This is a genomic window from Desulfosporosinus shakirovi (genome assembly GCF_020595055.1).
In the GTDB taxonomy this organism is placed as follows: Bacteria; Bacillota; Desulfitobacteriia; order Desulfitobacteriales; family Desulfitobacteriaceae; genus Desulfosporosinus; species Desulfosporosinus shakirovi.
Window position 1 is genome coordinate 57,672 of sequence record NZ_JAJDOO010000016.1, and the last position, 53,454, is coordinate 111,125.

The following is a 53,454-nucleotide window of genomic DNA, read 5'->3' on the forward strand; positions in this document are numbered from 1 at the left end:
CACTTCCCGCAATGTATCCAACACCCTCAAGGTAATATCACCTAAATTTCCGATCGGAGTCGCACAAATATATAATGTACCTTTCGTTAACATGCCTTCGACTCCTTGTATTTTAAAGTTCTCAGGGTACTCCCATGCCTAAATTAATCCTTCCTCAGAAAGCCCATACAGAATAGGCAATCCCCTTCCAATGGTTGACCAAAATGAAGGTGACATACGTGGAAACCTTCTTGATATAGACGGACAAGATTATCATGGGCTACCCCTTGAATGTGCTCAGCATTAGCAATAACACGTTCGGTCTCTTTTTCAGGCAGAGTACATTCCCGCCTTAACTTAGTATTTTCATCTTCTAATGCTTGAACATAGGGTTTTAAGCGGCTTACTTCTTCAAGCAGGGAGCGCAATTTTTCTTCCACTTCTGTAAGGGCCTGTGTCAATTGGCTCATACTTTCTCACTCTTTTCTTTGGACTTTTCCCCTTTCCTATTGCGTTGCGGTTTCCCCTCAGATTTAGAAAGAACACTTTCTGCACGGGTATTATGTTCGTCCGTGACTTCTATTACTTTATGCCCAGCTTGAGGATTTTGCCGCGAACAATGATCTTTATCCTCAGACCTATAGCAGCCATTTTCATACTTTAAGCAACACATAAGACGCCCGCAAATTCCAGAGATTTTGGTTGGATTTAAAGAGAGCTTTTGGTCTTTAGCCATGCGAATTGATACCGGTTCAAAATCTCCTAAGAAAGAAGTGCAACAAAGAATTCGTCCGCACGAACCAACTCCTCCGAGCATCTTAGCTTCGTCGCGCACCCCAATTTGGCGGAGCTCAATACGCGTCCTAAAAATTGCTGCTAAGTCCTTAACCAATTCTCTAAAGTCTACTCGCCCTTCTGCTGTGAAGGAAAATATTATCTTATTTCCATCAAACGTATATTCAACATCTACCAATTTCATTGGCAAATGGTGTTCCGAAATTTTCTTTAGACAGATTTGAAAAGCATCTTTTTCTTTAGTTCTATTCTGTTCTACAAATAATTCATCTGCCATCGTTGCCTTACGCATAACCTGCTTCAAAGGCAGAACCACTTCTTCGTCTGCAACTTGACGAGAAGGGATAACCAATTCCCCAAATTCGATACCCCTTGCTGTTTCAACGATTACCTTATCTGATACAGCAAGTGTAAAGTCTCCTGGGGAAAAATAATAAATTTTTCCTGCATGTTTAAAGCGAACACCTACGACTTCAATCATAGCGAGCCCCTCCTTGTTGAAATAATTCCAATGCTAACACTTCAATCACTAATCTCGGATTAGCTTGTTGTCGCAGTACATTGATCGCTTTCCCAATCGCCAAAAATTCATACGGACGAGTCGCACTATTTTTTATCCCTTCCTGAGCTTGTACCGCCATTACCTGTAAGCAAAGAAGAGCTTGGTTTTTATCCATCGGGAAAAGAGCGAAGAGTCTTAGAAAATCTTCCTCTTCAACGGCAGTACGAAATTTCCCTACCCATTCTTGAAGCCACAATACGCCATGTTGAAGAACGTCCGCCGCTAAATTTTGATTTTTCCCGCTTAAGCGAAAAGCGAGAACTGCTTCCTGCTCATCCATCCCTGCTAATCCTCTTAACCAAGTTTCTTCGGAAAGATTGGGGAAGAATACCAGCTGAGCACGACTTTGAATTGTAGGCAATATTCCTTCTGCATTTTCAGCACATAATATAATTACAGTACGCTCTGGTGGTTCTTCGATAACTTTTAACAGTGAGTTTGCTGCCGGCAATGTCAAGGTATCGGCTTGTTCAATGACAGAAACTTTATAATCACCCTCATAATGCTTTAGGTACGCTTTTTCTTGCCAAGCAAGGACTTGCTCAATTCCGATAGTTGCTTTAAGCGGTTTTAGCCATGAAACATCCGGATGATTGCCGCTAAGGATCTTGCGACAGGTTGGACACTCTTGGCACGGCCCCTCTGACCCAGCGTCGGGGCAGTTTAATATCTGCGCCAAGCGGAGAGCCACCTCTCGTTGGTGAAGTGCACTTCCTCCGTGAAACAGTAAGAGATGCCCCACTCGATTTTCACGCGCTGCTCTCTCTAAAAGAGCTAACTGTAGTTTCATAAGGTTGTAACAATCACCATCTTCATCTCTTAATCCCCTTCAACTATCCATATTGTTTGGCTCTCGAAGCCATCCCACCCTTGCCATTGTCCTTCTTTCGATGACAGCAACATACGCAGTGCCTCACGAGTCATTTCTTCACCCATTACAACCGCTGGAATTCCAGGAGGATAAAGTGAAATTGTTTCTCCTATAATATGACCCAAACTCTCCTTAAGAGGGATTTTACGTTTGCGAGCAAAGAAGGCATCCCGTGGAGAGAGAACGGGGTTTGGCAAGGTCATAATATGTCCCTGTACTCTTTCCCATCGCTTTTTCGATTCGGAAAAGGCTAGAGAAGATGCGAAATCTCTTAAACTTTCTAACCCTTTCGTAAGCAATCGGACATCCTCAGGAGTATTTCCAATGCCTAACATAAACAGAATATTTTCTTCATCCCATAATTCTGGTTCAATTCCAAAATCTGATCTAAGGTATTCCACACAGCGAGGGGCTGAAACGCCAAGTGGGCGTGTATTAATAAGAATCTTTGACCAATCCACTGCGTGAATGCCAAAAGTTCCGACATCCTTTGAACTAAGAATTCTAAAACAAGTTCCGACTTTTCTATGAAGATCATCGACTTCTTCTTTAAGACCTTCCCAGCGCCATAATTCCAAAGCCAATTCTCCTGCCCGTTCTAATGAAGACATAAGCAAATAACTCGGGCTTGATGATTGCAGGAGCTCCAGACTTTGTTTCAGACGGTTTCGACTAATCCTTGATCCTTGAACATGCAACATAGCTGACTGAGTCAAGGAACTCAATGTCTTATGACAGCTATTTAAGACGAGATCTGCTCCAAGCTTTAAAGCACTCGTTGGAAATAGCTCGCTAAGATAATGTGACCCATGTGCCTGATCAACAAGAATCGGTGAATTAGAACCCGAATTCATTCTTTCTGTTAATAATCCGCTTAAGTCAAAAGCCGTTCCATAATAGCTTGGATACGTGACATGACAGGCAGAAACCTTATGCCATAGAATCTTTTGCTTCTCCAAATTAATTCCTAACGAAAGATTAAAATCCGGATGGACTATCGGCATCACATAATCCGGCTTTAATCCACTCAAAACTAAAGCCGACATGACAGAACGATGGCAACTTCTTTCCACAACAACTCGTTTATCAGCAGTATCTTTTAAAGCAAGAAACATAGCTTGATTGCCAACTGTCCCACCATTAACAAGAAAAAATGTTTCTTCTGCTCCAAAAATCTTCGCTGCTTTTTTCATGGCCTTAGCAATAATCCCGCTTGGAGAATGAAGGATGTCAAGGCCCGGCAGTTCGGTTAAGTCAAAACTAACAAAGTCAAAGTCATTAAAAAACTCCTGTCGACCTTTATGGCCAGGAGTATGGAAAGAGCAAAATCCTTGTTTTTGATAATGGCTCAATCCTTCTCCAAGATCACCCACTGAACAATGAACCTCCATTTACCCATTATTGTACGACCTATAGTTAACACATGGTATTCCTTATAGTTTAACATGAATTTGAAAATTTTTCATCCAAATGGTAATCTGTTGTTGTAAACATTTAATTCATGGCCATATTTTAATAAAAAATACCTTTAATTAAAAATAGGAATTCTTGGTATTCCGGAGAGTCCGGTTCCGCTGTGAAAAGTTCTTGCTGGCAATCCGAACAAAAAAACATCCCCTGTACTCTAAAGCCGTCATATAAGCCCTTTTTTGGAACCTGTGTGCAACGATAACACACTGGAAGAAGCTTTCCTTCGTTCGGTACAGACCTTTCAACTTTCTCTGGGTTTTCTGAAGGACTTAGAGTTCGGTTCTGGCTTGTTTTAATCATTATATATTCCCCCTAGTTACTTCTACCCCTATTCTTGCCCCTCTCCTCCAGAATTAGACGCGCTGCTGCTTGACATTCCGGAATGATGAATAGTGACTTTTACCTCTAAAGAAATTGGGAAATCTGCAATCTCTGCTTCCCATTGATCCTTTATGGTCTTCCAATACGCTGAATTCTTCTGTTCAATATGCCTCCCAATTCCCAGAAAATCGAGCCCCAACTCTCGCTCCTTTTTGATTGAACTCTCGCATTCTTTCTCAATTACCTTGGCAAAGTCTTTTTCTGCCTGTTTGACTAATTCTACCCACTCCAGCCCTGACAGTTGTTTCTGAGGTCCAAGAATTTCATCAATCGCTATACTCGTCTTGATCTGGTACTGTATCTCCATTTTGTCATTATTAACCTTCACTCTATACTTTGTATTCGCTTTTAGTACTTGCCCCCCAAACTTTACACTATTTTCATTAAGATCCACAGTATTAATTAAACGATGTATAACGTCATTTTCCAACCACATATAGCCTTTGGCTTCTTCGTCAGTTAGATAGTCAGCCAAGTAATCCCCGTGCATAACCCCTGCTCCATGTATCCGTATCTCCCCCGCTTCATCCTTGCCATCTTCTTTATATTCAACGCCCTCCCTAGACTTTACACTCTCAACTACGGGAAAAATCGGTGCCGTACTTTTTGTGCCCAAAATCGTAAGGTAATGCCCTAAACGTACAGTTGGGAAGACCGATATTTCATCCCCACCTTCAATGTTACTTTTAATTGCCATGGCTGGTAACAGCCCAGAGCGTAATTTTAAATTTAAGATGTCTTGAGCTTTCCCTTTAGCTAATACTAGGTACATTGATCGACGAAATTCGGCATAACGTTGAAAGAAATCCAATATATTATTAAAATCACCTGATTTTGCAAAATCCTCACCAATGATTATTACCTTTAATGAACCCATAAACGGTGTTCGATAGGCAACTTCAGAAAACTTCTCGAAAGCTTCCCTGACACTTGAAGCCTCTACGCTAAATGTCCGGTCCTCAATCTCAGCCCCTGATGAACTATCTTTTTTTGGTCGAGCAAATTGTTCTGTAACTAGAAAAGTACCTGGTTGTTCCCCCTGATCAAACCCTACACCTAATAAAGGAGCCAAATCCTCTACTTCTTTCTTTCCCCAGCATCCTGTCAAAAACAAGAGGCAAGCAATGATAGTCAACCTTAGAATAAATTTGTGCCCTTTTCCCCTCTCAGTTTTCATGAAATACCAGCTCCCTTCCAGCGCGAGATTCCCCAAAGAGTGAGTATCCATACGGCTGCAAACGGTAGAATCAAATAATTATCTACAAGTCCAATCTCCATAACTAAGTCCGGTCCTCTTGTAAACTTAAATGCAATCCCCATAAATATGACTCCCACTCCGAGATTCCATTTTAATCCCTTTAAATTGAAGACGGTTTCTAAGCCCCAAGTCACCGTAAAAAAAAAGGCACCGGCCTTTATAATCAAGGCCCCCAGCCAAGCTCCCAAGAATACAGATTCAACTCCGGCAACAGTCCTGCTTATTTCCACCATCTTCCCCAAGACAAGTAAGCCATACACCATTCTTACAGTTTCTCCAGGCCCAAAAATTAAAATTTGTATTAAGACTACCAACATATTCAAGAATCCCACCAAAAAAACTGTTCGCCAAACCCCTCTCTTTAATTGGACAAGCTCTCGTTTAGAAGTAGGCAGAAAGGTAAGAATCCCTGCTAAGAAGAGGATATATTCCATCGCAAACGGTGCTACTTTGAGCCAGGCCCAAATAATGGGTCTTATTCCCTCGCTTAAAATAGGCAGAAGTTCCCCATGCTCAATTCGCGGTATGGAGAGTCCAATATTCAGTACCAATGCAATAATTATTAAAGGAAAAAGTATTTCTGAGAAGCGGGCAAATACTTCGATCCCTGACTTAACCAAGTAAAATACTAGTAAAATTCCTCCTAGGTAGAACATTCCAATCGGGGTTAGCGGCATAATTGAGGACTGATAGATATCCCCAGCTTGGCCTAGCAACAGACCCCCAAAGTAACACATGATAAAGATATAAACTACCCCAATGATTTTAGAGATCCATTTTCCCAAGATTATATCCGAAATCTGCAGCAAGTTTTTTCGTGGATACTGTTCCAGCAACGAAATTACCATTAATCCGTAAGGAATTCCAACAACGAAGCCGGGCAAAACACTCATCCAGCCGTCCCGACCGGCGACCTCTGTCACAATCGAGGCTATGGGAAGAAATGTTGTACCCATAAGTACCGCTGAGCCTAAAACCACGAATTGATGTGAAGATATTCTTTCCATTTGTCAATTACCAGCTCCCCTCTTCCAGCGCGAGACTCCCCAAAGAATAGGTATCCAAAGAGCTACAAAGGGCATAATCAGATACTCGTCAACAAGCCCAATTTCTGTAATTAAAGAGGGTCCCCTTATAAACCTGAAAGAGATTCCTAAAAATACGACCGCTATTGCATGTCTCCATTTTACTCCCTTCAACCCAAAGACACTTTCTAAACCCCAAATTACTGAGAAGAAAAGAGAACCTATTTTAATGATCGCCGCAGCAAGCCAAACACCCAAAAATAAAGATTCGACTCCAGCAACCGTCCTGCTTACTTCCACCAATTTCCCTAAAACAAGCAGGCCATATACCAAGCGAATGGTCTCTGCTGGTCCAAAAACAAGCAATTGAATTAAGACTACTAAAGTGTCTAGGATACCCACCAAGAAAATAATTCGCCAGACTCCCTTTTTTAGTTGACTAAGCTCTTGCTTCCCCGTGGGGAGAAAAGCAATAACTCCTGCTAGAAAGAGCATATAGGTCATCACAAAAGGCATTATTTTTCTTGTTCCCAGAAAGATTGGCTTAAATCCCTCGCTCAAAATAGGCAGAAGTTCCCCTTGTTCAATTCTAGGTATAGAAAGTCCAACATTTAAAAGCAATGCGATTACGATCAGTGGAAAGACTACCTCGGAAAAACGGGCAAACACTTCAATTCCAGACTTTACCAGGTACAAAACAAGAAAGATCCCGCCCAGGAAGAACACCCAGAGAGGAGTTAAGGGCATAATCGAAACCTGATAAATATCTCCGACTTGTCCCAGCAACAAGCCTCCAAGATAAGCGACAATTAATATATAAATTAAACCTATGAAATTTCCTATCCATTTTCCAAAAACTGTTGCCGAAATTTGTAATAAGTTTTTGCGAGGATACTGTTCCGAAAGGGAAAATATCATTAAACAATAGGGAATCCCCACTGCAAATCCTGGTAAAACACTCATCCAGCCATCTCGACCGCCAACTCCGGTCACTATCGATGCTACGGGGAGAAATGTTGTACCCAAAATTACGGCCGCTCCTAGGGTTGTAAATTGATGTGGTGAAATCCTTTCCATTGTTACCCCTTCCCATTTGGTCTGGGATCCTCTACGTCCATAAGTTGAGGACGACGCTTTAACGCCCACCATGGAGCCCGAACAAACGTATCCTGCAACAAGGCCCGAATACGCAACGGGGCTATTGGACTAGTGTATGGCACTCCGAATGAACGAAGGCCTAACAGGTGAATTAATATTACATAAAGACCCACAGTTACCCCAAAAAAGCCGAGAACGCCTGCCAAAATCATGAGTGGAAATCGAATAAGCCGGACTGCAAGACTCAAATCGAAGGTTGGAACTGCATAGCTAGCTACAGCTGTCAATCCAATGATTATAACCATCAGAGGGCTGACTAGGCCGGCGGTCACTGCTGCTTCACCGATAATAAGTGCCCCAACAATCCCTATCGTTTGCCCAATCGGTTTTGGTAGGCGAAGCCCTGCTTCCTGCAATATTTCTAAAACGACCGTCATTGTTAAAGCCTCGAGAAGGGCTGGAAAGGGCACTCCTTGTCGGCCTGCCGATATACTCATGAGAAGATCTGTTGGAATAATTTCCTGATGAAACGTCGTCACTGCAATATAAACGCTAGGGGCAACAATGGCCATAAATGCTCCTACATACCTTACAAAACGTGAAAGGATGGCAACCATGGCCCTTTGATAGTAATCTTCATTCACATTTAGAAACTGCGTTAATATTGCTGGTACCACAAGCACTATGGGAGTTCCGTCGACAATAATGCCCACTTTCCCTTCTAAAAGCTTTCCTGCTAGAACATCTGGACGCTCCGTGAAGGAGATTTGAGGAAAGGGAGAATAGGGATTATCCTCAATCATTTCCTCTATATATCCATTCCCTAGCATGGCATCCATCTTAATTTTGCTCAGCCTCTTTAAAACTTCCGAGACGATATCTGGACTTGCTATTTTCTCAATATAGGTAATTACAAGATCAGTATTCGTCATATCTCCAAGTTTTAGAGAGATAATCCGTAAGGAGGGGTGTTTAATCTTGCGCCGCAAAAGTGAGGTGTTAATTCGAAGCGTTTCTGAAAATCCCTCACGTGGTCCTTTGACGATTGATTCTGTGATTGGTTCAGCAACGCCGCGATTAGCCCATCCCCTTGCACCAACAACAATAGCTTCCGTCAAGTTGCCGAAGAAAATTACTGAATCACCTGATAAGATGGCATCAACAGCTTCTCTCATCTTAGATATTTTTTTAATCTCTAGACCAGGGAGTAAACTTTGAAGTGTTTTATCCACAACATTAGATAATGTCACTTGTGTTAATTCTGGATGCCTTGCCAAATCCACCATGAGTGGTGTTAGAATGAATTGGTCCAGTAGATTCTTATCAACTAGGCCATCTACTGCTGCTAACATACAGGGAATACGGTCTTTCCCTTGGAGGAAAAACTCCCGGAAGACGACATCGCTACTCTTAGATAAAATCTCCTTTACTGTTTGTCCTGATAAAGGCTTTTTTAGGTCCTCGTCAAACGAATACGCGGGAGACTTCCTTATCTGCCGCTCTCCCTTCGGACGAATGGTAAGTTCTTTGATCATTTTCATCCAACTGCCCATGTTACTCCCTCCGATAGCTTATTTTGTCCGACAACGAGTTGATTATTCGTCAGTTTTTAGTTCTCTTCCTTATTACGTATAACCTAACCCCCTTCTCCCTGTTTTTATCAACCAATAATTCTTCTGCATTCGTATTTAAGTTTCTAGCCCTTTGGTAACTTTGATAAAAAAATGGGGAACTACAGTAAGTAGTCCCCCATACACTCTCTGATTCTTTCCGTAAATTATATACTTGTTCATAGTGAAATTTTTAGGTAAAAACGCAAGACGTCTAAATTCCAAGCAACTGTAATACTAATAAAGCCAAAACACCAGGAAAGCCCAGCAATCCTACAATTAATATTGTAAAGAGATTAATCGGGATATCTAATCCAATGACATTTAGTATTAAGTTAAAAAGCCACAGCCCAACAATTCCCCCTAAAGTATGTATTAGGACTTTTAGAATTAATCGAGGTTGTCCTAATGAAGAACGTACAATCAACGCCAATAAAATTACAAATAGTCCCAAAAAAACAAAGGTCATGAAAATCCTCCTTTGCCTAAAGCATAGTACATCATATGCTCGCAAGGACAAAGTAGAACCAACCAATCGTTATGTTTCCTTAGTCGCTTTATGCGCTGAGCAAAAATCCGAATAAGAATGTTCGAGGTGATAGTGAACCTTTTCAGCTAAAGCTAAATATCGAGACTTCGGTGGAGGAATCTACCACCGAAACAGAACAAAAGAGAGCAGGATTTTGCCTGCTCTCTTGGAGTGTAACGATCTATGCTACATGTTTACTATTTCTTAGTCCCACTTTTGGTCAGCTAAACGTTTGTAGGATTCATAACGCACCTTAGCATACTTTTCAGCGCCTTCGAACAGTTCCTCTGCACTTTCCGGGAAAGTGTTCAGCAAGGAAGAGTAACGAACTTCTCCCATGATGAAGTCACGGAATGAGGCACTCGGCTCCTTGGAATCTAAGCTAAATGGATTCTTACCTTGATCAATCAAATCTGGATTGTAATGATAAAGGTGCCAATAACCAGCATCAACTGCTTTCTTCTGCTCTTGGACACTCTTCGTCATACCAGCTTTTAGACCATGATTGATACACGGAGCATAAGCGATGATCAAGGAAGGTCCTTTATAAGCTTCCGCTTCTTTAATAACTTTAATCGTTTGAGCCATGTTAGAACCTAAGGCAATCTGCGCAACATAAACATATCCATAGCTCATGGCAATCATGCCAAGGTCTTTCTTACGAATCTTCTTCCCTGCAGCAGCAAATTTAGCTACTGCTGCACGAGGAGTAGACTTGGAGGATTGTCCTCCAGTATTGGAGTATACTTCGGTATCCATAACAAATATATTCACGTCGTCTCCAGAAGCTAGGACATGGTCTAAGCCACCAAATCCAATATCATAAGCCCAACCGTCTCCACCGAGGATCCATTGGGATTTTTTGATAAGATGATCTTTCTTAGCATTGATTTCAGCGAGGACTTCGTTATCTCCTGCGTAGCCGATGAGACCTGCAAGGATCTTAGCAGTCGCAGCTTTAGAAGCGTCAGCATCGTCCCAACCCGCAATCCACTCTTGGAATGATTCTTTTAACTCTAAACTAATCTCCATTTCGAGGGCTTGCTTCATCAAATCAAGGAGTTTTTCGCGTTGTTGGCGAACGCCCAAATACATACCATAGCCAAACTCAGCATTGTCTTCAAATAAGGAGTTAGCCCAGCTGGGTCCTTTGCCTTCTTGGTTCATGGTATATGGCACTGATGGAGCACTGCCGCCCCAGATAGAGCTACAGCCGGTAGCATTGGAAATCATCATGCGCTCACCATAAAGTTGGGTGATAAGTTTAACGTAGGCAGTCTCACCGCATCCTGGGCACGAACCGTTAAACTCTAATAACGGTTGAGCAAACTGGCTGCCTTTTACGGTCGTTACATCGAAAAGCTTGCTCTTGTTTTTAAGATTAATGGCATACTCCCAGTTCTTAGTTTGTTGTTCCATTTGCTCTGCCGCTGATTTCATAATAAGAGCCTTTTCTTTAGCTGGGCAAACTTCAACACAGTTTCCGCACCCTGTGCAATCCAACGTACTCACTTGCATACGGAATTGCAAACCTGCTGCTTCTTTACCTATTGCTTTCTTACCCACAAAAGTTTCAGGAGCATTTTTTGCTTCTGCTTCATCAATTAAGAACGGACGAATCGCTGCATGCGGACATACATAAGAACATTGGTTACATTGGATACAATTTTCGATCTGCCATTCTGGAACGATAACGGCAATACCGCGTTTTTCGAAACTAGCAGTTCCCACTGGGAAAGTTCCGTCTTCACGTCCTGCAAACGTACTTACCGGGAGGCTGTCTCCTTCTAAGGCATTCATTGGACGAAGAATGTTCTTGATGAAATCTGGTTCTTCAACAGCCGCAGCCGCTTGTGTTTGTGCGTTGTCACCATTTTCCCAAGCAGCAGGTACTTCAACTTTAACGAGGGAAGATACTCCAAGATCAATAGCCGCTGTATTCATATCAACAATATTTTGACCCTTTTTACCATAGGTTTTTACAACGGAGGTTTTAAGGTAGTTGACAGCCTCTTCGACAGGAATGACGTTGGCAAGCTTAAAGAAAGCAGCTTGCATGACCATGTTAATGCGGGAACCAAGACCGATTTTGCGAGCAATTGATACAGCATCAATGATGTAGAAGTTAGCTTTGGTTTTCGCCAAGGCCTGTTTCATTGAAGCAGGGAGTTTTTCTTCCAGTTCCTCTGGAGTCCACTGACAATTCAAAACAAAATTGCCGCCTTGTTTAAGGCCTTTTAAAAGATTATATTGGTAGACATAAGTTTGGTTATGACATGCAATATAATTCGTACCGGTCACATAATAAGGGGATTTAATTTGCTTTTTACCAAAGCGAACATGGGAAACTGTAATTCCACCGGATTTTTTACTGTCATATTGGAAATAAGCTTGTGCATAAAGCTTGGTGTGATCTCCAATAATCTTAATCGCTTGTTTATTAGCACCGACAGTACCGTCAGCACCCAGACCCCAGAATTTACAGGAAATTGTCCCTTCTGGAGCAGTATCAATGATTTCGTCCTCTAACAATGATTTATTAGTCACGTCATCCACTATACCAATGGTAAAACCATTTCTCGGGCTTTCAGACTTAAGGTTTTTGTAAACAGCGAGGACTTGTGAAGGAGTCGTATCTTTAGACCCTAAACCATAACGACCGCCGACAATCACAGGTTTCATATCGTTGGAGTAGAAAATATCCTTTACATCCAGATAAAGTGGTTCTCCATTAGCTCCGGGTTCTTTGGTACGATCAAGAACTGCAATTTTCTTAACGGATTTAGGCAATACTTTAAAGAAGTAATCACTGGAGAACGGACGATATAAGTGAACCTTAACAACGCCGACTTTTTCTCCTCTGGCAACAAGATAATCGATAGTTTCTTCAATCGTATCACAGATCGAGCCCATGGCCACAATAACATACTCTGCATCTTCTGCACCATAATATTGGAATGGATGATATTCACGGCCAGTAAGTTTTTTATATTCTTGCATATAATGTTCAACCATGTCTGGTATAACATCATAAAAACGATTAGAAGCTTCTCGACCTTGGAAATATACATCAGGATTTTGAGCCGTTCCACGAAGTACAGGACGTTCAGGATTCAAAGACGCATCGCGGAAAGCTTGAACTGCATCCATATCTAAGAGTTTAGCAACCTCTTCATATTCTGGCACTTCAATTTTTTGAATTTCATGAGAGGTCCGGAATCCATCAAAAAAATGAAGAAACGGAACTCTGGATTTAACAGTCGCTAAGTGAGCAATATAACCTAAGTCTAAAGCTTCTTGCACATTATGAGATGAAAGTTGAGCAAATCCTGTAGCACGTACGGACATGACGTCTTGATGATCACCAAAAATAGATAGTGCATGGGTTGCTAAAGCACGAGCGCTTACATGGAATACACAAGGCAAAAGTTCCCCAGCAATTTTATACATGTTAGGAATCATTAAAAGTAAGCCTTGTGAAGCCGTGTATGTAGTTGTTAAAGCCCCTGCCTGCAGTGATCCATGAACTGCACCTGCGGCTCCTGCCTCAGATTGCATCTCTACAACTTTCACTGTTTGTCCAAAAACGTTTTTTCGTCCATGAGCAGCCCACTCGTCAACTAATTCGGCCATCGTCGATGATGGAGTGATAGGGAAGATAGTAGCAACCTCAGTAAACGCATATGAAGCGTGAGCGGCCGCCTCGTTCCCATCCATAGTCTTCATTTTAGCCATAATTTTTCTCCTCCTAATTATGTGATTAATTTAATTTTTTGGGACTCATAGTTAAGTAATCCTACTTATGGCAATCCCTCTTTCAATTCCATTAAGCAAGTTAAGGAAGAGAAATTCAGGCCTTGAAAAGATTGAATGTTTGTAAAACTGGCACAGAAATAGGCTGAGGGAACACATTCAGGCCTTGCCCCGAATAGTTCCCCTTTGACACAGTATATCTTTTATTATTATACCGGTCAATAATAAAATCTATATCTGACAAGTTTAGTTTTTCACAAATACCCCGCTATTCCTGGCTGATATTTTTAATAGTTAACGCCACTAACTTTCCGCTTTTTAAGCAGATGATTAATGGCGTTAATCCTTGGATCAGTTGACACAATTGAAGGTCTCATTTAGTTTCTTATAAATCTCTTCTGCCTTCTAATGCCCGGGCAATTGTAATCTCATCGGCATATTCCAAATCTCCACCCACAGGTAAACCGTGCGCTATTCGGGATACCCTTATTCCCATTGGCTTTAGCAAGCGTGCTAAATATAATGCCGTGGCTTCCCCTTCCACGGTGGGATTCATAGCCATAACAACTTCTTTGATGCCCTCTAAACGTTTTAAAAGTTGCTTTATAGTCAACTGCTCCGGTCCAATGCCATCCATGGGGGAAAGCACACCGTGGAGTACATGGTATACTCCTTTAAACTCCCTGGTTTTCTCCAAGGAAACTACATCTCTAGGATGTTCAACAACGCAGAGAGCGGTTTGATCTCTTTGCGTATTATTGCAAATCGCGCAGGGATCTTGGTCCGTAAAGTTTGAACAAATTGAGCATTTCCTTATATCTCGGTTAGCTATTACAATAGCTCTTGCTAAATCATCAGAAATTTGAGGTTGTTGAAGAAGGTAAAAGGCTAACCGCCCAGCTGTTTTAGGTCCAATCCCAGGTAAACGGGCTAAGCTGCTTATGAGATCCGCTAAAGGCTGTGGGTATTTCAAAAAATCCATAGACCTAGAATAACCCGGGGATTTTTAAACCACCGGTCAATTTGCCCATTTCGTTACTAGTCATTTCTTGTGCTTTCCTTAAGCCTTCGTTTAAGGCTGCTTTTATAAGATCTTCCAGCATTTCCACGTCTTCAGGGTCGACAGCTTCCGGTTTGATCTTTAACTCAACCAACTCCATCTTCCCACTCACTACTACTTGAACCATTCCTCCCCCGGAAGAAGCATCTACAGTTTTAGTTTGAAGTTCTTCTTGCATTTTTGCCATATCTTCTTGCATTTTTTGAGCCTGTTTTAACATCTGGCTCATATTACCACCCATACCGCCGCCCATTCCTTTGAAACCTGCCATTTTTAAAAACACTTCCCATCTTTGCTTATTCTAAGCTTTACTTTAATCACTCTTATTCTCTAACCACCACTAGATCTGGACCGAACATGTCCTTAGCCTTGTTTATTAAAGCCTGCTCTTGACTTTTTAAGTCTCTGCTCTCAATAGTTTCAAATTCATTTTCCATGTGATTTTGTATTATTAAGGCAGTACCAAATATTTGTTTGAGGACTTCCTCAATGGTCTGTTTATTCTCAACTTGATTAACTTTATCCTTGTGAAAGGAACAACCTTCGCGGAATAGAATTATCAATGTATTACCCTTAAGTTGGGCTGGTTTTCCTTCCATCAAAAAGGCTTGAGTAGACTTTTTGAGTCTTTTGACCTGATCCGTAACATCATTCCAACGCGCTTGGATACCTTCTATACTTAAGTTAAGCGCATTATCTGTTGAAGTGTTTTTATCGATTATAGTGTTCCCTGATTCAACAGTTTTAACTGCGGCGTTTCGTGTATTTACTCCACCCCTTTTAGAACTGACAAGCGGTTTCACGTCTGGATTTTCTTTACTAACTACAGGTACATTTTTTATCTGTTGTTCAATGGCAGACAGCCGCTTTAAAATCTCTTCCTGCCCATTAAATGTTACAGGTTGACTTTCATGAATAGTCTGAACCAATAAGAGTTCGGCAGCTAATCGAGCATTAGATGCATATTTAAGTTGCCCTTCTCCTTGTAACAGTATAGAAATCCAGTGCAGAATTTGGGAAATTCCAATTTGTCCACTCTGTTTAATTAAACAATCTTGAATATGGGGTGCTACCAAAGGAGTTTCTCCTGTTGAGGCTGTTAACAACATTTGGCGCAGATAATCTAAGAGCTCTCTAATAATCTGCCGGGGATCTCGTCCCTGTTGGATACCTTCAGATAAAAAGTTTAAACATTTACCATAATCGCCAGAAACCAGTTCATCCACTAAGCGAGAACTATAGGTCTCCCCAACCATTCCCAGTACCAGATACACCTCTTCTACTCCAATTGGATCATCCTGGAGAAGACATTGATCAAGGATACTTAGGGCATCTCGAAGTCCTCCTTCAGACTTCTGGGCAATCACGACTAGAGCACTTGAATTAACTTGTCGCTTTAAAGACGTACATACTTCAGTTAGCCGCTTTTGGATATCTTTAACTTGAATCCGATGAAATTCAAAACGTTGTACGCGTGACAAGATTGTTAAAGGAATTTTTTGCACTTCTGTAGTGGCTAAAATAAAAACAACCTGCGGAGGAGGTTCTTCTAAGGTCTTTAACAAGGCATTAAACGCCTCTGTCGTCAACATATGTACTTCATCTATAATATAAACCTTATGTTTCCCTTTTATCGAACTAAGTTTAATATTCTCTCGCAAATCTCTGATTTCATTAATACCTCGGTTTGAAGCAGCATCAATTTCAAAAACCTCCATGGCCGAACCTTGGTCAATACTGATACAGGAAGAGCATTGATTACAGGGTTCTTCACCATCCCGCTGTTCGCAGTTTATAGCCTTAGCTAGGATTTTTGCAGCAGTCGTTTTACCCGTACCTCTCGGGCCGCTGAATAAATACGCATGAGCGATTTTCTCTTGTTTCAGAGCATTAAGCAAGGTCTTAGTAATATGTTCTTGTCCTACTATGTCTCTAAATAGTTTTGGACGCCATTCACGATAAAGTGCTAAATAAGCCATTTTTTTCACCCTCTATAAACAGAGTGTATTATATTATTTCTGAACAAATCAGTTTGTACTTTGTAATTAGTACCAAAAAAGATGGTACATGACCACCTTTGTCTCAAATAAATAGCCGTACACCCTTGATTGAACCATCGCCTCCGAACGTTACCTTGGCGGGAAAACTCAATTCAGGCAACCTCACGGCACACAAAACGCTCTCCTTAGTGCTGCTTCCGTCAGGATCTGACACGGTTCGGAGTGTCCTGTTGCGTGAGACCAAAATCTCATCGTTGCCTTCCAAAGACAGCTTCACAGGCGTGGACCTTTCGCGGGAATTCAATCTTGCTAGAGCGGGCTGCAAGTTACAAGGAACCGCTACCTCCCCATCTAGTACGGCTAAATCAATTATAGCAAAATAAAAAGCCTAAGTCGAATACTTTGGCTCAGAACCTTTAAAATGGCGGAGAGAGAGGGATTTGAACCCTCGACACCGGTTGCCCAATGTACCCGCTTTCCAGGCGGGCGCCTTCGACCACTCAGCCACCTCTCCAAATATCCCCTAAACTTATAAAAACATATTACGTTTCGATGAATTTAGTGAACAAGAGATATTATATCGCAAACAGACGGACACGTCAATGCCTAAATACTGTAAATATATGTATAATCCTAATTTCCTTGTCTATTTTGGTGATTACTGAATATTTTTACCCTAAATATCGTATAGCATGCTGTGCTAGGCTTAAGATTAATCTAGCGTTAACCCTTCAGTTAATAGTTATTTACTCTTATTAAATTGATTTTGACTAAATTTATTATGTTTCACATCTCTTTATTTCAGTTTAGTTTTCCCTTCCTAAACGTTTTCTATTACGTCCAAATTAGGCAAAAAAGTGCCTTCGCGTTCACCCGCCAAGGCATTCGATTCTTTATGTAATGGCGGAGGAGGTGGGATTCGAACCCACGGACGGCTCACACCGTCAAACGATTTCGAGTCGCTCTCGTTATGACCACTTCGATACTCCTCCGTATATAGCGTCACCTAAAACTATACTATAAGATACCGCTAAAAATTCAGCGCAATCTCCTGAAAAACGATTTTAAGATGTCAGCACATTCTTCTTCTAAAACCCCGGCAACTACATCAACCCTATGGTTCCATAAAGTATAGTCTAAGATATTCATAACTGAACCTGTCGCTCCACCTTTTAGGTCCATCGCTCCATAGACAAGTTGCTTTAAACGAGACTGCATGATAGCTCCTGCGCACATCGGACAAGGCTCTAATGTGACATACAAAGTTGCATCCGTTAATCGCCAACTTCCTAATACTTGAGCTGCCCGTTGGATTACTAAAACCTCAGCATGCGCTGTGGGATCATTTTTCTGTTCTCTTTCATTATGCGCTAAGGCAATCAGTTGACCGTTATAAACAACTACCGCTCCTATCGGAACTTCTCCTTGTTCAAAAGCCTTTTGAGCCTGTTCAAGCGCCATACTCATCCAATCTTGGTGAAGCATAATTACCTCGATTATGGTGACCCCGGGAGGAGTCGAACCTCCGCAAGACAGGGTTTAGGAAACCCCCGCTCTATCCACTGAGCTACGAGGCCATAGTAGAACATAACAGCAATATTAAAGCATCAAATGTCTAGAACGGTTTAAAAGATTAAAAGTTCGATATACGAATCTCGGATATCGAACCAAGAACATCAATAATGGTGCGTTCGGAGGGATTCGAACCCCCGACATTCAGATTCGAAGTCTGACGCTCTATCCAGCTGAACTACGAACGCATAATGGTAAACTTTAATGGCGGAGGGGGTGGGATTCGAACCCACGGACCCCTTGCGAAGTCACCGGTTTTCAAGACCGGGTCCTTAAACCACTCGAACACCCCTCCAAGTAAAACAACCGAATAAAAGTATATCATATATATCAAAAAATATCAACTAGTAGTACTTGGTAGTACTTGGTAGTACTTGTAAATTATATAGGGCTTAGTATTGATTGATCAACCGATATATTCAACACCCATATAAGGCTGTAGCACTTTAGGAACACGAACTCTACCGTCTTGATCCTGATAATTCTCCATAATAGCCGCAACTGTGCGTCCAATCGCCAGTCCACTGCCATTTAATGTATGGACAAACTCTGGCTTATCCTTGGGTCCTCTGCGAAAGCGAATATTTGCTCGGCGCGCTTGAAAGTCTTCGAAGTTGCTGCAAGAAGATATTTCCCTATAGGTATTAAAACTGGGCAACCATACCTCTAAATCATAGGTTTTAGCAGATGTAAAGCCGAGATCTCCCGTAGATAATGCCATAACTCGATAAGGAAGTTCTAATTCTTGAAGAATACTTTCGGCATCCTTCGTCAACAATTCTAGTTCCTCATAAGAGTTTTCAGGCTGTGAGAACTTGACCAGTTCTACTTTGTTGAACTGGTGTTGGCGAATAAGCCCTCTCGTATCCCGCCCTGCCGAACCCGCTTCAGAGCGAAAACATGAACTATATGCGCAATGGCGAATTGGCAATTGACTGCTATCTAATATTTCATCACGATAGAGATTTGTCACAGGAACTTCTGCCGTAGGAATTAAAAAGTAGTCTGTTCCAACAATTTTAAAGGCATCATCCTCAAACTTAGGCAGTTGGCCTGTCCCCATCATAGAAGCACGATTGACCATATAGGGAGGAAGTATCTCAGTATATCCCCTATTTGTGTGACGATCAAGCATAAATGAAATAAGAGAACGCTCTAGCTTAGCACCTAACCCTTTATAAAAGGTAAACCGTGCCCCAGTAACCTTAGCAGCTCTGACAAAATCAAAAACATCCAACTTTTCACCGACTTCATAATGGGCTTTCGGCTCAAAATCAAAAATTCGAGGAGTTCCCCATGCCCGAACTTGAAGATTGGCACTTTCGTCTAAACCTACTGGCACAGAAGCGTGAGGTATGTTTGGAATTTCATAGAGTACTCTTTCCATCTCTCGTACAATGTCCGCTGATGTTTCTTCTAAGTCTTTAATGGTTTGACCAACTTCTCGCATTTCTAGAACGAGACTTTCAGTATCTTCTCCATTTTTCTTGAGACGCCCAACTTTTTCAGAAACCGAATTTCTACGAGCCTTTAAAGTCTCAATTTCAAAAAGCAGTTTGCGCCTTTCTTCTTCTTGTTTTAAGAAGTGGTCGAGACTAATAGAAACATGACGCTTTTCTAATGCCTCTTTAACTGCTTCAGGGTTATTACGAACAAATTTGAGATCCAACATACTAACACCCTCCCATGCCTGTAAGAAAACTTGCCTAGCGCCAAGCGCTGGCCAAGGATGGCCGAGTGTCCCTATAGCCATGGATGGCGAGAAGGGACCCTTCAGGCGCTTGGCGGTCGCCTTAGTGAACTTAATGTTCATCAATCATGTTTAAAAAATACTGATGAACTCTATTATCTGAAGTAAGTTCCGGATGGAACGCACTGGCTAATAAATTTCCTTGTCTCACAAAGACAATCTTACCATTATACTCTGCTAATATACCTACGTTAGGGGCCACTTCCTTAAGATAGGGTGCTCTAATAAACACAGCTCTCAGGGGATTAACTCCTAAGGCAGGTACTTGGAGATCCGTTTCAAAACTTGCTACTTGCCTTCCAAAAGCATTTCGTTCTACTACTGTATCCATAAGGTTCAAGCGATACTGATCACTGTCTACAATAGTTTTACTAAGTAGAATCATACCTGCGCAAGTTCCGAAAATTGGCATATCCTTAGCGCCAAGCTCCTTAATTCTTTCACCTATCTCATCAATTCTCAGGAGTTTACCAATGGTTGTACTCTCTCCACCTGGAATAATAAGACCCTGTATTCCATCAAGATCACTTGTTCTACGCACCTCTGTAACATCGCAACCCAATTTTTCTAAAACCTGCCGGTGCTCGCGAAAAGCACCTTGCAGTGCCAATACGCCAACACGCTTTTTCATTCTTACCAACCCCGTTCTTGCATACGCTGAGATTCGGTCAGGGTAGATATTTCAATTCCCGACATAGGTTGTCCTAAATCTTTGGAGATTTCTGCAAGCAATTTTGCATCCTTATAATGGGTCGTTGCCATAACAATTGCTTTAGCACGTGCTTTTGGATCACCTGATTTAAAGATTCCTGAGCCTACAAAAATACCATCCACTCCCAGTTGCATCATTAAAGCAGCATCGGCAGGTGTAGCTATACCCCCTGCTGCGAAGTTAACGACGGGAAGTTTACCATGTTCCGCCACATAAAGAACCAAATCATAGGGAGCACCCATATCTTTGGCTGCAGTCATAAGCTCCTCTTGCGGCATCAATGTCAAAGCACGCATTTCACTCATTACGGTACGCATATGCCGAACCGCTTCAACTACATTACCTGTTCCAGGTTCTCCTTTGGTACGGATCATGGCGGCTCCTTCTCCTATTCGCCGTAATGCTTCGCCAAGATTACGGCAACCGCAAACAAAAGGCACCTTGAAATCATGTTTATTAATATGATAAGAATCGTCTGCAGGAGTTAATACTTCAGACTCATCAATATAATCAGCACCTAAAGCTTCTAAGATTCGAGCTTCGACAAAATGCCCAATACGTGCTTTAGCCATGACTGGAATAGACACTACAGCCATTATGTTCTTTATAATTGAGGGATCCGCCATCCGTGCAACTCCACCTTCTGCACGAATATCCGAAGGAACACGCTCTAAAGCCATTACAGCACATGCTCCAGCCTCTTCTGCAATTATTGCCTGCTCAGGAGTGGTTACATCCATAATAACGCCACCCTTAAGCATTTCTGCAAGTCCTGTCTTAACTTTAAATGAGCCAACATCAGTCATTATAATAGTTCCTCCTCAAGATAAATTGTTAAACAATAGTTTATGTATATAAACATATTCTATGAATCTCAGACATGGTAACACCTTGCTCAAATTTTGTCAATTTTAGACTTCTTCATCTGAGTCCTCGGAATTATCACCTTCCTCAATTTCTTCATCATCTTTCATCAAGACTTTTGCAATCGCTACAACACTGCTTTCACCGGTCCGCATGGCCATAACTCCTTGTGCAGATCGTCCTTGATTGGAAATGCTTGAAACAGGAATTCTAAGCATAATTCCATTATTGGTAATTACCATAAGCTCATCTTCTACTTGAACAACTTTGATTCCAACTAAAGTGCCCGTTTTAGCATTCAATTTCATGACAATGACTCCTCGGCCGCCACGTCCTTGAACACGGAATTCCTTAAGGTTAGTTCGCTTAGCAAATCCGTTTTCACTCATTGTCAAGAGTTCACCTTCGTCACCAATAACATCCATTCCAACAACTAAATCGTTTGCTTCAAGCTTTATCCCTTTGACTCCACGCGCTGTACGTCCCATATAACGTACATCAGACTCTGGAAAACGAATGGCAATTCCATTTTTCGTAGCTAAAAGAATATCATCCAATCCTTGTGTTAACTTAACCTCGATAAGTTCATCCTCTTCATCTAAGGTTAAAGCAATTAACCCATCTCTTCGGGATGAATCATATTCCTGCAATGCTGTCTTCTTCATGATGCCGTTTTTAGTAGCTGTGATCAAGAAGAAGTCAGGACTATACTCTTTAATTGCCATAACTGCTGTTATCATTTCATGTTGGCTTAAATTTAAGAGGTTTATGACGGCAGTTCCCTTACCGGTTCGACTCGCTTCAGGAATCTCATGAGCTTTCAGTCGATACACTTTTCCCTGCGAAGTAAAGAAAAGAATATAGTGATGGGTAGTCGTTGTAAAGAGATGTTCAACAAAGTCTCGTTCTTTGGTAGCCATTCCATGGACTCCTTTGCCCCCTCGGTTCTGGCTCTTGTATGTATTTAGAGGCAACCGTTTGATATACCCATAATGAGTAACGGTGACAACTACGTCTTCCACCGCAATAAGATCTTCAATATCCATTTTACTGACATCAACCGTTATCTGCGTCCGTCGAGAATCTCCAAATTTATGATTTATTTCTTCCAATTCAGCCTTAACAATTCCAATAACCATAGCTTCTGAGGCAAGAACTGATTTAAGATAATCAATAGTCTTCATCAGTTCCTTGTATTGATTCTCCAATTTTTCTCTTTCTAATCCGGTCAGGCGCTTTAATCTCATATCTACTATGGCTTGTGCTTGTTTTTCACTTAAACCAAAACGCATTGATAGATTTTCTCTAGCCTTTGATTCATCAGATGAAGAGCGTATGGTTTCAATAACTTCATCAATATGATCAAGTGCTATTCTCAGTCCCTCAATTATATGAGCTTCTGCCTCTGCTTTATTGAGTTCAAACCTAGTTCTTCGAACAATTACATCTTTTTGATGTTCAATAAAATAATGAATCATATCCTTAAGCGTAAGAGTTTTTGGCTGTCCATTGACTAATGCCAGCATATTTACGCCAAAAGTATCTTCCAACTGAGTATGTTTATATAGTTGGTTTAATATAACTTTCGGATTTACATCACGTCTTAGCTCTATAACAATACGCATCCCTGACCTGTCCGATTCATCCCTAAGGTCGGTAATCCCATCAATTTTCTTATCACGAACAAGGTCAGCAATTTTCTCTATCATTCTAGCTTTATTGACCATAAACGGAATTTCTGTGATAAGGATACGGGTCTTACCCGACTTTTCCATGCTTTCAATTTGTGCTTTAGCTCTTATTTTTATTGAACCTCTTCCAGTATGATAAGCAGATCTTATTCCTTCGTGACCCATGATCGTTGCACCAGTTGGGAAGTCTGGACCTTTTATATAATTAATTAGTTCATCAATCGATAATTCAGGATTTTCCATCAAAGCAATTGTCGCTTGGACCACTTCTGTTAAATTATGAGGCGGAATATTCGTTGCCATTCCTACTGCAATTCCTGAAGAACCGTTTACAAGCAAATTTGGAAATTTTGAAGGCAATACTGTAGGTTCTTCTTGTTTTTCATCATAGTTAAGGCCAAATTCAACAGTATCCTTGTCAATGTCTGCCAACATATAAGTTGCTATTTTAGCCATTCGCAGTTCAGTATAACGCATAGCTGCCGCAGAGTCTCCATCAATTGAACCAAAGTTACCGTGTCCGTCAACAAGCGGATAGCGACTTGCAAAATCTTGCGCCAAACGAACAACCGCATCATAAATTGAAGAATCCCCGTGGGGGTGGAATTTACCCATGCAATCCCCAACAAGTCGTGCTGACTTACTATAAGGCTTGTTCGGGGTCAAACCCAACTCATGAAGAGTATAAAGAATTCGGCGATGCACCGGTTTGAGCCCGTCTCGCACATCGGGCAAAGCACGGCTAACGATAACACTCATAGAGTAATCGATAAATGACTTTCGCATTTCTTCCGCAATTTCAATAGGAAGGACTTTCCCTCCCAATAGTTCATCCGCCATGAATGAGCACCCCTTTAAGTATCTAGATTACGAACATCTTTAGCATAGCGATTAATAAAGTCACGACGAGGTTCAACCTTATCACCCATTAATACAGTAAACATTTCTTCAGTCCTCATAGCATCTTCCATAGTCACCCTTAAGATAGTTCGGTTTGCAGGATCCATCGTGGTTTCCCACAACTGATCAGGATTCATTTCTCCCAAACCTTTGTAACGCTGAAGTTCTACCTTTTCCCGACCAATTTTTTCAAGGGTATTTGTCAATTCAACATCCGAATAAGCATATTGAATGTCTCGACCTTTTTTTATCTTAAAAAGCGGGGGTTGAGCAATATAAACATAATGATTTTCGATGAGGGGTCTCATATAACGATAAAAGAAGGTTAGCAATAGTGTCCTAATGTGAGCACCATCTACGTCAGCGTCTGTCATAATGATTAGTTTATGATAACGTGCTTTTGTAATATCAAAATCATCTGATATACCAGTCCCCATCGCAGTAATCATTGCCCTTATCTCTGTATTTCCTAATATTTTATCGAGCCTGGCTTTTTCTACATTAATAATTTTCCCGCGCAAGGGTAAAATGGCTTGAAAGCGACGATCTCTGCCTTGTTTTGCCGAACCGCCTGCACTATCTCCCTCGACAATGTACATTTCACACAAATCAGGTTCCTTCCAAGAGCAATCTGCCAGTTTACCGGGAAGAGAAGTTCCTTCTAAAGCACTCTTACGACGAGTTAACTCCCTCGCTTTTCGGGCTGCGTCCCGTGCTCGGGCTGCTTGAACTGATTTATCAATAAATTTTCGAGCAATAGACGGATTCTCTTCGAGGAAAATATTTAATCCTTCTCCTGTTGCCGAGTCCACTATACCTCTTATTTCACTATTACCTAACTTCGTCTTCGTCTGTCCTTCAAACTGAGGATCAGGAACCTTAACCGAAATTACAGCAGTTAATCCTTCTCTGATGTCATCTCCGGATAGATTAGAGTCTGCAGTTTTTAACATATTACTTTTGCGGGCATAATCATTAACTACCCTCGTTAGAGCCGACTTAAAACCCGCCTCATGGGTTCCCCCTTCTTGGGTATTAATATTATTAGCATAGGAAAACAAATTTTCCGCATAACTATCGTTATACTGAATACAAACCTCTACTTGAACATTGTCTTTTGTTGTTTCAATATATATTGGTTGAGGATGCAAACAATCCTTACTTTTATTGAGGTACATTACAAAATCTTGAATACCACCGGTATGTAAAAAAGTTTCTTTAACATTAGTACGCTCATCCGTTAAATTAATAGTAATACTTTTATTTAAAAACGATAGTTCTCTAAGTCGATGAGCCAAAATATCAAAGTCGTAAACAGTCTCTTCAAATATTTCTGAATCAGGGATAAATGATATCTTAGTTCCATTAGTTTCGGTTGTCCCGATGTTTTCCAGCTCTGTAGTTGGCTTGCCTTTTGCATATTCCTGATGATATACATGGCCTCCTTTGGAAACCTCAACAACCAACCATTTGGATAATGCATTTACAACACTTAGACCAACTCCATGGAGCCCCCCTGATACTTTATAGGCACTTTCACTTCCACCAAATTTTCCTCCAGCATGTAATACGGTCAAAGCAACTTCAACAGCAGGTTTACCTGTTTTAGGATGTATATCTACTGGAATTCCACGCCCATTATCGATAACTGTAATACTGTTATCTGCGTGAATTAGCACATCAATCTTATCACAATATCCGGCTAACGCTTCATCAATACTGTTGTCAACGATTTCATAGACAAGGTGATGAAGACCTCGAGGACCTGTGGTCCCAATATACATACCAGGACGTTTACGAACAGCCTCTAAACCTTCAAGAACTTCGATTTGCCCTGCATTATAATTATCACCCGTACTTTGAACTTGTAGCTCTTTATTTTCTTGCAAAGCTGTTTCCTCCTATAGAAAACTTGGCTAGCGCCAAGACTTTTATTCGCCGGCGGTCGCCATAGTCGCACTTATGCACAGGCCATAACCCTAACAGAAATGTTCAAAGTTAGAGCATCACATAGATGGCAATGGTGCTTATATTATGAAAGTTTGACTGGTACCAATAAATACCTTCAACCTTATTATTGTACACTAAAATTTAAGATGTATCAATTTAAAGCTAATTCAAACTATATGCTTTGATTTTTAGCTTTCATTTCCAATTTCGGTAAAAGTACGCCTAAATAATGTAATCGAAGAAATTGGAGAAAAATACAAATCATTTATCGTTACAATTAAGGTTTTTTCCTTACCTTTATCTGAAATATAATAAATATTTTTATAATAATTCTTCATTTTATCTAAAAATACTTGGTTAGTTTGACTAATTTTTGAAATATCTAAGTCTATAATTGTAACAATTTCATTTTTTTTAATCAGAACATCTCCGCCAAGATGTAAATACAACTAAGTTTCCCTCCTTATGTGTCCTTGTTCCACAAAATAAAGCGTTCCTAACTCAATATAATTATCAGCACTCGTCATAGTTATAAGAGTTTGTATGTGTGAAGACTCTATGAACTTTATTAAATAGTCTCTCCTAAAACGGTCCAATTCAGACAACACGTCATCAAGTAAAAGAAGGGGGTATTCTCCTTTTTCTTGACATATTAGCTCAAGTTCAGCAAGTTTTAGGCTCAACACTAAAGAACGCTGTTGCCCTTGTGATGCATAAAGTCGTGCTGGTTTATTATTTAGGAGTATCTGTAAATCATCACGATGAGGGCCTACAAGAATCATTTGACGTTCTATCTCTTGATCTAATTTATCATTTAGTAATTTGGGAAATTCAGATATAGCTTCATTTACATTTCTTTTACCCAAAGAATAGTAGAGGATCATCAATTTTTCTTTTTTTGAGGACAAATTTCCATAAATGAGGTTTGCTGCATCTTGTAAGCGTTGCGTCAAATCCGCTCTATTGAGAATAATCTTTTCTCCCAATTCAATAATTTGTTCATTCCAAAGCTTTAATTGTGAGTACTTCATATGCTTGTCATTAAAAGACTTTAATAATGCACTTTTCTGTTGAATCACTTTATTATACGCGTTTAAAATACTTACATGTCCTGGGCGCATTTGTGCAATATGCAAGTCTAAAAATCTTCTTCTTTCCGAAGGCCCCCCTTTTATCATAACAAGGTCATCCGGAGAAAAGAAGATTACATTTATTGTCCCAACAAAATCTGATAAACGTTGACAGGATACTTTGTTTATTTTGACCATTTTCCTTTTATCTTTATAATGACTTTCCAACAATACTTTACGGTCATTCATTAAAAAATCCCCATAAAGATGAAATTCACTTTGATCCCAACGTAATAGTTCTTGTTCACGATGTACTCTATAGGATTTACCAGTCAATAAGTAATAAATTCCTTCAATAATATTTGTCTTACCCTGACCATTATCTCCAATTAAAATATTTGTTCCATCCATGAATTGAATAGTTTCATTCTCATAATTACGGAAATTCTGTAAGCGTATATTATTTATCATCATAATTATTCTTAAGACGTTCTTACCGGTAATACCAGATAAATATAATTCGGATTGTCTAATGGTCTCATTACACCTGGACTAAATGGCCCAGATAATTCAAATAAAATGCGATCACTGTCTATTACTTTTAAGGCATCAATCAAAAATTTTGCATTAAAAGCAATCCTCACATCATTGCCTTCCATTTCTATGCCTATTTGCTCAGATATTTTGCCTAATTCTGAACTTTGATCAATTCTCAACTCATTATTTTCTACATTTATCCTTATAATATTAGCACCACTTTTGTCGCGAGAAAGCAACGAAGCCCGTTCCACCGCGTCAAGAAATTCTCTAACTGATAAATAAACTTTTGTTTCACATGTTTGAGGTATAACTTGTTTATAGTTAGGAAATTGACCCTCGATAAGTCTTGATATTAAATAAATTGACCCAAATTGGAAAACTACTTGATTACTGCTGTAACTAATGTTTAAAACCTCATCTTCATCTCTTAACAAACGATAAATTTCTGAAAGAGTTTTCGAGGGAATAATGCCACTAAAACGTGACTCTCCCGAATTAGTTATTTCTGAAATAATATAGGCTAATCGATGAGTATCTGTGGCCACTAGTCGAATATTTGTACCCTCAATTTGTAAGAGTATCCCGTTAAAAACTGGTCTGTTTTCTTCTGCAGCACAGGAGAATATGGTCTGTTTAATCATATTTTTAAATATTATAGTGGGTAATTCAAAGGATAAAGGTTCTATAAGGTCTGGAAGCAAAGGGAATTCTTCAGGGTCGTAACCATGCAAAATAATTTCTGATTGATAATAACCTATTGTTATTTGTTGATCTTTTTCTTCTAAGGTAATTGTTGTATCCGGCAATTTACGTACAACTTCTGTAAAGAGTTTAGCAGGAACTATCATTGTTCCTTTCTCAGTGACTTGGGCTGGAACGTCGCAACGAATCCCCATTTCAAGATCAGTAGCTGCAAATTGTAAAGACTGATTATCGGCCTGAATTAAAATTCCTTGAAGGACCGGCAATGGGTTTTTATTAGAAACAGCCCGTTGAACAGCATTTACACCTGAAAGCAGTGCATCTTTTGAGCAGAAGATTTTCATATGAATCGAATCCTCCTATAAATTTTTCCCTTGGATAAGATTAAATAAACTTCAGAATATAGAAGTTATTTTTTTATTGATCGTTCTAAAATTAGGCTATTAATAATAAGATAATAGTTAGTAGTTGTAGTAGTATAGCCTGTCAACATGTGTATAAGTAGACTGACATGTCTAAACGACTGATAAAAGCTATGTTGAAAAAGTTGTGGACAACCGGATTAAATTATCCACGTGTCCACATTTAAAAATTTATGAACTATTTTATCCACAGGTTATGAACAATATTTTAAAGCTTTAATCTGATTGAATACGTTGTATTATTTCATTCACTTTTTTCTCGAGCGATGGATCGTTGCTTAGGGCTTGTGTGATTTTATCATGAGCATGCATTACAGTTGTATGATCTCTTCCCCCAAATTCGTCTCCTATTTTAGGTAAAGAGAAATCTGTAAGTTGACGAGAAAGATACATGGCGATTTGTCTGGGAAAGGCAACGGCACGGGTTCTTTTCTTTGCTTTGAAATCAGTAGGTGATAAGTTAAAAAATCTTGCAACTGATTCCTGAATAATATCAATGGTTATTTGTTTAGTATTATTTGCTGGGATAATATCTTTTAATGCTTCTACTGCTACTTCTGCAGTTATAGGGATTAAACTAAGGGAGGCAAAAGCCATTACTCTTATTAGTGCGCCTTCGAGCTCACGTATATTCGAACGAATTTTGTCAGCGATGTAAACCATTACTTCATTAGGAACCTGGAGGTTTTCCATCATTGCCTTTTTTCGAAGAATAGCTATGCGTGTTTCCAGATCGGGTGCCTGAATATCAGTTATTAAGCCCCATTCAAAACGTGATCGTAATCGGTCTTCTAACGTTGGTATTTCTTTTGGAGGACGATCAGATGAAATAATAATTTGTTTATTAGCTTCATGAAGTGCATTAAATGTATGAAAGAACTCTTCTTGAGTTCGTTCTTTGCCAGCTAAAAACTGAATATCATCGATTAGTAGGATATCAACGTTTCGGTAATGATTGCGGAATTCTTCGGGGTTTTCGTCTCTGATGGAATCTATCAGTTCATTTGTAAATTTTTCACTAGAAACATAAATAACCTTAGTATTAGGTGATCGTTGAAGGACATGATGCCCTATTGCATGCATGAGGTGGGTTTTTCCCAGACCTACTCCTCCGTAAATAAATAGAGGATTATAGGACTTGGCTGGTGATTCAGCCACAGCTAAGGAAGCGGCATGGGCAAAACGATTACTATTACCAATAACAAAAGTGTCGAAGGTGTATTTAGTATTTAGTGAATTAGGGATAGGTTCATTATGCTTAGAAATTGCAACTGTCGGCTCAGTTGAGGATATATCATCACTATAAGTATCTCCTAAAGAAGATAAAATAAAGCGAAGGCTTACAGAATGACCTAAAACGGATTGAACAGAAGACCTAATCATAGGTGCATAACGACTTTCTAACCAATCTTTTGCAAATTCATTGGGTACACTAATGACAAGTGTATCTCCATCAATATTAAGAAGTCGTGTAGAACTCAACCAAGTTTCAAAGCTCGGCTTAGAAAGTTCATTTTTTAGTTTTTCTAGCGTTTCCTGCCACAATAATTGGAGTGAGTTCGACTGTGGTGGCATTGATGGACCTCCCTTGTCTAAAAATGAAAGAAATATGACAATAAAAAAGTTATACACAAACTTATACACATTTGTGGATAACTTAAACAAATTACGTGTTGTGAATAAAAGAAAACACGATTTGTTGTTGTCGTCAGGTATTGTAGAAATATAATATCAAGTTTCGGTAGGGTTATCAACAGGAATATCGTCTCTTTATAAAATTATTCACAGTGGATAACTTTTCAACTATTAAGTTATCCACACTGTGTCAAAGTCATTTGCTTGACAGATTAAAATTTTTTAGAGTATAATCTCTAAGTAAGTTTGATTGTCTTCGAATGTTTTTTCGTTTGAAATAAAGGAGGTGTCGTTAAATTGAAGAGAACATATCAACCGAAGAATCGCCGTCATAAGCGTGTTCACGGTTTTTTAAGTCGGATGAGTACGCCAACGGGGCGAAATGTAATAAAGCGCCGTCGTTTAAAGGGTCGGAAGAAATTATCAGTTTAAGGCCGCAATTATGTGGCCTTTTTTTTACAGTTTTAAAGTATAACTTATCGTTACATACTTTATGGATGATCCCTTCTCGCCATCTCGGTACCTAATGCCATCCACGGCGGTGTACTGACCTCGAACATCCTTATTCGAGTTTTGCCTGCAAGGACATTCAGGCCGTCCATGGCCAGCGATTAAGTGTGACTATGGCGACCGCCAACGCCGGTGGCTTGGCGGAAACCAAGTTTATCTGATAAATAGTTTTTCTGAGCTGTCATACTAGCTCGTAAAACGTTTAAACTAAGGCATAGTGAGTTAGAATATGATAGAAGGTATGTAAGCCTGGAGGAGTTATGCTACAAAGAAAGTTTCGCTTACGTCAAAAATCGGGCTTCAAATCAATTTTCGAACTCGGAAAAAATTACTCTGTAAAATATGTTGCTATTTATGTTTTTTACAAAGGCCCTAATCGTTTTGGTTTTATTGCCTCAAAAAAGGTAGGTAATTCTGTTCAAAGAAATCGAGCAAAGAGACTTATGAGGGAAGTCATTAGGCTTCATCTGCCGGAAATCAGGAAAGATATACAAATTATTTGTATAGCAAGAGCAAGAATCAAAGGAGTTTCCTACTCTGAAGTCGAAAGCAATATGATGAATATTTTAGAAAAAGCCAATACTTTAATAAAAAGTGAGTAAATTAATGAGACATATTTTAATTGGGATGATTCGTTTATACCAAGTTTTAATTTCTCCTCTAAAGGGACAAACTTGTCGCTTTTATCCAAGTTGTTCGGAATATTCTGCTCAGGCTCTATTAAAATATGGACTAATTAAAGGAAGTTGGAAATCAATTAAACGGATATTAAAATGTCATCCGTTTAATCCAGGTGGGCACGACCCAGTTTAAGGAGGGCTTCTATGAGTACTATTGTTGAAGGAATGACTTATTTATTAAACATACTTTATAGTATGTCTGCTACTATAGGTCTACCGTATTATGGTGTTTCGATTATACTTTTGACAATTTTGATTAAGACCTTAATTTTCCCGCTAACTTATAAGCAAATGGCTTCAATGCGAAAAACGGTGGATTTACAACCTAAAATTAAAGCACTTCAAGAAAAACATAAAAATAACAAAGAAAAAGCGAATGCAGCCGTTATGGAGCTGTATAAAGAACATCAAGTAAATCCATTGGGCGGCTGTCTTCCTATTATTATTCAGTTGCCGATTTTTTGGGCTTTATACAGTACATTGTTACATTTTCCTTATGACCCAACAAATCCTTCAGCGCATTTGTTTTTAGGTTTTGACTTAACAGTTGTATATGGGTTTGCTCTCTCATATCATATAATTTTACCGATCTTTGCTGCAGCCACAACTTATCTGCAAACTAAATTAACGAGTCCAAATGCTACCACAGATCCTACCCAAAAAACAATGTTATATATAATGCCAGTGTTTTTTGCTTACATTAGCGTTACAGTTCCAGCCGGGTTAGCTTTATATTGGGTGACGATGAACGTTGTATCGATTTTTCAACAACTTTTTATTAATAGCAGGTTAGCTAATAAAACTAAAAAGGCAATATAGGGACGTGTAAGGCGTGAGGAGGATCGTTCATGAGGATTGCAGAGAAAACTGGGAAGACAGTTGAAGAGGCTATTAATGCTGGAATTACGGAATTAGAGGTAGATCGAGATAGAGTAAAGGTAGAGGTACTGGAGGAACCTGCCAAGAAGGGTTTTTTTGGTCTCTTTGGAACCCGTCTGGCAAAGGTGCGTGTTTCTTTCGAGGACAATCCAGGTATGTTGGCAGCAGATTTTATTAAGAAAGTCTGTCAAGCTATTAAAGTCAATGCAGATACCCAGGTAAGTAAAGATGGAGAACATTGGCATATTGATATTACTGGCCCAGAACTTGGGATTCTGATAGGACGGCGTGGAGATACATTGGATGCACTTCAATATTTAACGAATTTAGCAGTTGCTAAACAACTGTCTGAAAGAGTTCGAATTATTGTTGATGTAGAAGGATATAGGTTGAGACGTGAAGAAACGTTGGTTCGTCTTGCAAAGAGATTATCGGAAAAGGTAAAGAGGACAGGCACCAGAATAGTGTTAGAGCCGATGAACCCTCATGAACGGCGGATTATACACACTTCTTTGCAAGAAGAAGCTAGAATTTCAACCTTTAGTGAGGGCGATGATCCAAATCGAAGGGTTGTCATATCACTTAAAAGAAGCTAAGAGGGGTAAAACCCTCTTTTTTATTTTTAAATAAGTATGTGAAAATATCTGTAAGATAAGAATATAGGAGACTTACTTTAAGTTAAGTTTTATTTAAATGGATAGAAAATGGAGATGAATTCTTTGGAAGATACAATCGTGGCAATGGCAACGGCCATGGGGGAAGCAAGTATTCATGTTTTAAGATTGAGTGGTTCTAAAGCAGGATATATTCTTGAAAAATGTTTTACTCCACAGAATAGAGAACGTTGGACTCTCAATGAGAACTTTACCTTAAATCTTGGTAAGTTTCATGATGAAAACGTAGTTCTCGATGAAGTTTTAATCGGCAGAATGTTGGCTCCTTCTTCCTATACCGGCGAAGATGTTTATGAAGTTAATTGCCATGGAGGTCCATTTGTAGCTCAAAGGATTTTGCAAGCATGCATTCGTAATGGTGCACTATTAGCTGGGCCCGGAGAATTTTCCAAGCGAGCATTTTTGAACGGCAAGCTTGACTTAGTTCAAGCAGAAGCAGTTATAGATCTGATTAGTTCCCGAACTGAAACATCTGCAAATCTAGCCTTATCTCAGTTAAATGGTGGTCTTTCGGATCTAATTACTACTTTGAGGGAAGAAATTTTAGAAATTCTGGCTTTTATAGAAGCAGGTATTGATTTTCCAGAGGATGATGTAGAAACCTTGGATAGAACAACTCTGGAATCTCTTATTAATAAAGCGCTTAAGAATATAACCTATCTATTAGCTGGAAGTAAAACCGGTAAAATACTAAGGGACGGCTTATTAACAGTTATTGTTGGTCAGCCAAATGTCGGTAAATCAAGTTTACTTAATGCATTGTTAAATGAAGAAAGAGCTATAGTTACTGATATTCCTGGAACTACACGGGATGAAATTAGAGAATCTGTCAGTGTGGGTGGAATTCTTCTGCAATTGGTGGATACCGCTGGCATTTGTGAAAGTGATGATCTCGTAGAACGTCTGGGAATTGAAAGAGCCAAGAAAGCATTAACAACTGCTGACTTGATATTATTAGTGGTACAGGCTAATCATCCTCTTTCAGAAGTGGAATATCAAATACTAAATACATACTCGGACAAAGTAATCGTTCTTTTAAATAAGATAGATTTACTCCAAGAAGATCGGCAAACTGTTTCAATTTATGAAAATGGGCTGTGCATCCCTTTTTCAGTAAAGGAGAATAAAGGATTTTCTGAGTTAGAAGAAGCAATTCGAGATAGGGTTTATCAAGGAGAGACTGTTCTCTCAACAGATCCGTTACTCTCTAATGTGCGACAAATTTCCTCGTTACTGAATTGTGACAATGCCTTAAAACAATCTATGGAGAGTTTGCAGCAGGGAATGCCTTGGGATATACTTTCTATTGATATCCGTCAAGCCTTACAATATGTCTCAGAAATTACGGGTCATAATGTTCAAGAATCTCTTCTCGAGGATATTTTCTCTCGATTTTGTATAGGAAAGTAGGATTTACATTGGAATACTTTGCTGGAAAATACGATGTAATAGTTGTTGGAGCCGGACATGCTGGGTGTGAGGCTGCGCTTGCTGCCGCACGAATTGGGTGTGAGACGCTCTTGTTGACTTTAAATTTAGACACTGTTGCACATATGCCTTGTAATCCTTCTCTTGGGGGACCAGCCAAAGGTCATTTGGTTCGAGAAATAGACGCTTTAGGCGGCCAAATGGGAATTATCGCAGATGAGACATCCTTACAGGTCAAAATGCTGAATACTGGAAAGGGACCGGCTGTTCATGCGTTGAGAATCCAATCTGATAAGCAGGCCTATCAAACTCATATGCGCAATTCTTTACTCTCTCAAGTAAAATTGACTGTTATTCAAGGGTTAGTTGAACGACTTGTCGTAGAGAATGGTGCGGTGAATGGTGTAGTGACTCATACAGGAGCACGATTTAAATCAGCCAATGTTGTCTTAACAAGTGGTACCTATTTGCGTGGAAGGATTATCATTGGTGATTCTATGTATCAAGGAGGACCTAACGGACAGATGCCTGCAATGTCACTGTCTGATTCGCTCAAAGAGTTTGGAGTTGAATTAGGAAGATTTAAAACAGGAACACCGCCCCGAATACATCGTCAGTCCGTTGATTATTCTAAATTTCGTATACAACCGGGTGACGAGACTCCTTGGCGTTTTTCCTTTATGCCTACAGTTAGCACTTTTTGGCAAGGGGACACTTCAAAACAAGTAGCATGTTGGCTGGGATATACAGCTAACAAAACCCACGATATTATACGTGATAACCTCTATCGCGCCCCTTTATATTCAGGTAAAATTGAGGGTATAGGTCCTCGTTATTGCCCTTCAATTGAGGATAAAGTTGTACGTTTTGCAGAACGAGAAGCGCATCAAATATTCTTAGAGCCTGAAGGATGGCAAAGCGAGGAGCTTTATGTTGCGGGCCTATCAACTAGCATGCCTGAAGAGGTACAAGTTAAAATATTACAAAGTATTTCTGGTTTAGAGCATGTCCAAATGTTACGGCCTGGGTATGCAATTGAGTATGATTATGTTCTGCCTCACCAACTTTCTCTTAGCTTAGAAGTTCGCCAATTAAAAGGATTATTTACTGCTGGTCAGTTAAATGGAACTTCTGGGTATGAGGAGGCGGCTGCTCAAGGTTTAATGGCTGGAATTAATGCCGCACTGCGTGCATTAAATAGTGATCCTTTTGTCCTACGTCGTTCTGATGGTTATGTAGGGGTTCTAGTGGATGATCTAGTTACAAAAGGGGTCAAAGAGCCTTATCGGCTTTTAACATCTCGAGCTGAATACAGACTTGTTCTCAGACAAGATAATGCTGATTTAAGGTTGACTGAAAAAGGCAGGTCAATTGGACTGGTCGATGAGGAACGCTGGCAACGGTTCGATAAAAAAAAGATTAACTTTGAGAGTATCAAAGTGCTTTTAAAAGCTACCTTTTTCTCTCCTTTAAGTGAAGAACTTCAAAAAGTTATGATTGAGGCAAAATCTACTCCGACACGAGGAGGAATTAGTGCTCAAGATTTAATTCGCAGGCCGGAGATTTCTCTTAAACATTTAATTAAGCTCCTTCCAGAGTTAGACAGCTATGATATGGAAGTGTTGGAAGAGGCCGAGATCGAAGCAAAGTATTCTGGTTATATTGAAAAACAATGGGCTGATATCGAAAAGTTTTCCAAGTTAGAAGAAAGAATACTGCCCATAACCCTCAATTATGAAGAAATTAGAGGCTTATCTACGGAAGGAAGACAAAGACTTATGGAAGTAAATCCTTTAAATTTGGGACAAGCATCTCGTATTACTGGAGTAAGCCCTGCAGATATTTCAGTTTTACTTGTTTCCCTAGAACAGCGGCGTAGAAGGGAGAAGTAATGGGTGTTCAATGAGTATGCGACCCTGATTAAAGGGTTAACCTATAGGCACATAGGGTGTGAATTAACGGAGTTACAAGTTAATCAACTTTGCCAATTTGGTGATCTCTTACTTGAGTGGAACCAGAGATTAAATTTAACGAGGATTACTGATCCTCAAGAAGTGATTTTAAAGCACTTTATCGATTCGATGGTTCTTGCGAAATTCATCCAAGGCATTCATTTAGCCGACTTGGGTACGGGAGCAGGGTTTCCTGGTATTCCTTTAAAAATTATGCGTCCAGAACTGAAAGTTGTACTAATAGATTCTTTAAAGAAGAGATTAGATTTCCTTGACGTTGTTATTGAGAAGTTAGACTTACAAGACATTAATACAATTCATGCCAGAGCTGAAGATTTTGGAAGAGATAGAAAATACAGGAGGCATTTTGACACAGTTAGTTCGCGTGCAGTGGCCCGTTTACCAACTCTATTAGAGTATGCTCTTCCTGTCCTTAAAATTGAAGGGCGTTTTCTTGCTGCTAAAGGACTTCAGGCCGATCAAGAATTGGCAGAATCAGGTAGGGCTTTGAAAATTCTAGGTGGCATGTCAGAGGGAATTGCACATTTTAATTTGGGAAGCAGTGCGGAACATAGAGCTGTTATTTTAATCCGAAAGGTTGGACAAACCCCTTCACAATACCCGCGTAAGGCAGGAACCCCCTCGAAAAGTCCTATTGTTTGATGTTTTTTTAGTTATCGTCATCTACTTCTTTATATGTAATACTCTTTTTATGATGGACAGTGAAGGAAAATGACGATAGAACGTCGAATTTATGAATCATAGTAATTATTAGTGGAGTTATAGGGGTGGGCAATTTGGAAGAATCACAAAATCATGGGCTAGGTAAAATGAATGATAATCCAGTTTCTATAACAGACACTGGCAGGAGAACTAGGGGCACTGCAAAGAGAGCTAGGAAAGGGCTAAGTTTCAAAAAGAGTAAAAAGTTTTATATTTCTTTAGGACTAATTCTTACTGTATTAGTACTTGCTACTCTCTCATCTCTGCTTTATACTTGGGACCGCCATCTTATAGCAGAAGGTGTCTCTGTTTCAAACATGAATGTTGGTAATATGACTCTAGAACAAGCAAAAGAGACAATGGATAATGAAATTAAACGTTTGATTGGACAAAATGTAACACTCAAAGTTGATCAATATTCACAAAATGTTAGCTTTCAAGATTTAGGTCTTGTAGTTTCTGCTGATTCAGCATTGAAGGAGGCCTATGAGATTAGCAGGAATGGTTCAATTGCGAACAATTTGATCAATAAATTGTCTACTTCTAAAAAAGGAATAAATTTTACTTTAAGTCAAGAGTGGGATGACGATAAATTACTGCAGAAGCTTAACCAAAACTTGGAATCTTTTAATAAGCCAGCTGTAGATGCTTTTTTTGAGATTTCTTCTCAAAATTCAATGGTTATCAAAAAGGAGCAAATTGGACGTGTTATTGATACAGACGATTTAGTTTCTAAAATTAAACAAATAGACGTTTTTACTAAGGATCCAGAAGTCACTGTAAAATATAAAGAGCAACTACCTCTCTTAACAGCAGCTCAATTAGAGGATCAAAAAATTACTGGTTTATTAGCGAGTTATTCAACTCGTTTTGACCCAACGCAGACCGCAAGATCAGGAAATGTACGTTTGGCGGCAATAGCGATGGATAAAAAAATAATCAAGCCCGGGGATACCTTATCTTTTAATAAGATCGTGGGCGAAAGAACTGTAGATGCAGGTTATAAAGATGCCTATATCATCGTTAACGGTAAATTTGTTCCTGGATTAGCGGGAGGAATATGTCAAGTTTCCAGCACTTTGTATAACACTGGATTACTTGCAAATTTATCCGTCACTCAGAGAAGCAATCACGATTTGGCTATTTCTTATGTTCCACTCGGACAAGATGCTACGGTAGCTTATCCGGACCTGGATTTAAAATTTAATAATAACACAGGCGGATATTTACTCGTACGCACTAAAATGAGTAATAATGCAGTTACTATCGAGTTGTACGGAAAGGTAGTTCCTGGACAGGAAATACTCATTTCGGATACAATTGAATCTGTTATTCCTTTTGAAGAACAGCGACTTGTTGATGAGACTCTTGCTCATGGCGAGTCGATTATTAAACAGGAAGGTCAGCCTGGATATTTTGTTAAATCTTTTCGTACTATTAAAGTGAATGGAGAAGTAATTAAAACTGAGACTCTTAAAGAGAGCCGATACTCACCGTTACCAAAAATTATTGCTGTTGGAGCATAATTAAATGATTATTTTTTATATTTTTAAAAAAAGCGTTAAATACGCTTTTTTTATTGGGGGGGGTTTGATACTATCATAGAGTATAGTATTTATTAATGTTTTAGTAATGAGTGATGAAGGAAGTGTGGGCTATTGATAACTAGGGTTGTCGCTATCGCTAATCAAAAAGGTGGTGTCGCTAAGACTACAACGGCGATCAATTTGAGTGCTTGTTTGTCTGAACTTGGAAAACGCGTTCTGCTTTTAGATTTGGATCCACAAGGAAATGCTACCAGTGGTATGGGAGTTGCCAAAAATAAGCTTACTCATTGTATATATGACGTTCTTATAAATGACGTCCCTCTGGATCAAGTCATAATGAAAACTGAACAAAAACGTTTAGAGGTTGTTCCTGCTCGAATTGAATTGGCAGGTGCAGAAATAGAACTAGTCACACAGAATTCCCGTGAGAGTAAGTTGAGAAATGCTATCGAAAGTGTCAAGAGCGAATATGATTTTATTCTTATTGATTGCCCACCATCATTAGGGCTTCTTACCTTGAATGCTTTAACAGCAGCTACGGATGTTATTATTCCGATCCAATGTGAATACTACGCACTTGAGGGGTTAACTCTCTTGATGAACACATTGGATAGAGTTCGCAAACATCTCAACCCTAAATTAAATATTTTAGGTGCCCTTCTAACGATGTTTGATGCTCGTACTAATCTTTCTATTCAGGTCGTTGATGAAGTTAAAAAATATTTTCCACAGAAAGTCTTCCGGAATATTGTGCCACGAAATATTCGTCTTAGTGAAGCTCCCAGTCACGGAAAGGCAATTAATACTTACGATTCTCGTTCTAGAGGTGCAGAAGTATATCGTGATTTAGCGAAGGAGGTCTTAGAACGTGTCTAAAAAGGGACTAGGCCGAGGACTTCAAGCATTACTTCCTGATGAAATAGGTGACGATCCAAGCATCAAGGAAATTCTTATTTCTCTTATTGATCCTAATCCAAAACAACCTCGAACAGAATTTGAACCACAAGCGTTAAATGATCTTGCAGATTCGTTACGTCTCCATGGCCTTTTACAGCCAATTTTAGTAAGGCCAGCTGGAGAGCGATATTTCGTTATTGCTGGTGAACGACGTTTAAGAGCCGCCAAAATTGCCGGTCTAACTGCAATCAAATGTATAGTCCAAGTTTGCAGTGATCAAGAAATGGCTGAACGAGCTTTGATTGAAAATATTCAACGTTCAGATTTGTCTCCAGTCGAAGAAGGCTTAGCCTATGAAAGATTGATTAATGAATATGGGTTAAGTCAAGAACAAGTTTCACAGCGTGTTGGAAAAGCACGAACAACTGTGACTAATCTTTTGCGTGTGATACAGTTACCTGAGACAGTTCTCGACTTACTTAGAAATAATTTGATTTCTCTAGGTCATGCTAAGGTATTACTTGGAGTTAAAGATACTTCATTACAGGTACTAACCGCACAAAAGACTGCAAAAGAACAATTGTCTGTTCGAGATACCGAAAATCTTATTAATAGGCTTACGGAAAAAGTTGAAAAGGATAAACTTACTCCCGAACGGTATCCCCTACTCCATAGTGTTCAAGATAAATTAAGGACCAGTTTTCAGACCAAAGTTATTGTTAAAGGAGATTATAAACGCGGTCGTATAGAGGTGCAATATTTTTCCGAAGATGAGTTAAATCGGCTTTTAGAATTATGGAATATCAACATTGAATAATTTTTATTGACTTGCGTCGACACAAGGTATATAAGATCGTCGTAGTCTTCTACACTGATATTTTAGATAAGTGCCTGCAACCATAAACATAATATATAGTATTGAATTATTACACCGCCGTGGATGTTATAGGTCTCGTGATGGGGGAAAGCGACTGCTGGCTATGAACTGAATAATGCCAATGACCATTTGTCAATCTAAGATGGTTAAGAGTAGAGCACTCCCATATTTAAGCAAGGTTTTGGTATGGCTTAAATGCTCCATTGGTTAAGGACGTTGAGTTTAACCGCATGGATGGTGGGAAGGGTATTTTTAAAAATCTTATCACTTTACTCTAGCTAGTAATGAATGTTCCACGTGGAACATTTACCTACTAATTTGAGTTTGCTAATTTATCAAAAGTCTAGGTTTTGTAAAGGTTTACGATTAGTTTTACGGAATATATGTGCATAAAAAAACAACCTTTGGTGTCAAAAACCATGTACATAGAGGTAATAATGATTCATCGTTAACCAATTAATTCACGTTAGACCCGGTCGGGCTTGTCCCACAATCGTACGCGCGTAGGATTGTGGGACAAGCCGAGTAAAGGGGTTTGATAGCAAATTATAATTACCATATTAACATAATTGAATAGCTAGTTAAGAAATGTTCCACGTGGAACATATGGGCGCATTTAATTAGAAAGGAGGGAATATAGTTGTTGGGTACCGTCGTTAATACAGTAGCTATATTAATTGGAGGTCTGTTAGGATTGTTGTTTGGACAGACCCTGCCTGATAAAATCAAAAAAACCGTGATTCAAGGAATTGGTCTTGCAGTCTTGCTGATTGGGGTAAGTATGGCCTTGCAAACTAAAAACACTTTAGTAGTTATTGCAAGTTGGTATTAGGTGGAATCGTAGGGGGATTAATTGACATAGAATACCAGATGCAAAAATTTGGACAAATGCTTGAGCGCAAACTATCAAAAAATGGGCAAACAGCGGGATTCACAAAGGCATTTGTAACAGCAAGCTTGATATACTGTGTTGGCGCGATGGCTATTATGGGTGCATTCAAGAGCGGACTTACAGGCAACAACACAATACTTTACGCGAAGGCAATGTTAGATGGAGTAACTGCATTAGTATTTGCTTCGTCAATGGGAATTGGAGTATTAGCTTCAGCAATTCCAGTCTTCATATATCAAGGGTTGTTAACTCTTTCGGCGGAACTATTGCAAGGAGTTCTATCGCCACAGGTCATTACTGAAATGGGTGCTACCGGAGGGTTACTCATTGTAGGAATTGGCTTTAATATTTTAGAAATAAAAGAGATTAAAGTGGGCAATCTATTACCAGGATTATTTATTGCAATTCCATTAACTGTTCTGTTTACAAGACTACATTTAGGTATGTAAGGATAATAAGTACAGAAAGGCATTTTAGGTAAGAAATATACTATTATTTGAAATGTTGGTTAAGTCGAAATTGAAAGGAAGTGAATAAACCTGGTTTATGGTAGTTAATTAGGAAGCGAGAGGCTTTCAATCTACCACTTTGTTTAGTCGACAAGGAGAAAATTGGAACATAACTAGTTCGGATTTAAAAACCAGGCAAAGAATTGGCAATGCTAGAGGGTATAATGCCTTTATATTGGTGGATTGTAAGTGTCTTAGCTTTTTTAGTACTTATTGTGTTTATACTATCGATTGCACTATATCGTCGAATGAAACGTTTTGAAGGTTCATATATAAGCTTGCAGAAGTTTATGAATGGAAAACAAATAGATGAATTACTGAATGAGTATGTTCATAAAGTTGATGAAATAGAGAAGAATGTTGATAAATGTAATCAAAGGCTTACTCCAATTGAACTAAAATTAAGGGCCAGCATAGATCGTGCCGAATTACTGCGTTTCAGGGCCTTTGAAGATGTAGGCAGCGACTTAAGCTTTGCAGTTGCGTTCTTGAATCAAGACTGTAACGGACTAGTTATTAGCTCCATTTACAGCCGAGAGGAAGCAAGAATATATGCCAAACCGATTAATGGAGGACAGTCGGTCTACTCCCTTTCAGATGAAGAAAAAGAGGTTATATCAAAAGCGATGATTGGGCAACAAAAAATCTAAGTCATCTCTTATACTTAAACACGTACTTTTAAGTAAGAACGAATTATTAGAGAACTGATATTTTCTGACAATCGCCAGACTAAGTTGAGACGGGTATTTTGCAAAACCATATATTCCATGAATCCGCCCACATTAACAATGCCCGTCATGTGGGCTTCGCCTATTTCTGGAAGAGATTTATTAACACCTGACCCCGGTTTTAAAGGTCCATCCGCAAGTGTAATGCAGCCGATAGAATCTAAACGTCCTAAACAGGCATCAACTGCAATAATGAATGGATTTGTAAAACTGTGTTGAATACTACATATGTTCTGTTCAAGATTAGTCGCATGTACAGGGTCATCTAATGTGCCATAGACATTAAGATGAGGTAATTTAAGGCGAGAAAGGTGTGTGCCAATTAATGGTCCTAAAGCGTCACCCGTCGAGCGATCAGTTCCGATGCACAAAATAACAGCTGGGCGTTTCTGAGTGGAAACAAATAGGTCAGATAGCCGCATTTCAAGTTTTGCTTTAGCAGTATAATCATCTACGTGGGCCTTAATTTTCTGGGTCTCAGTAAATAATGAAATTAAACTCACAAGCAACCTCCTTTCCTTAAATCACTAAAAATATAGCATTCTCTAAATTATTTCCCAAAAGATATAAATTTTATGCATGAGTTACTTATTCCGGCCATAAGCATGATGGCGAGGAGGGAGTAATCATGCAGTGGAAAACGACATTTCAGGTAGCTGCAACCTATGTGGGAGCAGTCATGGGAGCTGGATTTGCATCAGGACAAGAAATTCAGCAATTTTTTGCCCGCTTTGGTTATTGGGGCTTAGCAGGAGTTGTACTTAGTTCTGTGCTTTTTTCGCTACTAGGATGTGGCATGTTAGACTTACAAATTCGTTGGAAAATTAGATCCTATAATGACTTCTTTGACTATTTATTGGGCCCCCGTTTGGGGAGATGGGCAGATATGCTCGTAAGTGTCCTCTTATTTGTAGGAATGCTGGCAATGATATCTGGAAGTGGAGCGCTTTTTTACGAGTATTTTGGCTTCTCTAGATGGTTAGGTATTCTCTTGACAGGCTGTATCATAGGACTGGCATTATGGTATCGGGGAGAAGGAGTATTATGGATAAACTCAGTCCTTATACCCTTGAAGTTCATTTTTTGCTTAGGAATTGCAACAGCTGCGATTTTTATTACAACTTCGCGAGACTGCGAACCTATCGTAATGCTCGCAAATCCCATTGTGAGTAATTGGGTGGTCTCCGCCATCTTATACGTGTCATTTAATGTAACTCTAGCCATGGTGGTATTTGCATCGCTGGGGCGAGAAATTCAAAAAGCTGGTGCACGCTTGGGAGCAATTGTAGGAGGGATAGCTCTGGGGCTTTTTGCATTCTCTATAGGAGCGTCTTTACTTCGTTTCCCAGATATATTGGGTCTAGAAATACCTATGGTTGGAATTGCAGGTAAGTTAGGAGATTGGCCAGCCTTTTTCTACGTCGTTGTCTTATGGTTAGCAATGATTACGGCAGCAGTAGGCAATGGTTTCAGCCTTGTCAGCAGGGTGGTTGATTCTGGAAGGTTAAGCTATGGTAAGGCAACGCTTATATTATTTATTCTCCTCTTACCGATAGCAGGGGTTAAATTCTCCCAGATTGTACAACTGGTATACCCTCTGTTTGGCTATTTGGGTCTCGTTTTTATGCCGACAATTCTCTATTTCTGGAGAAAGGGTTATTGATTGACGAAAATAGCGATTTGCTTTACAAGTATAATTTTTGCTATAGTAGATTAGGTTTAGCATGATGATAATTAGTTGTTCACATATTGTGTTATAGAATATAATTGTTGCCAAACAGCACGATAACAAAGGGTGAGCCTGTTGAAATCTTTATATGATAGAGGATTAGATCATTTGGAAGCGCGAGACTATGATGAGGCTGAAGCAACCCTGAAAGAATACCTTACTAAAAATCCAACCAATGCAATGGCTTATAATAAACTAGGTGTTGCTTTAGCCAAAAGGCTAAACCGTAATGAGGCAAAGCAATGCTTCAAAGAAGCATTGAATCACGATGCTAGGCATGTACATGCCTTAAATAACCTGGGTAATATTGCTCGGGAAGAGGGGGATTTAGAACAAGCAGTGGCGTATTATCAGAAAGCAATTCGCATTGATCCTGACTATTCGATACCCCATAATAATTTGAGCGTGGTATACAAGCAGCTTCACCGTTATGGAGATTTCATTCGTGAGATAAAAACAGCAAAACGATTAGAAAATAAGAAGGCTCTTAATCCTAAAGAACAAACCTTCATGAGTTGGCTCAAAGAATTGTGGTCTAAGAGACGTAAGTGAACTCGCTCAACTAAAGCTAAACATTGAGACTATATCACCCAAGCAAAACATGGAATACCCTCATTATAGAAGTGGGATTCATGAACTGGATAAGGGGAAAGAAGATGGATGAACGGCATTATTTAGTAGGGACAGCTGGGCATGTGGATCACGGTAAAACACAGTTGATTCGGGCCCTTTCCGGTATGGATACAGACCGTCTAAAAGAAGAAAAACAACGTGGTATCTCTATCGAACTGGGTTTTGCACATATGTTGTTGCCAAGCGGAAGGCAAGTAGGAATGATTGATGTCCCTGGGCATGAACGCTTTGTTCGTCAGATGTTGGCAGGGGCAAGCGGCATGGATATTGTGTTACTTGTCATTGCTGCTGACGAAGGGATTATGCCCCAAACCCAAGAACATTTGGATATTTTAACATTGTTAGGGATCCCCCGAGGGATTGTAGTTCTAAATAAAACAGACCTTGTGGATGAAGATTGGCTTGAACTGATGGCAGAAGAGGTCCACGAAAAACTTAAAAAAACTGTATTTAACCAGGCACAAATATGTTGTGTTTCTGCCCAAACAGGTGAAGGTATAGATGAACTCCGAAAAATAATTGATGATTTATTATCTGAAGTTGAAAGTAAAAAATCGACTGGTCCAGTGAGAATGCCAATTGACAGGGTTTTTAGCATTCAAGGTTTTGGTACAGTTGTGACAGGAACCTTGCATAGTGGCACTATGGGATTAGGCCAAGAGCTGGCAATTGAGCCTAGCCACATAATTGCTAAGGTGCGTTCACTTCAAGTTTATAAAAATAAAGTAAGCTCTGCAGGAGCTGGACAAAGGGTAGCAGTAAATCTCGCCGGAGTAGATGTTGCAGAAGTTGAACGAGGTTCAGTTCTTGTAAAACCAAAGACATTTAAAGTAGGAAAGATTTTAGATTTGAAAATAACAAATCTTCCTTCCGCAGAAAAGCCCTTAGTCCAAAGACAGCGAGTTCGTTTTCATCTTGGGACAACAGAGGTTTTAGGACGGATACATCTTTTGGAACAGGAAACCATACCCCCCGGGGAGGAGGGTTTCGCCCAAATACTGCTTGAAGAACCCGTTCTTGCTGCGCCAGGCGACCGTTTTGTGTTAAGGTTTTATTCGCCTACTCATACGATTGCTGGCGGTAAAATACTGAGCGTAGCAGAGTTTAAGCTAAAACGGTTTAAAGAAAGTGTATTGGACCAAATGAAGGTTAAGGACCAAGGGGATCCGCTTGACCTTTTAGAAAGAGAGATGAACGAACCTAGAAGCGTTGTAGATATTGCAGTTCGCTTGCATGTAAATTCAGCTGATTTAGAAGATAATCTAAAATCTCTGGAAGAATCAGAACGAACGGAAATTTGGATGGAAGATGACGTCTGTCTCTACTGGGGAAAGGCGTCAGCAGAAGCTTGGAGGTCAAAACTAATTGGGGTTGTAAGGGCTCACGAAGAGGAATACCCCTTGCGGGGAGGGATCAGCAGAGAGGAATTAAAAACACGCCTCGGAATAACTTGGACACACCGACGTTGGCAAACGATTCTAGAGCAAGGAGATGCACGTAACTTTTATCGTATTTATGGGAGCAAAGTTAGAACAAACGAAGGAGTGCAACTTCCTCATGAAGTTATTAAACGACTTGATGGATTACGAGCTATTTGGCAAAACGTCAAACTAATGCCGCCTGAATTAGGAACAGTAGCTGAAACATGTGGAATACCCAAGGCGGAGATACAAGAATACGCAGGGTACTTATGTGAGCAAGGAGAATGGGTCTCTATCACTGGATTCTATTTTAGGAGTGATGATATACAACAGGCTAAGTTAAGTTTGTTAGAGGTTTTAAAAATAAAAGGGGAAGTTGGAGTCGCCGAGGTTCGAGAGTTATGGGAAACATCTCGAAAATATTCAGTCCCTTTACTAGAGTATTTTGATCAACAACGCCTAACACAACGTAAGGGAGATAAAAGGACTCTCTATTGATCTTTAGTTGAACGAGTTCACCAGTTAGTTTTGAACATAAAAAACAAATTATATAGAGAGTAAGCAACCTTTTTGATTCACTTAAAGTTACTTACTCTTTTATATTCATCTAGTTAACACGCTAAAAATCCCAGTAATTACCGATTGGATACCTATTAAAATTAGCGACACTTTGTACAGTATGGCTTGTCAAATGGTATTATAATATATAGAATATATAATTAGAGGTTTGTTATCTAACAGCCTCTGACTAAAGGGGAACCTGATCAATAGAGTTGTCATTTGATTGGGATTTTTATTAATAGTTGTACAAGTTTAAAACTACTTCGGGTGCATATTAATTTGGAGGTGAATTGAGGAAAAGTAATCAAATCAGAACGTAAGAATACAGATGAATTATTTAAAGGCGGAAAAGAAAGATTGAAAAAGAAAGGTCGATAAGGGCCTATATAGAGAGGGGTATAAAGATGAGAAGAATGTTTTCAATAGCGACTGCAGCCTTATTAAGTCTTGCTCTCGTAACCGGTTGCGGAGCAACTGGCGGACAAAAGTCGGCTGAAGTTATTAAGGTTGGTGGAAACTTAGAGCTTAGTGGAGGGGCAGCTGCTTTTGGACAATATGCAGAGAAAGCTATTAAGTTAGCGTTTGATCAGCAAAATGCTAAAGGTGGAGTACTTGGAAAGCAATTAGAATACGTATCTGCGGATAATAAGTCTGACCCTGGAGAATCGACCGTAGCTTCAACTAAGCTTGCAACACAAAATAAAGTAGTTGCCATACTTGGACCTATGACTAGTGGAAATACTTTAGCTGCTGTTCAAGTGGTTACAGATAGCAAAGTTCCTTTGATAACTCCAACAGGAACATCGGACAATGTTACATTTGAAAACGGAAAAGTAAAACCATGGATCTTCCGGGCCTGTTTTATTGACCCTTTCCAAGGTCAAGTAGCCGCTAATTTTGCAACGGATACACTTAAAGCAAAGACCGCGGCCCTTTTTATTGACCAAAAGGGAGATTACTCCAAAGGTTTAGCTACTTCTTTCAAGGAGAATTTCGAAAGATCGGGCGGTAAAATTGTTGAAGAAGAACAGTATGTTGCTGGCAGTGATTTAGATTTCCGTGCTACGTTGGTACGTATCAAAGCTTCTAATCCAGATGTGGTTTTTGTCCCTGGATATTATCAAGAAGTCGGACTAATCGTTAAGCAAGCTCGTGAAATGGAGATGAAGCAAACATTCATGGGCGGAGATGGTTGGGGCTCCCCGCAATTAGTGGACGTTGCTGGAGCAGCAGCTCTTGAGAATACTTATTATGTCAACCATGGAGCAATGGATGATCCAGGAATGACCCAATTTATTAAAGACTTCAAAGAAAAATATAGTTCTGAACCCGATACCTTTGCGGCGTTGGGCTATGATACGGCAAACCTCTTAATTAAAGCGATCGAGAATGCTGGAGGTACAGAATCCGAAAATTTGAGGAGTGCTCTGGAAAACATGAAGGGCTTCCAAGGCATCAGTGGAGAATTGAATGTAGATCCAGCGACTCACAACCCAGTCAAAAGTGCCGCCATCTTGCAATTTAAAGACGGCAAGAGTGTATTTATGACAAAGGTAAATCCAAAATAATAACCGAACTCTAGTAAATCTTATCTAACCATCGGATAAAGTTACAATTGTTACAAAAAAAGGAGGGAGGACAAACCCTCCCTCCTTTTTGTAGAAAGTCAGACTCCCATGCCTGCCTGTGGTATACGAAACGGATGGAGAACTTCTCACTAAGATCTATAGTATTATAGAGTTTCCATGAATGAAAAGTATAAACTGACTGTACCAGTCAGTTTATACTTTCTGAAAGGTCCCTTCTCGCCATCCTATCCTGCAAGAAGGCTAATCCGTGCGAAGACAGTAGTCTTAGGGCTGCAGGGACACTCGGCTGTCCTTGGCCAGCGGTCCCTTCCCTCTTTCCATGACGGCGTTACAAAACTTAAACATCTTGTTCAAGTCATGGCAGGAATCTGTTAATTGCGCGAGTCATTTTCTTAAATAGTTATTCGGAGTTGGGAGTTGAAAAGATGGGAAATGTAACTGAGCAAGTATTGCAACAGATAGTGAATGGTCTGTCGCTAGGAAGTATCTACGCTTTAGTTGCTCTAGGCTATACCATGGTCTACGGTATTATTAAGCTTATAAACTTCGCTCACGGCGATGTAATGATGGTCGGAGCGTATGCCGGATGGTTTGCGACAACGACACTGCATTTGTCGTTTATTCCAGCGTTACTTATAGCAATGGTTGTAAGCGCAATCCTTGGCGTTTTGATTGAACGGATTGCTTATAAACCTTTGCGCAACGCTACACGGATTGCATCATTGATTACGGCTATTGGAGTTTCGTTTTTCTTGGAGTATGGGGGAATGTTAGTTGTATCTCCTCAGATGCGTACTTATCCTCCTGTTTTTCCCGATACGATTTGGAATGTCGGTGGGATTATCATTAAATATGGCGATATCGTCATGATTCTTACCTCGATCATTCTTATGATACTTTTACATGTCATTGTAAAGTATTCAAAGATAGGAAAAGCAATGCGTGCGGTATCTTTTGATAATGAAGCAGCTCTGCTGATGGGAATTAATGTAAATAACACGATTTCAGCGACTTTTGCAATCGGATCTGCACTTGCCGCTGCAGCTGGGGTACTAATGGGGGTATACTTTAATACCATTAATCCTTTAATGGGAATCATCCCTGGACTTAAGGCGTTTGTGGCTGCAGTCCTAGGGGGTATCGGGATTATTCCTGGTGCAATGGTCGGAGGATTCTTCTTAGGGCTTACAGAATCCTTTGTCAGCGGTCTGGGAGCCTCGACTTGGCGAGATGCGGTAGCATTTCTAATTCTAATTCTTGTTCTCATCATTAAGCCAAGCGGGCTCTTTGGTAAGAACATCCGTGAGAAAGTGTAGGTGACAAACATGGGTAAGCGAATTAATCGTCAAAGTGTTGTAACCTTACTGGGGGTACTGCTTGTTTATGCCATCGTTCAGGGCAGTATTCTAATGGATATTTTACCTCCTTTTGTAGCTCTTACTTTGATCCAGGTTTGTATCTTTATCATTCTATCGACTAGTTTAAACTTGATTAATGGGATAACCGGTCAGTTTTCAATTGGACATGCAGGTTTTATGGCTATTGGGGCATACATGGCTGCGATTGTTGTTGTTAAATTTCAAGGGCCGCTTATGCTGGCGCTTCTTGCTGGGGCACTTGTGTCCGCATTGGCGGGTTTTTTGATTGGGCTGCCTACGTTACGGCTTAAGGGAGACTATCTAGCGATTGCTACCCTTGGATTTGGGGAAATTGTACGAATTATCTTTTTGAATATGGAGTATGTCGGAGGGGCTTCAGGATTTTCAGTGCCGAAAACTATTACTTGGACATGGGCTTTTTGGCTCATGGTTATAAGTGTTGTCATTATTCGGAACTTTATTTATTCTACGCACGGTCGAGCATGCATCTCTATTCGTGAGAACGAAATCGCTGCAGATGTCATGGGTATTAATACTACTAAGTATAAGATCATGGCGTTCACAATTGGGGCCTTCTTTGCTGGATTAGCGGGTGGAATTTATGCCAATTATCTATACATTATTCAGCCATTAACGTTCAGTTTTCTTAAATCCTTTGATATTTTAGTTATGGTTGTACTTGGAGGGTTAGGAAGCTTGACGGGCAGCATTCTTGGAGCAGTGGTGATGACGGTTGTTTCCGCCGCATTATCTGGTTGGCCGGAATGGCGACTTGTGATTACTGCTATACTTTTGATAGTAATGATGATTTTTAGGCCGAAGGGACTATTAGGAACTAAAGAATTTAGCTTAAGTTTCCTCGGAAAGAAGGGTGAGAAAAATGCCTCTTCTAAAGATTGAAAAACTCTCTAAGTCGTTTGGTGGATTAAAAGCAGTTTCAAATCTAAATATTGAGATTAACGAAGGGGAACTGATCGGATTAATAGGTCCGAACGGGGCCGGAAAAACTACGGCTTTTAATTTACTCACAGGAGTATACGAACAAACAGAAGGAAAAATATTGTTTCAGGATAAGGATATGAGAGGGCTTAAACCCTATCATGTCACCCAGCGAGGAATGGCACGGACATTTCAAAATATCCGATTATTTAGCGATTTGAGCGTCATAGATAATGTCAAGATTGCCTACCATCAACGAAGCTCATACGGAATCTTTAGTGCGTTCCTTCGCCTTCCAAGCTATTACGTCGGGGAAGAAGAGATGCAACGAAAGGCTATGGAGTTGTTAAAGATCTTTAATCTTGACCATAAGGCAGAAGAAATTGCGAAGAATTTGCCTTATGGTGAACAACGACGCTTAGAGATTGCTCGTGCCCTGGGAACTGAGCCCAAACTCCTATTGCTGGATGAGCCTGCTGCAGGTATGAATCCTCAAGAAACACATGACCTGATGAATCTTATTCGTTGGATACGGGAAAAGTTTAAGCTTACGATTCTGTTAATCGAGCATGATATGTCTTTAGTTATGGGTGTGTGTGAACGCATCTATGTTTTAGATTACGGAATGATTATAGCTCAAGGGGCACCAGATGAAATCAAGAGCAATCCCAAAGTCATTGAGGCTTATCTAGGGGAGGAGGTTGTCTGATGCTTGTCCTTGAAGATGTCAATGTTTACTATGGTGCCATTCATGCCCTTAAAGGGATTTCCCTCGAGGTTAATCAGGGCGAAATTGTAACCCTAATCGGCTCAAATGGTGCAGGGAAAAGTACAAGTCTTAAGACTATTTCGGGATTGTTGCGACCGAAAGATGGCAAGGTAATGTTTAAAGGTGCAGACCTGGCCAGTATAGCTCCACAAACTATTGTTGCCCAGGGAATATCTCAGGTTCCAGAAGGACGGCGAGTATTTGCCAATATGACTGTTATCGAGAACTTGGAACTTGGGGCATACTTGCGTAAAGACAAGTCAGGTATTAAAGAAGATATGAAACGAGTATATGAGTTATTTCCACGTTTGCTTGAAAGGAAGAACCAACTTTCGGGTACCTTATCTGGAGGAGAACAACAAATGCTAGCGATGGGTCGAGCCCTAATGTCCAAACCCCAGTTGCTTCTTCTCGATGAACCTTCAATGGGTTTAGCTCCTATCTTGGTAAAACAAATATTCTCAATCATAAAGGAAATTAATGCTAGCGGAACAACGATTTTACTTGTAGAACAGAATGCTCATATGGCGCTTTCTATAGCCAACCGGGCTTACGTATTAGAGACAGGTAAAATTGTGCTTTCAGGAGATGCTAAACAATTAGCGGCTAGTGAAGAAGTCCGTAAGGCCTACTTAGGAGGCTAAATGCATATATAAAGACAAGGCAGAGCAGATCTTCAAATCTGCCCCGTCTAGCCATCACGGCACTATGCCATCGATGGCGGTGTACTAACCTCGAACATCTTTGTTCGAGTCATGGCGGTGCTCTAATCTCAACCATTCTTGGTTGAGTTTTGGTAACAGGGGCACTTGACCTTATGGAAATAACAAAAGCGGCTTCTAAGCATCTGCCGGCTACACTAGCTTGGTGCCAAAGAGTGACATTAACAAGGCCGAGATCTAAAGTGGAAAGGGGTAATTGTAATGTATGTTCGTCAATTTATGACAGCTCAAGTTTTCACAGTCACTCCCGAAAAAACTATTGCTGATACAATGGCTCTTATGCGAGAAAAGAAGATTAGCCGAATGCCGGTCGTAGAAAAGGGGAAACTTGTTGGATTAGTAACAGATGGGGATCTTCGCGAGGTCTCTCCTTCCCCGGCAACAACTTTGAGTATTTTTGAACTCAACTATCTTATAGCTAAAACTCCTATCCGTGAAGTAGCGATTAAAAAGGTTGTGACCTGTCACCCCGACACTCAAATTGAGGACGCAGCTTTGCTAATGCGAGATCACAAAATTGGAGGATTGCCTGTCGTTGATGGAGGCAAGGTAGTCGGGATTATCACGGGCTCAGATATAATGGATGCCTTTTTAGATATTATGGGATTTCGTAGCCCAGGACAGCGCGTAATGATTGAAACTAAGGATCAAGTTGGTGTTATGCTAGATCTTGCTCTATCAACCAAGGAGTTTGATGTTAATATTGGAAGTTTAGCCGTATATCATCTCAGAGATAATCAAATTCAAATTCTTGCACGCCTCCAAGGTGATCAAGTAGCTGAAGTTGAAGCGTCCCTGAAAAAAAAAGGATACAAGATTAAAAAATAGAGGTTAGCGGACGACTAAAGAAAGCACTGAAGTGAATGTGAATTCACTCAGTGCTTTCTGTTTTTTAAATACTTTAGAAGCCATTCATCCTATTTAGGGTTTGCTAAATTCTCATAAAAGCTAGATACCAGAAGGGTTTGAGGTCATGTTCGTCGAAATTATGTGCATGGAAAAGATTCATATTATATCAAAAAGCGTGCACATGGAGGATAAAAAATGTACCGAAAACCTGATCCACAGATAACAATAGATGATTTCATCCTCCCGTTTTCGGGAAAACTCAGTGCTGATAATCGGTGGGTTCAATTAGCCAAAATTATTCCCTGGGATGAACTCGAAAAAGAATATTCGTTTATGTTTCCTAGTGACCGAGGTAATGTTGCTAAACC

At 39.9% G+C, this 53,454-nt stretch carries 47 protein-coding genes, 5 tRNA genes, 1 other RNA gene and 2 pseudogenes (1 of these 55 cut by a window edge); 23 read left to right on the forward strand and 32 right to left on the reverse strand.

Translation table 11 applies throughout. The features are described from left to right. The 31 genes from rsmI to dnaA form a co-directional block, all read right to left on the reverse strand. A protein-coding gene (rsmI, locus tag LJE72_RS14725; RefSeq protein ID WP_229248446.1) for a 16S rRNA (cytidine(1402)-2'-O)-methyltransferase crosses the window boundary here: on the reverse strand, positions 1-93 show its start. Its footprint begins 744 nt before the window's first position; only the first 93 of its 837 coding nucleotides appear in the window; it begins with the start codon at positions 91-93; the stop codon falls past the left edge of the window. A gap of 50 nt (positions 94-143) precedes the next feature. Then, positions 144-449, reverse strand: coding sequence for an initiation-control protein YabA (locus LJE72_RS14730; RefSeq protein WP_014182624.1), 306 nt, complete (start codon positions 447-449; stop codon positions 144-146). Further along, positions 446-1,255, reverse strand: a complete 810-nt coding sequence (locus LJE72_RS14735; RefSeq protein ID WP_229248447.1) for a PSP1 domain-containing protein — start codon at positions 1,253-1,255, stop codon at positions 446-448. The genes LJE72_RS14730 and LJE72_RS14735 overlap by 4 nt, the downstream gene beginning before the upstream one ends. Next, the gene (locus LJE72_RS14740; RefSeq protein ID WP_229248449.1) at positions 1,248-2,126 is read right to left on the reverse strand and encodes a DNA polymerase III subunit; all 879 of its coding nucleotides are present in this window, start codon (positions 2,124-2,126) and stop codon (positions 1,248-1,250) included. The genes LJE72_RS14735 and LJE72_RS14740 overlap by 8 nt, the downstream gene beginning before the upstream one ends. Positions 2,127-2,155: 29 nt before the next feature. Beyond that, positions 2,156-3,580, reverse strand: coding sequence for an aminotransferase class I/II-fold pyridoxal phosphate-dependent enzyme (locus LJE72_RS14745; protein WP_229248451.1), 1,425 nt, complete (start codon positions 3,578-3,580; stop codon positions 2,156-2,158). Between the two features lie 139 nt (positions 3,581-3,719). Beyond that, positions 3,720-3,977: a sigma factor G inhibitor Gin gene (locus tag LJE72_RS14750; protein ID WP_229248453.1), complete on the reverse strand. Its 258-nt coding sequence runs from the start codon at positions 3,975-3,977 to the stop codon at positions 3,720-3,722. Positions 3,978-4,005: 28 nt separating this feature from the next. Then, a complete protein-coding gene (locus tag LJE72_RS14755; RefSeq protein WP_229248455.1) occupies positions 4,006-5,235 on the reverse strand; it encodes a Ger(x)C family spore germination protein in 1,230 nt (409 codons plus the stop codon). Beyond that, positions 5,232-6,323: a GerAB/ArcD/ProY family transporter gene (locus LJE72_RS14760; RefSeq protein ID WP_229248457.1), complete on the reverse strand. Its 1,092-nt coding sequence runs from the start codon at positions 6,321-6,323 to the stop codon at positions 5,232-5,234. The genes LJE72_RS14755 and LJE72_RS14760 overlap by 4 nt, the downstream gene beginning before the upstream one ends. 3 nt (positions 6,324-6,326) lie before the next feature. Further along, positions 6,327-7,418, reverse strand: a complete 1,092-nt coding sequence (locus LJE72_RS14765) for a GerAB/ArcD/ProY family transporter (protein WP_229248458.1) — start codon at positions 7,416-7,418, stop codon at positions 6,327-6,329. A gap of 2 nt (positions 7,419-7,420) precedes the next feature. After that, entirely contained in the window at positions 7,421-8,992 is a 1,572-nt protein-coding gene (locus LJE72_RS14770) for a spore germination protein (protein WP_229248459.1), read from the reverse strand. Between the two features lie 271 nt (positions 8,993-9,263). Beyond that, positions 9,264-9,518 (reverse strand): pro-sigmaK processing inhibitor BofA family protein, encoded by a 255-nt coding sequence (locus LJE72_RS14775; protein WP_229248460.1) that lies wholly within the window; start codon positions 9,516-9,518, stop codon positions 9,264-9,266. Positions 9,519-9,782: 264 nt separating this feature from the next. Next, entirely contained in the window at positions 9,783-13,313 is a 3,531-nt protein-coding gene (gene nifJ / locus LJE72_RS14780; protein WP_229248461.1) for a pyruvate:ferredoxin (flavodoxin) oxidoreductase, read from the reverse strand. A 403-nt stretch (positions 13,314-13,716) separates the two neighbouring features. Beyond that, the gene (gene recR, locus LJE72_RS14785) at positions 13,717-14,313 is read right to left on the reverse strand and encodes a recombination mediator RecR (protein WP_229248462.1); all 597 of its coding nucleotides are present in this window, start codon (positions 14,311-14,313) and stop codon (positions 13,717-13,719) included. A 4-nt stretch (positions 14,314-14,317) separates the two neighbouring features. Then, positions 14,318-14,662: a YbaB/EbfC family nucleoid-associated protein gene (locus tag LJE72_RS14790; protein ID WP_229248463.1), complete on the reverse strand. Its 345-nt coding sequence runs from the start codon at positions 14,660-14,662 to the stop codon at positions 14,318-14,320. Between the two features lie 52 nt (positions 14,663-14,714). Beyond that, positions 14,715-16,370, reverse strand: coding sequence for a DNA polymerase III subunit gamma/tau (dnaX, locus tag LJE72_RS14795; RefSeq protein ID WP_229248465.1), 1,656 nt, complete (start codon positions 16,368-16,370; stop codon positions 14,715-14,717). Between the two features lie 115 nt (positions 16,371-16,485). Then, positions 16,486-16,751, reverse strand: an RNA gene (ffs, locus tag LJE72_RS14800) — signal recognition particle sRNA large type. A gap of 62 nt (positions 16,752-16,813) precedes the next feature. Continuing rightward, positions 16,814-16,905 (reverse strand) — tRNA-Ser (locus LJE72_RS14805). A 387-nt stretch (positions 16,906-17,292) separates the two neighbouring features. Continuing rightward, a tRNA-Ser gene (locus tag LJE72_RS14810) sits at positions 17,293-17,383 on the reverse strand. A 46-nt stretch (positions 17,384-17,429) separates the two neighbouring features. After that, positions 17,430-17,876 carry a tRNA adenosine(34) deaminase TadA gene (gene tadA, locus LJE72_RS14815; protein ID WP_229248466.1) on the reverse strand — a complete coding sequence of 149 codons (447 nt, stop codon included), beginning with the start codon at positions 17,874-17,876 and terminating at the stop codon, positions 17,430-17,432. 14 nt (positions 17,877-17,890) lie between these two features. After that, positions 17,891-17,968: transfer RNA gene (locus LJE72_RS14820), tRNA-Arg, on the reverse strand. A gap of 106 nt (positions 17,969-18,074) precedes the next feature. After that, positions 18,075-18,151 (reverse strand) — tRNA-Arg (locus tag LJE72_RS14825). 17 nt (positions 18,152-18,168) lie between these two features. Next, positions 18,169-18,258 (reverse strand) — tRNA-Ser (locus LJE72_RS14830). A 111-nt stretch (positions 18,259-18,369) separates the two neighbouring features. After that, positions 18,370-19,635 (reverse strand): serine--tRNA ligase, encoded by a 1,266-nt coding sequence (gene serS / locus LJE72_RS14835; protein WP_229248468.1) that lies wholly within the window; start codon positions 19,633-19,635, stop codon positions 18,370-18,372. A gap of 130 nt (positions 19,636-19,765) precedes the next feature. Continuing rightward, entirely contained in the window at positions 19,766-20,344 is a 579-nt protein-coding gene (gene pdxT, locus LJE72_RS14840) for a pyridoxal 5'-phosphate synthase glutaminase subunit PdxT (protein ID WP_229248470.1), read from the reverse strand. 2 nt (positions 20,345-20,346) lie between these two features. Then, a complete protein-coding gene (pdxS, locus tag LJE72_RS14845) occupies positions 20,347-21,231 on the reverse strand; it encodes a pyridoxal 5'-phosphate synthase lyase subunit PdxS (protein ID WP_229248472.1) in 885 nt (294 codons plus the stop codon). Positions 21,232-21,336: 105 nt separating this feature from the next. Further along, positions 21,337-23,820 (reverse strand): DNA gyrase subunit A, encoded by a 2,484-nt coding sequence (gene gyrA / locus LJE72_RS14850; RefSeq protein ID WP_229248474.1) that lies wholly within the window; start codon positions 23,818-23,820, stop codon positions 21,337-21,339. A 14-nt stretch (positions 23,821-23,834) separates the two neighbouring features. Then, complete coding sequence (gene gyrB / locus LJE72_RS14855) at positions 23,835-25,769, reverse strand: DNA topoisomerase (ATP-hydrolyzing) subunit B (RefSeq protein ID WP_229248476.1); 1,935 nt, start codon at positions 25,767-25,769, stop codon at positions 23,835-23,837. A 249-nt stretch (positions 25,770-26,018) separates the two neighbouring features. Continuing rightward, positions 26,019-26,279, reverse strand: coding sequence for an extracellular matrix regulator RemB (remB, locus tag LJE72_RS14860; RefSeq protein WP_229248478.1), 261 nt, complete (start codon positions 26,277-26,279; stop codon positions 26,019-26,021). Next, the gene (gene recF, locus LJE72_RS14865) at positions 26,280-27,374 is read right to left on the reverse strand and encodes a DNA replication/repair protein RecF (protein ID WP_229248480.1); all 1,095 of its coding nucleotides are present in this window, start codon (positions 27,372-27,374) and stop codon (positions 26,280-26,282) included. Between the two features lie 8 nt (positions 27,375-27,382). Next, positions 27,383-28,486, reverse strand: coding sequence for a DNA polymerase III subunit beta (gene dnaN / locus LJE72_RS14870; protein WP_229248482.1), 1,104 nt, complete (start codon positions 28,484-28,486; stop codon positions 27,383-27,385). Positions 28,487-28,780: 294 nt separating this feature from the next. Then, entirely contained in the window at positions 28,781-30,139 is a 1,359-nt protein-coding gene (gene dnaA, locus LJE72_RS14875) for a chromosomal replication initiator protein DnaA (RefSeq protein WP_229248484.1), read from the reverse strand. A gap of 357 nt (positions 30,140-30,496) precedes the next feature. Between dnaA and rpmH the strand changes: the two genes are divergently transcribed. From rpmH to LJE72_RS14940, 13 genes and pseudogenes are all read left to right on the forward strand, one after another. After that, on the forward strand, positions 30,497-30,631 hold the full coding sequence (rpmH, locus tag LJE72_RS14880) for a 50S ribosomal protein L34 (RefSeq protein ID WP_007777819.1): 135 nt from the start codon (positions 30,497-30,499) through the stop codon (positions 30,629-30,631). Positions 30,632-30,969: 338 nt separating this feature from the next. Next, positions 30,970-31,311, forward strand: a complete 342-nt coding sequence (gene rnpA, locus LJE72_RS14885; RefSeq protein ID WP_229248486.1) for a ribonuclease P protein component — start codon at positions 30,970-30,972, stop codon at positions 31,309-31,311. Between the two features lie 4 nt (positions 31,312-31,315). Continuing rightward, positions 31,316-31,522, forward strand: coding sequence for a membrane protein insertion efficiency factor YidD (yidD, locus tag LJE72_RS14890; RefSeq protein ID WP_229248487.1), 207 nt, complete (start codon positions 31,316-31,318; stop codon positions 31,520-31,522). 11 nt (positions 31,523-31,533) lie between these two features. Then, on the forward strand, positions 31,534-32,208 hold the full coding sequence (locus LJE72_RS14895) for a YidC/Oxa1 family membrane protein insertase (protein ID WP_229248488.1): 675 nt from the start codon (positions 31,534-31,536) through the stop codon (positions 32,206-32,208). A gap of 29 nt (positions 32,209-32,237) precedes the next feature. After that, entirely contained in the window at positions 32,238-32,864 is a 627-nt protein-coding gene (gene jag, locus LJE72_RS14900; protein WP_229248489.1) for an RNA-binding cell elongation regulator Jag/EloR, read from the forward strand. Positions 32,865-32,987: 123 nt separating this feature from the next. Next, on the forward strand, positions 32,988-34,352 hold the full coding sequence (mnmE, locus tag LJE72_RS14905) for a tRNA uridine-5-carboxymethylaminomethyl(34) synthesis GTPase MnmE (protein WP_229248491.1): 1,365 nt from the start codon (positions 32,988-32,990) through the stop codon (positions 34,350-34,352). Positions 34,353-34,360: 8 nt separating this feature from the next. After that, positions 34,361-36,262, forward strand: a complete 1,902-nt coding sequence (gene mnmG, locus LJE72_RS14910; protein WP_229248492.1) for a tRNA uridine-5-carboxymethylaminomethyl(34) synthesis enzyme MnmG — start codon at positions 34,361-34,363, stop codon at positions 36,260-36,262. Positions 36,263-36,265: 3 nt separating this feature from the next. Continuing rightward, on the forward strand, positions 36,266-36,985 hold the full coding sequence (rsmG, locus tag LJE72_RS14915; RefSeq protein ID WP_229248493.1) for a 16S rRNA (guanine(527)-N(7))-methyltransferase RsmG: 720 nt from the start codon (positions 36,266-36,268) through the stop codon (positions 36,983-36,985). Between the two features lie 125 nt (positions 36,986-37,110). After that, complete coding sequence (locus LJE72_RS14920; protein ID WP_229248494.1) at positions 37,111-38,571, forward strand: VanW family protein; 1,461 nt, start codon at positions 37,111-37,113, stop codon at positions 38,569-38,571. A 135-nt stretch (positions 38,572-38,706) separates the two neighbouring features. Further along, positions 38,707-39,468 carry a ParA family protein gene (locus LJE72_RS14925; protein ID WP_229248515.1) on the forward strand — a complete coding sequence of 254 codons (762 nt, stop codon included), beginning with the start codon at positions 38,707-38,709 and terminating at the stop codon, positions 39,466-39,468. Then, on the forward strand, positions 39,461-40,306 hold the full coding sequence (locus tag LJE72_RS14930) for a ParB/RepB/Spo0J family partition protein (RefSeq protein WP_229248495.1): 846 nt from the start codon (positions 39,461-39,463) through the stop codon (positions 40,304-40,306). The genes LJE72_RS14925 and LJE72_RS14930 overlap by 8 nt, the downstream gene beginning before the upstream one ends. Before the next feature lie 700 nt (positions 40,307-41,006). Then, positions 41,007-41,707, forward strand: a pseudogene (locus tag LJE72_RS14935) (DUF554 domain-containing protein). A gap of 224 nt (positions 41,708-41,931) precedes the next feature. Then, the gene (locus tag LJE72_RS14940; RefSeq protein WP_229248496.1) at positions 41,932-42,417 is read left to right on the forward strand and encodes a DUF4446 family protein; all 486 of its coding nucleotides are present in this window, start codon (positions 41,932-41,934) and stop codon (positions 42,415-42,417) included. A 14-nt stretch (positions 42,418-42,431) separates the two neighbouring features. Here the strand turns inward: LJE72_RS14940 and yyaC are convergent, their stop codons facing one another. Then, complete coding sequence (gene yyaC, locus LJE72_RS14945; RefSeq protein WP_229248497.1) at positions 42,432-42,998, reverse strand: spore protease YyaC; 567 nt, start codon at positions 42,996-42,998, stop codon at positions 42,432-42,434. Between the two features lie 125 nt (positions 42,999-43,123). Here yyaC and LJE72_RS14950 point away from each other — a divergent pair, with 125 nt between their 5' ends. The 10 genes and pseudogenes from LJE72_RS14950 to LJE72_RS14995 form a co-directional block, all read left to right on the forward strand. Further along, a complete protein-coding gene (locus tag LJE72_RS14950; RefSeq protein WP_229248498.1) occupies positions 43,124-44,158 on the forward strand; it encodes a YkvI family membrane protein in 1,035 nt (344 codons plus the stop codon). 141 nt (positions 44,159-44,299) lie between these two features. After that, positions 44,300-44,776 (forward strand): tetratricopeptide repeat protein, encoded by a 477-nt coding sequence (locus tag LJE72_RS14955; protein WP_229248499.1) that lies wholly within the window; start codon positions 44,300-44,302, stop codon positions 44,774-44,776. 104 nt (positions 44,777-44,880) lie between these two features. Next, entirely contained in the window at positions 44,881-46,776 is a 1,896-nt protein-coding gene (selB, locus tag LJE72_RS14960) for a selenocysteine-specific translation elongation factor (protein ID WP_229248517.1), read from the forward strand. Positions 46,777-47,243: 467 nt separating this feature from the next. Further along, positions 47,244-48,407, forward strand: coding sequence for an ABC transporter substrate-binding protein (locus LJE72_RS14965; protein ID WP_229248501.1), 1,164 nt, complete (start codon positions 47,244-47,246; stop codon positions 48,405-48,407). Positions 48,408-48,853: 446 nt separating this feature from the next. Continuing rightward, the gene (locus tag LJE72_RS14970; RefSeq protein WP_073027015.1) at positions 48,854-49,744 is read left to right on the forward strand and encodes a branched-chain amino acid ABC transporter permease; all 891 of its coding nucleotides are present in this window, start codon (positions 48,854-48,856) and stop codon (positions 49,742-49,744) included. Positions 49,745-49,753: 9 nt separating this feature from the next. Continuing rightward, a complete protein-coding gene (locus LJE72_RS14975) occupies positions 49,754-50,707 on the forward strand; it encodes a branched-chain amino acid ABC transporter permease (protein WP_229248503.1) in 954 nt (317 codons plus the stop codon). Next, complete coding sequence (locus LJE72_RS14980; RefSeq protein WP_229248505.1) at positions 50,688-51,455, forward strand: ABC transporter ATP-binding protein; 768 nt, start codon at positions 50,688-50,690, stop codon at positions 51,453-51,455. Before LJE72_RS14975 ends, LJE72_RS14980 begins: the two co-directional genes overlap by 20 nt. Next, positions 51,455-52,159, forward strand: a complete 705-nt coding sequence (locus LJE72_RS14985; protein WP_073027021.1) for an ABC transporter ATP-binding protein — start codon at positions 51,455-51,457, stop codon at positions 52,157-52,159. The genes LJE72_RS14980 and LJE72_RS14985 overlap by 1 nt, the downstream gene beginning before the upstream one ends. Before the next feature lie 279 nt (positions 52,160-52,438). Next, entirely contained in the window at positions 52,439-53,065 is a 627-nt protein-coding gene (locus LJE72_RS14990; protein WP_229248507.1) for a CBS domain-containing protein, read from the forward strand. A gap of 216 nt (positions 53,066-53,281) precedes the next feature. Further along, positions 53,282-53,454: pseudogene (locus tag LJE72_RS14995) on the forward strand (IS5/IS1182 family transposase); the annotation flags it as partial.

What these genes read in the sequence shown, in the direction of transcription:
- LJE72_RS14765 (WP_229248458.1), bottom strand. Translation starts at nt 7,418, where the DNA reads ATGGAAAGGATTTCACCACATCAATTTACAACCCTAGGAGCGGCCGTA.
- dnaX (WP_229248465.1), bottom strand. Translation starts at nt 16,370, where the DNA reads ATGGCTTATTTAGCACTTTATCGTGAATGGCGTCCAAAACTATTTAGA.
- tadA (WP_229248466.1), bottom strand. Translation starts at nt 17,876, where the DNA reads ATGCTTCACCAAGATTGGATGAGTATGGCGCTTGAACAGGCTCAAAAG.
- LJE72_RS14985 (WP_073027021.1), top strand. Translation starts at nt 51,455, where the DNA reads ATGCTTGTCCTTGAAGATGTCAATGTTTACTATGGTGCCATTCATGCC.
- LJE72_RS14760 (WP_229248457.1), bottom strand. Translation starts at nt 6,323, where the DNA reads ATGGAAAGAATATCTTCACATCAATTCGTGGTTTTAGGCTCAGCGGTA.
- LJE72_RS14990 (WP_229248507.1), top strand. Translation starts at nt 52,439, where the DNA reads ATGTATGTTCGTCAATTTATGACAGCTCAAGTTTTCACAGTCACTCCC.
- recR (WP_229248462.1), bottom strand. Translation starts at nt 14,313, where the DNA reads ATGGATTTTTTGAAATACCCACAGCCTTTAGCGGATCTCATAAGCAGC.
- LJE72_RS14790 (WP_229248463.1), bottom strand. Translation starts at nt 14,662, where the DNA reads ATGGCAGGTTTCAAAGGAATGGGCGGCGGTATGGGTGGTAATATGAGC.
- LJE72_RS14730 (WP_014182624.1), bottom strand. Translation starts at nt 449, where the DNA reads ATGAGCCAATTGACACAGGCCCTTACAGAAGTGGAAGAAAAATTGCGC.
- LJE72_RS14735 (WP_229248447.1), bottom strand. Translation starts at nt 1,255, where the DNA reads ATGATTGAAGTCGTAGGTGTTCGCTTTAAACATGCAGGAAAAATTTAT.
- LJE72_RS14965 (WP_229248501.1), top strand. Translation starts at nt 47,244, where the DNA reads ATGAGAAGAATGTTTTCAATAGCGACTGCAGCCTTATTAAGTCTTGCT.
- LJE72_RS14770 (WP_229248459.1), bottom strand. Translation starts at nt 8,992, where the DNA reads ATGGGCAGTTGGATGAAAATGATCAAAGAACTTACCATTCGTCCGAAG.
- LJE72_RS14750 (WP_229248453.1), bottom strand. Translation starts at nt 3,977, where the DNA reads ATGATTAAAACAAGCCAGAACCGAACTCTAAGTCCTTCAGAAAACCCA.
- serS (WP_229248468.1), bottom strand. Translation starts at nt 19,635, where the DNA reads ATGTTGGATCTCAAATTTGTTCGTAATAACCCTGAAGCAGTTAAAGAG.
- LJE72_RS14895 (WP_229248488.1), top strand. Translation starts at nt 31,534, where the DNA reads ATGAGTACTATTGTTGAAGGAATGACTTATTTATTAAACATACTTTAT.
- LJE72_RS14755 (WP_229248455.1), bottom strand. Translation starts at nt 5,235, where the DNA reads ATGAAAACTGAGAGGGGAAAAGGGCACAAATTTATTCTAAGGTTGACT.
- selB (WP_229248517.1), top strand. Translation starts at nt 44,881, where the DNA reads ATGGATGAACGGCATTATTTAGTAGGGACAGCTGGGCATGTGGATCAC.
- LJE72_RS14970 (WP_073027015.1), top strand. Translation starts at nt 48,854, where the DNA reads ATGGGAAATGTAACTGAGCAAGTATTGCAACAGATAGTGAATGGTCTG.
- LJE72_RS14950 (WP_229248498.1), top strand. Translation starts at nt 43,124, where the DNA reads ATGCAGTGGAAAACGACATTTCAGGTAGCTGCAACCTATGTGGGAGCA.
- gyrA (WP_229248474.1), bottom strand. Translation starts at nt 23,820, where the DNA reads ATGGCGGATGAACTATTGGGAGGGAAAGTCCTTCCTATTGAAATTGCG.
- LJE72_RS14775 (WP_229248460.1), bottom strand. Translation starts at nt 9,518, where the DNA reads ATGACCTTTGTTTTTTTGGGACTATTTGTAATTTTATTGGCGTTGATT.
- jag (WP_229248489.1), top strand. Translation starts at nt 32,238, where the DNA reads ATGAGGATTGCAGAGAAAACTGGGAAGACAGTTGAAGAGGCTATTAAT.
- LJE72_RS14980 (WP_229248505.1), top strand. Translation starts at nt 50,688, where the DNA reads ATGCCTCTTCTAAAGATTGAAAAACTCTCTAAGTCGTTTGGTGGATTA.
- pdxS (WP_229248472.1), bottom strand. Translation starts at nt 21,231, where the DNA reads ATGACTGATGTTGGCTCATTTAAAGTTAAGACAGGACTTGCAGAAATG.
- dnaN (WP_229248482.1), bottom strand. Translation starts at nt 28,486, where the DNA reads ATGAAAATCTTCTGCTCAAAAGATGCACTGCTTTCAGGTGTAAATGCT.
- recF (WP_229248480.1), bottom strand. Translation starts at nt 27,374, where the DNA reads ATGATGATAAATAATATACGCTTACAGAATTTCCGTAATTATGAGAAT.
- nifJ (WP_229248461.1), bottom strand. Translation starts at nt 13,313, where the DNA reads ATGGCTAAAATGAAGACTATGGATGGGAACGAGGCGGCCGCTCACGCT.
- yidD (WP_229248487.1), top strand. Translation starts at nt 31,316, where the DNA reads ATGAGACATATTTTAATTGGGATGATTCGTTTATACCAAGTTTTAATT.
- LJE72_RS14940 (WP_229248496.1), top strand. Translation starts at nt 41,932, where the DNA reads ATGCCTTTATATTGGTGGATTGTAAGTGTCTTAGCTTTTTTAGTACTT.
- LJE72_RS14975 (WP_229248503.1), top strand. Translation starts at nt 49,754, where the DNA reads ATGGGTAAGCGAATTAATCGTCAAAGTGTTGTAACCTTACTGGGGGTA.
- LJE72_RS14740 (WP_229248449.1), bottom strand. Translation starts at nt 2,126, where the DNA reads ATGAAACTACAGTTAGCTCTTTTAGAGAGAGCAGCGCGTGAAAATCGA.
- rnpA (WP_229248486.1), top strand. Translation starts at nt 30,970, where the DNA reads ATGCTACAAAGAAAGTTTCGCTTACGTCAAAAATCGGGCTTCAAATCA.
- pdxT (WP_229248470.1), bottom strand. Translation starts at nt 20,344, where the DNA reads ATGAAAAAGCGTGTTGGCGTATTGGCACTGCAAGGTGCTTTTCGCGAG.
- dnaA (WP_229248484.1), bottom strand. Translation starts at nt 30,139, where the DNA reads ATGCCACCACAGTCGAACTCACTCCAATTATTGTGGCAGGAAACGCTA.